We start from the raw sequence: 57,671 nt of genomic DNA, 5'->3' as shown, positions 1-57,671 counted from the left end.
TCCGTCAAGCCATCGTTACAATAACCTATTATTCAATGCATAAACCAATGCTTCATTCATGTTACTTACCCCCAGTTTTTCAAATAATTTTCGCCGATGAAATTTCACCGTGTCAATGGAAACGAAAATTTTTTCGGAAGTTTCATGAATGGTCAGACCGCGATGATAAAAGCGTAAAATTTCTATTTCACGTTCGGTAAGGTTAATCTTTTTTTGGGAGTTCCATTTCCCAGTCAACAGATCCAACTCCCAAACTAAGTTGGAGTGCAACTTTTCGATCGTCACGTTGCCCGAAGACACATTGGTGGATAAAGATACGATACAAATTGCCTTCCATATTTTCCCCTCTTCTGTCAAAAAAACCGGCGTCAGTTTATGATTAATCAAAATAAATTTGTTATGCGCATTTTGTATCTGAAAATCATACGATATAACGTAAAGCTTTCGTTCCTCGATGGGTATTTTTTCGTAAAAACTGAACCCCGCTTCGTTAATCGTAATGAGCATCCGGAAATCATCGGACGGAACATATTTTTGATAAAAGCCATAGCCCATTTCCATCACCTCTGTGGCTGTTAAACCAGCGAGAAACAGCGGGTTGTCTGAAACAAACTCAAAGCTTTTGGCCTGATAATCGATTAGATAGATACTCTGGTAAGTAATTCGTGAGAAAGCTTTGACAAGCTCAATATAGCCATGCGTCTGCAGGATGTCCTTTTCTGAAAGACGATCAACAGTATTTTTTTGTGAAAATAGCGCGTTAAAATCCATAACGAAATTCTAAGTTTCGAAGTTAAATAAAACTACACTCAAGTGTAGCTTTTATTTGGACAAACTGTAATACTTTTGGACAAAACAGCTAGAAAAATACAGCTAACTGAACGAAAAGCCGGAAAAAACATAAAACCATTTCTTACACAGATGCTTATTAAAACTATACAGATTCGAAATATTGGAATCGCCCTTGGGGTCTTATTTTTTGGGAACAGCTACGCACAGCAGAAAATCGAAGTTTTAAATTTTGGGACATTTCACATGAGCTATACCCCTGATGCCCATAAAGTAGAATTTGATGAAAAAGATCAAAAAAACAGAAGAGAAACTTATCATGTAGCCAAACTGTTGGCTGATTTTAAACCAACCATCATTTGCGTAGAAGTCATTTCTGAAAAAAACAAAGAATTGAACAGTGACTACAGATCTTTTATCGACGACAAAGGCCATAAAGCTAAGTTTGGTGGTGAAATAGCGTTAATCGCTTATGAAGTTGGCAAACTTGCAGGGGTAAAAACAATTTATGGAATTGATGAACAACAAACTGCAGCATATAATTACAACATTGCCAATGAACTGGAGAACCAGGTGGATACTGTAACGTATAAAAACTACATGGGAAAAATCATGAAGGAATTCACCCATATTGACCAACTCTCCATTTTAGATAAATTAAAGGTATTTAATCACAAAGAGACCCTGCAAAAATTTATCAATGTAAACGCTGATATCTTAACCTACAGTAGTACAAAAGGTAATTTTGAAGGAGCAGACGAAGCCACTAAATTTTACGGAAGAAATCTACGGATACTCTCCAATTTAAATCAGATCCCTGTCACGGCGCAAGATCGTATTTTGCTGATCACCGGTGCTACTCACGCAGCTTTTCTTGGTGAGTTTTTGCAACGGAGCCCCAAATACAAGCTTGTGGAAGTTGCTGAATACCTCCAATAAAATGGTCCGTAAAGAAAGTTTGCCTTTATAGGCTTTAAAAATGATATAGAGTACCTAACCTTAATTACCTAAAGAAAAACTTCAACATGATAACTTGCAAAAACTGCGGTACAGACATTACGTCAAAATTTTGTCCCGATTGTGGCCAACCTGCAACGCTGAAAAGAATAGATGCGCATTATATCACCCATGAAATAGAACATGTGCTTCACTTTGAACGCGGCATTCTCTATACCATTAGCGGATTGGTAACAGCGCCGGGGAAGAATGTGCAAAACTACATTTCTGAGAATCGTAGCCGGCTGGTCAAACCTATTATTTTTGTTATTGTAACCTCTTTAGTGTACTCAATTATTGCCCACTTTTTCCATACTGAAGAACGGTATATGCAGTCAATCGACAGCCATGGTATTGAAAGTAAACTCATCATCACGACCCACATCTTCCGATGGCTACAAGATCATTATGGTTATGCTAACATTATCATGGGATTCTTTATCGCCCTTTGGACTAAATTATTCTTTAAAAAATACGGCTATAATCTTTTTGAAATCATCATCTTATTATGTTTTATTATGGGGATGGCGATGTTAATTTATGCTTTTTTTGCAATAATTGATGGTATAACCCACCAGCGTTTTATCTTATACGCAACATTGGTAACCTTTGCATATTACTCCTGGGCCATGGGACAGTTTTTTGATAAGACTAAAAAGATCAGCTATTTCAAAGCATTTGCCGCTTTAATAATAGGCTTTATCTCCTATTTGATCGTCATAATGTTCATTGGTATTACCCTGGATATACTTATAAGATAGCCATATTGTAACGAACGCAGCCTTGTGTATCAAAAATCACCGTGATCAATTGATGCGATAAATAGGATAAAGAAGATGTGACTCTTCATAGTAAGGTGAATGTTTGTATATCCAATCCAGCTGCGCACTACTACTCGCAGCAAGTTTAGGGTTGTTCATCTTCTCGCGTTCAAAGGCAGCTCTTAAATCTTTATTCTCTTTTAGAAGTTTGGCTGCTGTATCTTCAAAAACATATGCTGAATAATATTCTTTCTGTCCTAAGATCGCATCAAAGAAATTCCAATTAAAATAAGAGTCTATTGCTTCAGGTTCTAAAGTTTCCAGCAAGAACTTTACACCGTCCTGATTCAAGGGGACTAAATAATCACCAGCACGAAAGTTTACCTTATTGGATTCCCGGAGGAGGCTGGTATCAAAATGTAAATAATGCCCTTCATAAGGACTTGAAGTTGTCTTGAAATCCTTAATTCGATACTGTTCCACCGCTATTACCGTATCTTGTTTTAGCGGAATCATTTTGATCTGATTGAGTGTTAGCAAGTTAACAATTTCCCATTCAGACTGCGGAATGACATAATACGATGGAATAGTTACTTCTTTTGTCGGAACATAGGTATTATATAACTTAACTTGTTTTGAAAACTTAGCGTTTCTATCATACCACAATCTATCTTTCGAGGAGACATCGCTCGGCTTATATTTTGCCTCGAAGCCCTTAAAGTCCAGTGGTTCATATTTCGATGAATCAAGCTTCCATGCTATGGCATATTTATCCCCTATTTGATATTGCTTGAGGTTTTCAGTTCTTTTTTGTTTAATCTCCTTATAATGCTGTTCCATAAAATCCAGATTACAACGCATATAATCATAAGTCGCTTTGACACGTTCTTGATAAGGTTTCAACATATGTGTTTCCACCACGGTTCCGATGACATTAAATAGACTGGTGTAACCTGTTGCATATCTTGGCGAATCCATAAAAGTTGGAAAACCACCATCAGGTACATCGTTGTGGATGTTAACATAGGGAACAGACATAAACCCTTTCTCCTGGAGATCTTTCAGTAAGGTTTTTTGCATGTTGTTATTAAAATAATTACCTAAAAGGTTTCCCAGACGTTCTTTGTTTGTTGAGATATAAGTAAAAGTGTACTGATAATCGGCCCCATTGCTCACATGATTATCGATAAAAACATCCGGCTTGACCCAGTGGAAAATCTGCTGAAAACTGCGCGAGTTTTTAGTGTCTGTCTTAATAAAATCCCTATTTAAGTCATAATGCCTTGCATTTCCACGAAAGCCATACTCTTCAGGGCCATTTTGGTTAGCTCGGGAAAAGCTCCCACGATTTAACATCCCACTGACATTGTAACTCGCGAGCGCAACAACGATAACATTTTGAGGTGCCTTTACCTTTCCTGTCGCCAAATCCCGCATGAGCATCATAGTGGCATCAATACCATCGGGTTCTCCGGGATGAATACCGTTGTTGACCAATAAAATACACTTCCCTTTCCTAGCGACTTCCAGTGTCTTTCCAAACGGATTAAATACGACCACATCTATTGGTTTATTGTTATCGTCTTCTCCCTTTGTTTCATAATGAATTGATGTATATTTCTCCGCCAATTCCTGATAGTAGGCCCGCATTTCTTCAAATGTTGTGGATTGATTACCATTGCCCCGTTCATAAGGTGTAGGCATTTGCGCATAACTTCTGCCAAAAAGCATAAAAGAAAATAATATCAGGAACCGTTTCATAAGATCAATTTAGCGTCCAATTTACGATAAACTTGTTAAAATACATAAGCTATCTCCACCGTCTATCAAGAACGACTTCTCAATAAAAACAAAATCCCTCAGAAATGTAGGGATTTTGTGATTGCTCTTTTACCGGTATTTTAATTGCTGACCTCGTTTAATAATTCGATATCTTCTGTATCCAACTTAAGAGCCGGCGCCGCACATAGCGTATCCAATTGACGCTCACTTGTGGCACTCACAATGGGAGCGGTAATCAGCGGTTTAGCCAACAACCATGCTAATGCTACAGTAGCCTGTTTTGTCTCATGCTTCTCGGAGATAGCATCGAGCGCTTTCAGGACAGCTTTACCTTTAGCATCAAAATATTTTTTGATCCCACCGCCCCTTGCCGTTTTATCAAAGTCAGTTTCAGTACGGTATTTACCGGTCAAGAAACCTGCTGCAAGCGACCAATATGGAAATACACTCAACCCATACTTCTCGACCAAGCCCGCATAATCTGTTTCAAAACCTGCGCGCTCTACCAAATTGTAATGCGGTTGCAACGCAACATATTTGGGAAGACCGTTTTTCTCTGCTACATCAAAGCTTTCCGTTAAACGCGCTGGCGATAGATTGGAAGCGGCGATATAACGTACCTTGCCTGCCTCTATTAAGTCCGCATAAGCCGACAACGTCTCTTCCACGGGGGTTATGTTATCGTCAAAGTGGGTATAGTATAGATCTATATGATCTACTCCCAACCGTCGTAATGATTCATCAGCCGATTTCAAGATATGTTTCCTTGAGATATCATATCCGTGTTCCTTGGTCTCCGATCCGACTTTTGTTGCAATTACTATATTTTGACGGTTACCACGGCTTTTTAACCATTTTCCAATAATTTCTTCGGACTGCCCTCCGGTTCCATTTACCCACCACGAATAGGTGTCTGCCGTATCAATAAAATTAAACCCTGCTCCTACAAATTTATCTAGCATTTCAAACGATTGCTGCTCATTTAATGTCCAGCCAAAAACATTCCCACCAAAATTAATTGGAGCTATCTGCAAATCTGTGTGCTTTATTTCTACCTTCTTCATTGAAATTATCTATTTTATTGTTCCTTTAAATAAAAAAATAGCTATGCCTTTCCAGCTGAAAAGCTCAAGCTAAAGTTACGGTATCCATCTTGAATCATGTCAGCATTCTTCAAATCCAATTGTCAAAACGCGTAAAGATTTTATTGCGATTAAAAAAATAGGTCGGCTCTTTAACCGACCTGTTCTTGGATTACTTTTCAATAGACGACATGTCGATTACGAAACGATATTTTACATCACTATCCAATACCCTTTGATAAGCCTCATTTACATAGTCGATATCAATCATTTCTGTTTCGGGTAGAATATTATGTTCAGCACAAAAATCAAGCATATCTTGAGTTTCCTGTATTCCCCCAATGCTGGAAGCCGTTAGAATCTTATTTCCCCCCATAATTGAGCGTCCATTGATTTCCATGGGCGCAGCTGGAATCCCCACACAAATATAAACTCCCTTTGTTTTCAATAATGCAAGATAGAGGTTATAATCATGCGGTGCCGATACGGTATCAATAATAAAATCAAAATACGATGAGAATTCTTTTATTTCATCTGCCTCATGCGTATTTAAGAACTTGTGTGCGCCAAGTAGAGCCGCATCCTCCTTCTTACGTGGAGAATGGCTTATCATTGTGACTTCTGCTCCCATTGCTACTGCAATTTTAACAGCCATATGTCCCAATCCACCTAAGCCCAACACACCAACTTTATGTCCTTTGCTAATATTCCATCTTTTTAATGGCGAATAGGTGGTGATTCCAGCACAGAGTAGCGGTGCCACCTTTTTAATATCCAACGATTCCGGCACATGCAGCACAAAGTCCGCATCCGCAACAATATTATTGCTATAACCACCAAAAGTATAGCTGTGATCATGCATCACATCCTTGCTGTTGTAAGTCCAGACGGTCTTCTTTTCTGAACAGAACTGTTGTTGGTCTGACTTACAGTTATCGCATTCGCCACAGGAAGCCACCATACAACCCACACCTGCCAGATCGCCTTTTTTAAACTTAGTCACTCCACTACCAACGGCACTTATCCGACCGACAATTTCGTGCCCGGGAACAATTGGGTACTGTGTACCACCCCACTCGTCATGTACTTGATGAATATCGGAGTGACAGATCCCGCTGTATAAGATATCTATTAAAACATCGTTTGCACCAAGCTCCCTCCTTTCAAACTCCAAGTATTCAAGTGGAGAACTGCTGTCTTTCGCCGCATAACCTTTCGACTTAATCATATTATCTTTTTTTATAGACCACAATTTGGATGCGAAGATATCTCCGATCCCCTTTTTATATTGTACTAAGTTAGCGGGTATTGATGACGAATAGAGCAAGGCAAATACAATATTGACACTCCGCAAACAAAAAAACAAGTTTAAACATAGAAATATCCGCACAAGACCATGTATATTTGAGTTCATATAAATCATTTCAATGAAAAGAACCAGTCTAACGCTAGCAATTATTTGCTTAACATCAATGGCCTTCGCCCAAAAGATAAGCTACAAAGTGAACACGCAAAATTCGACAATCAAATGGAATGCTAAAAAAGTTGTCGGAGGACATGTGGGAACAATCAATATACAAGAAGGAACGGTACAGACAGAAAAAGGGAAAATTACCGGCGGTGGTTTTACCATAGATATGAATTCCATGGCTTGTACTGATGCACCTAAATTGACCGGGCACCTAAAAAATGAAGATTTCTTCAATGTGCCTACCTATCCCAACAGTAAATTTGTCATCAGTAAGGTTGATAATAGCAAAGGCAATCCAATCATAACAGGCAATCTGACGATCAAGAATAAAACAAAATCGATCTCCTTTCCAGCAAAAGTCACCACAACTGCAGATGGGCTTTCCGCTGAAGCTATCGGAGTCAAAGTAAATCGACTGGACTTTGATATACAGTATCGTTCAGCAAGCTTTTTCTCCGACTTAGGCAATCGCGCTATCGATGATGAATTCACCTTAGATATCCTACTTAAGGCTGTAAAATAAAAACTACTAGAGCCATTTGTTAATACAGATGGCTCTTCCTTCATTGCATTGTACCGAGAATCGATATGATCTAATCAAAATGGTTTGAATAGGAAACTCCCCTGCAGGGACTGTTGACTTAGGTCATCGTTTTGCTTTTCGCAACTATTGCCGGTCATCCCGATTGATTATGACGTGATCCCAACACGGCCTATTATCAATACATCTAGTTGGTTTAATGTACGCATGCCTATATAGAGAACCTTAGGTGCAGGTATTTATCCCTCCTCAACATAGCGCGTCCGCGCATTTCTACAGCAGCAAACAAAGACTCCGTTAAATTAGATTTGATTCAAATTGCACTTAGTAACCGATAAGATTGACGAAAGTAAAGTTTTAAAATTATCTTTAAACTCCCAAAAGTAAGGTTAGACAAATTATATATGGAGAAAATAAAAACTTTTCAACAGCACGAGCTTAATAGAATTAGAAAAAATTGGAGTGACAGTGGCCTCGCATTTGAAAAGTTGGGAAGATCTTCTAACATAGCAGATTATTCGGATCGCGAGATCAATGAAATGCTTCTCGGCGTATATAAAGACAGTAAACATCTTATGGTCGATGAAGGCTACTTTATCGATCTCACCCAAGCCCGTAAAGCCAGCTGTATTTTGGTTGATGTATCCTATTCAAGACGTATCAAACCTGCTCCAAACAGCGTCCTTAGTCTTCAGGATATCCGTAATTTTTATATTGAAGATTATTTCATAGAAACGGAAGAAGCATTTTCCAATAGATACAAACATAAGATAACCGGTTATTTAAAAAAGATCGGCGGTATCAGTTTGGGCAAAGGGCAATACAATGACCTGTATTCTATTCCGAACGATTTCAAAACTTTTTTCGGCGATACGCCAGCCGATCTGTTCTATCCGATCCAACGTTATATCAATGGTTTATTTTTTGACGACGATTATCGAATTTCAGCCTTCGAAGTTATCAGCAAGATTGTTATCAGTAAGACATAACTCCGATTGCCGGAGCAGGCACTCGTGATTTCTTAATTGATAATGTCGCCGCCACTCTCGTCTAGTTTATCACGAAATTTTTCAAGTTCCTGAGTGCCGGGTTTTGCCCAATCAGCAACTTCACCAATAATTTTTAATGGAAATTCAGATCGATAGGAACGTGTCGGATTTCCGGGGAATTTCTGATCCGTCAGGTTGGGATCATGCTCATAATCACCGGTAGGTTCAACAATAAATACGCGCTCGCTACGCTCGCCTTTTGCGAGTGCCGCTGCAAGTCCAGCCCCATTCATCAAGCCTGTAAAATAAATGTGGTTCATTTTTAAGTCAGCTTGATAGTTGGAATTGAAGCCTGGAACCAATAAATCGCCGATTTGCGCATCTGCTTTTGTCCCATGATAAAAAGGTCCCTTATCAAAGGGGATATTTTTATAAGAAGAGGCCAGCCGAGCATACTCACTTGCCATTGCTTCTTCTCCTAACCCTGTGTAACAGGCGCAAATCTTCAAATACAATCCGGGTAATGCACTAGTCGTCCGGTCATCGTTGATTACCAATGCATGCTCTAAGGCTATGTGTAGCCATTTCAGACCATCAGACAGCGATTTCTGTTGCCGCGATACAAAATAAGCCGCAAAAAACTTTTCATGGTCATCACTTGCCTCCCGATAACCTTGCATAAAAAATGACAGTGATTCTTCCGCTCTACCGCTTTCTTCCAGTTGTATTCCTTTTAGACAAAGTTTGACAACTTCATTAAATGGTGAAAATTCCATCGTATAAATTATTTTTTATCCAACATACATTATTCTCGCCTCAATTACAAATGACCACTCCTAAAAACATCTGTTCTACAGCAAGGCCTTAGACGTGAAAAGCCAGTTATGAGGATAACCGGCTCTTCAACAAAATTGTTCTCTTAAATTCAATATTTCTCCACGCAATAACGTACAATTGGTTGGGCATTTAGGAAACGACACATTGCTGGAATCCCGAAGGCAGTTAGCGTTCGGAACGCAATTATTATCCGATAGTAGCGTACTTTAGAACACAATATTGCCTTTGTGGATCAATGAAGTCACCGGTGAAATCCGAGAAACTGCTTCAGCAGAACAACTTGCCTCAACAAACACCATGCTGGCTTCATCGCCCACTTTCGGCCATTGTTGATTTCCATTATTATCCAAAGGCAATTTGTAACGTGTGGCGAAAGCGAGTGTTCTGGATAAGCCGAATTCTGTTCCATAGCCATACAGCTCAGCAATTAGATTCGCTTTCTGGAGCATGTTTCCCGAACCAAAGGTATTCCAGTGATCCTGAATATTGTCATTTCCAATCAAAACTTCCACACCATATTTTCGAAGTGTCGGAATAGGCATAATCATATTGCCAAAAGGCACTGAGGAGACGATTCCCACGCCCGCCTCGGCAAGACGCGCCGCAATTTTTTCGACTTCGACATTTGCGAGGCGGCTAAGTGCAAAAGCGTGGCTAACAAAAGCTTTTCCTTTTAATTGGGGGTTTTCCAATGTTCGGTCGATCAAAAAGTCGATTGTCTTTAGACCACTTTCTCCCATTTCATGGAGATGTATGTCAACTCCCTTATCGTTATCAAGCGCCAACCGGGTAATCTGCTCCATACTTTTTTCAATACTTCCGTCCAAAGAGTACGGATCTACTCCACCGATGAAACTAACAGCATCCAGTTTCGCAACATCCTTCAAAATGGGTAAGGTATCCGTATAATAGAGACCATGCTGTGGAAAAGCAACCAGCTCCGCGTCTACCGTGTGTTTTTTTGATGCAAGCGCCTTTTCTAAATTTGTTAGCGATCTTAGTCCAGATGTTGGATCAACATTGAAATGCGAACGAATAAAATTAGTTCCGTATGCCTGCAGAAAATTCAGCATTTTGCCCGTTCTTTCGACCGAGGTGCTTAACCATTCAGGAATCATCTTTTGCTCATACGCGATCATATCTTTTACGGTATGCCGCGTGGGAGATACTGCTTCCCATGGCAAACCAAACAACATTTTATCCAAATGGGCATGCATATCCTTAAAGGCCGGCAACATCAAATGTCCTTTTGCATCGATTCCATTGGCATTTGGGGTATTTGGTTTGATTCCTTTGATCTTACCCGCTTCAACTTCTACACAGCATAAAGCGGTATTTGTACTTATTACTTCCTCTCCATCAAACTCGAATCCCGTCTCAAGCCGTACGTTTTTTAAAATATATGTTTTAGCTTTCATATTTCTTTTGATCATATTCTTTTTTCTAAAATTTACTAGACAATGGAAACGGTATTATTTTTTCCGCATTTATGACTTAGTATGACCAAAACAAAGGTCGCGATGATTTTTCTGGATGTTTTGCAGAATACATCTCGAAGCTTGAACAATTTATCACAACGCAAACTTTGACTTAACATTGTATGTGAGCAGGAGCTACACGAGTACACTTTCAGCCTGTGTTTGACCAATAATAGCGACATTTAAGATCCACGCTTGTAATAAATTGTCCAACAGATGGAATGAAAACCACATTGTAAAAACAGCCCTATCTCCTATTTTTGTACTAGACGTCAAACTTATTCGACAGTTTATCGAAAATTACAGCATAATAGAATGATGAAAACAACTTTAATACTCCTGATCATGATGAGCATAACAAGTTCGTGCCGATCGGCATTAACAGAAAACTCCTATACTGAAAATTCGTCCCAGGAAGAGATTATTCAATTGGTCATCAAAAATGACCTGCAGGGAGTAAGAAGAGCACTCGAAAGTAAAGCCAACGTAAACAGCAAAGATGCGAACAAACGTACTCTTCTACTTATCGCTACAAACAATGGAGCTCTTGAAATGGCCAAATTATTGGTAGAATATGGCGCCGATGTCAACATTCAGGCTGATAATATGGATAGCCCATTTTTATACGCGGGAGCAAGTGGGCAAGTTGAACTCGTCAAGCTTTTCTTAGATCACGGTGCTCGCTTTGATTTATTTAATCGATATAATGGCACAGCTTTAATACCGGCATGTGAACGTGGACATGTAGAAACGGTAAGATTATTGGCCAATACTAAAAATTTTCCGTTAGATCATGTCAATCGCTTAGGATGGACCGCTTTGATGGAAGGAATTATACTCGGTGACGGAAGCAAAAAATATCAGGAAATCGTTCAGATTCTAAAAGATGCCGGAGCAAAATTAGATATTCCGGACTTCAATTGCACAAGCCCGTTGCAACACGCACAACAAAGAGGCTTCAATGAAATTGTTAAGATACTAACATTATAAATATCAAGGTTCATCTTCCATTAAATGGTCAAATTTAAATAAAATTTCAGTAAGGATCTCACCATGCTGCAGATCAGTGTATGTTTCACCAATTGAAGGAAATGAACCTTATCGATTTGAAATGAACCTTATCGATTAATAGATGAGTGTTGTATCTCATACCGAAATATCAGGCAACGCTTTTCCGTAATGTAATAACTGTAATTTCCGGCCAAACACCTATCCGCCCCTTTAGGCCATGAAAACCAAAACCACGGTTGACATAAAGATATTTTCCCTGTTTTTGATAAAGTCCAGCCCACTGTTTATAAAAATACTGAATTGGACTCCATTTTAACCCAAATAGTTCTATCCCAAACTGCATACCATGTGTATGACCAGCCAGCGTTAAATGGACATGTTGATCATAGTCCAAAGTAACATGATCCCAATGTGAAGGATCATGAGACATTAAAATTTTAAACGTATCTTTTTCTAATCCAAGAGTTGCCTTAGCCAAATCGCCATATTGATGAAACCCTCCTTTTCCCCAATTTTCAACACCAATTAACGAGATACGCTCGCCTTGCTTTTCTATAGCTATCGATTCGTTTAGCAACAATTTAAACCCCATTTCATGATGAATTTCCTTGAGCCTATTCAAATTTAAGGCTTTTGATTCCATGCTTTCCCATTGCACATAATCCCCATAGTCGTGATTTCCAAGGACAGAAAACTTTCCCGAAGGAGCTTCTAATCGATTGAAGTCTGAAACCCAGGGTTCCATTTCGGAAGCCTTATTATTGACTAGATCGCCCGTAAACAATAACAGATCACTGTTTTGTGCATTGGCCAATTCGATACCTTTACGTACTCTTTTGATATCAGATAAACTCCCTGAATGAATATCCGACAGCTGTGTAATTTTAAAACCGTCGAACGCCGCAGGTAGATCAGGAAAAGTCAAGACTTCCTCACGCACTTTATAAAAATAACGACCTTTCGTTAAACCGAAAAAAATAACCAACAGCATGGCTCCCGCCAAAAACAATACAATTTCACTCAAAAATAGACTTCGTGGAGGAAAGGAACTAAAAATACGCATAAGATCTTCAACAAATAAAAAGGGCACTGCAAGCAATTTTGGGATGAAAACAATTAAAAATGCTGTGATCAGACTTGTGGCGGTCTGCTGGACATCATAACCCGTTCTCCGTAAAAAAATTAAAATAAAAACACCCAAAAACAGCAGAATATCAATCCCCCAATACATGTTGTGCCAAATTGAACCATGAATAACCGTACTAAACGCCTGAAAAAAATAGATATCCCCCAAAACGAATAGGAATATTATCAGTAAGAGTCTCTTTGCCATAGTGATTAAAGTATTGATTTTAAATCACTAATGATATGCCAAAAGATATTTTTTAACTTTTACAGCCCTTATCCTCTTAAATAGTGATGTCTATGTGACAATCGCATCGCTGTTGGCAGGGATCGATATAAGGGTTGTACGATCGATCTAAATTCCTGTCAATATGTCGCACTAGCCTCCACATTCTCGCAGGCGCCAAAGTCAATGTAAGTGTTTGAGCATCCTATCATTTCTCTATAAATATTCTATTTTAATAAATAATTACCGTATAACGGTAATTATTTATATATTTACAGTATCAAACCAAATTATTACATAATGAACCGGACAAAAATAATCGGCAGAATCTTATTCTATATAACTTCACTTTTAGGGAGCTTATATTTAATCATAACCCTGTATGCCTTGATATGCCTGCTGACAGGCTGGAACACAGCATCCTATGGCAATGGAATGTTTCTTCATATCAACTATCCATTTACCATAACGCCCTTGATGAATGTGGATAATAACGTATCGTACAAAGTATTTTCATTCTTACTACCCCTGTCATTCTATACCATCTTTTTTCTCTTGTCTGCGCAAATATTTAAATTGTTTACCCGAAGGAAGCTATTTACCAAATTCCACCTGCTTATACTCAAACGGTATTACAGGTTAAATATATTGCTACCAATCGTCTGCACGGCTATTGCTGCAGTATTTGTTACAGTCGAAGGGGGTATTGCCATACTCATTGCTGTACATTTCATTTTAGGCATTTTTGTTTTTTTCCTCGCGGAAATCTTCCGGCAAGGCCTCCATTTACAGGATGAACAAGATTTATATATCTAGTACATGGCTATTGTTGTAAATATAGATGTAATGCTGGCCAAACGAAAAATGCAAAGCAAAGAACTTGCAGAACAAATCGGCATTACACAAGGTAATCTTTCGGTATTAAAAACGGGAAAGGCAAAAGGAATACGTTTCGAAACGCTACAAGCGATATGCACTGTATTGGAGTGTCAACCAGGTGATATATTGGAATTCGTGCCAGATTAGCGCATAAAACCATGACATTAAATATTAATAGGGCCCAGATCGCGATGTGGGTATAAAGACAAGTCTGTTATGAACCAGTTAAAAATCCAGAATCTTTCGAAAACGTATCCTAACGGGGTGAAAGCAATTACGGGACTTTCATTACATATCGGTCAGGGCATGTTTGGACTGCTAGGTCCAAATGGAGCTGGAAAATCGACATTAATGAAGATCATTGCCGGCTTAGAACAGGCAGATACCGGTTCCATCGTATTGAATGATGTCAATATTTTAAATGAGCCCTCTTTTATAAAAAAACAGCTCGGTTACCTACCGCAAGATTTTGGAGTATATCCGCATCTGTCGGCTTATCAACTCATGCATCATCTTGCCGTACTTAAAGGAATTAAAAAAGAGGGACGAAAAGAACATATATTAGATTTGCTCGCACGTGTAAATCTTTACGAATTCCGTGACAAAGAAGTTCACAATTTTTCGGGAGGAATGCGGCAACGTTTTGGTATTGCGCAGGCGATGTTGGGTTCGCCTCAAATTATCATTGTAGACGAACCCACAGCGGGCCTCGATCCGCAAGAGCGCAATCGTTTCAACAATCTACTTAGTGAAATCGGGGAACAGATGATAGTGATCCTTTCAACACATCTAGTGGAAGATGTGCGAAGCCTCTGTGCTCAAATGGCCATTATCAATAACGGAAGTTTGATGGTCAATGGCGCACCCAACGACTTTTTAAAATCGTTGGAAGGCCGTATTTGGGCAAAAACGATTGACAAGAATGAATTACGTTATTTTAACGAAAATTTTCCCACCTTATCGGCCCAATTACATGGGGGGCGTCTAGACATCCATATTTATGCCACAAAAAGCCCAGGGAATGGTTTTGAGCAAATTAAACCTGATCTTGAAGATGTCTATTTCACACATTTATCTCAAATTGTATAGCCATGTTTATCGACTACTTTCTACTGGAAGTCAGCTTTTACTTTCCAAAAAAATGGTTTCTGGCACTATTATGCTGTTTTTTTGCATTTGGTTATTGGGTTAGTGTCATAGCTTCTTTTTCATTTGCCGGTGTTTACGCCAATTCTCCCTTTGTGTTAACTTACACCATAGGATTAGTATCGCTATTGAATATCTTTACTATCGTTATTTTTTCATCACAAATATTTTTACGTGAAATAGATGCACGATTTTCATCACTCCTGTATACAACCCCGGTCAATAAAAATATTTTTCAACTGAGTCGTTTTGTGCTGGTGTTTCTGATCACGGCCCTTACATTTCTATTCTTTATCCTTGGGCTGATGCTCGGTCATGCTTCACAAGGAGATGAACATGAGAAATTTATGCCATTCCGTATGCTCAACTACCTACAGCCCTATATACTACTCGTCCTTCCAAATATTTTTTTCTGCACCGCAACTGTTAGTGCAATTGCTTGGACCAGCCGTAGTAAAATGCTTGTTTTTCTTTCGGGAGTTTTCATTTATATCCTATACTTCGCTGTCTCTTTATTTTCGAATTCGCCATTATTTGCCAACGCATCCCCCGTTTCCTCCGAGACCATGAGCCGGATGGCCATAGTCGACCCTTTTGGTCTGGCTGCTTTCTTTGAACAATGTCAGTCATGGAGCCCAGCTTTGAAAAACTCGACATTGCTCCAGCTCAAAGGAAATTTTTTGATAAACCGGATTGGTCTACTTGTATTTTCATCTGCATTGACGTTACTTGCGATCCGTCGAGCACGTTTTCATTGCACGACAAAAAAGAATATAAAACCGCCGCTGCAAAAGGCTGGAAACCAGCCAATCCTTCCTAGGGGACAAATAAGCATATCCGAAAAAGGTTGGCTTTATGATTGGCATACGCTTTATAGCTTTCTAAAGATTGACCTTCGAGCCCTACTAAAAGGTTTACCCTTTGTCGTTGTCATTGCGCTATGGTTGTTTTTTCTAGGTATGGAAATATACAGTAACATCGATGCAGGAATGCGCCTACCACAACGCTATGCCAGCACGGGATTAATGGTTCGGAACATCATCAATAGCTTTCCTCTTTTTTTACTTTCCGTCCTATCTTTTTATGGCATGGAAACAGTCTGGAGATCTCGAAGTACGCGGATATATGTACTCGAAGACAGCACTCCAGTACAAGTAACAGTTGTCATGCTGGCCAAGTGGATCTCGTTGTGCTGTATTGCATTATTACTTATTACAATAAGCATTCTGCAATGCATGGTTCTTCAACTTATATTCCAATATCCAAAAATTGAATGGAATCTATATCTAAGTCTTTTTTATATCCTTGGAGTCCCATCTCTACTGTATGCTTCAGTTATTATCAGTATACAGACTATTGTGGGACTAAAATATCCAGCATTACTTTTGACAGTCTTGTTTTTTGCATTGACCAATTCCTTTATTGGTACCATGCTTGGCATAGAGCATCCACTTTTCCGTTTTGCAAAATCACCCTTAAACTATAGCGGCGACATGAATGGGTTTGGCGCCTATCTGCATGCATTTGGCTTTAAAATGATCTACTGGACTTCCTTTTCGGCCCTTATCGCTATTGGCACAACGCTCACCCGGCAAAAGGCAAGATCTTTTTCAGTAAACTTAAAATCGCATTCAAAGTTAAAGGTCTTCGCTGTGTTAATGGTTGCTGTCTTGTTGATTTCAGGCCATTTCATCTATCAGCGAACTCAAGTCGGCAATTCAGCAGCGGAAATCGATTGGATGCAACATTATGAACAGAAATACAGGCACTATCAGCATATTCCCCAGCCAACGATCGTTTCGGTCAAAACCGAAATAGATCTTTATCCGACGTCAAATGAATATATCATTAGTGGCCTATATAAGCTAGTCAATAAATCAGCCGCTCCGCTGGATAGTCTATTACTTTACACGGATCCTCCTATGGAATTAGCACATGTCAACATAGACCGCGCCGTACAAAAAGCTACCGACAGCACCTATGGTCACCACCGATTTAAACTAACAAGCCCCTTCATGCCTGGAGATTCTATTACAATGGAATTTACAATAAAATACAAATGGACACCGTTCAATCGTCACGATCCCATGAATGCTATCTTAGCTAATGGTTCTTTTATGCGTATCAGTCGCTATTACCCCATATTTGGTTATCAGCACCAAAATGAAATAGAAGACCCACTTGAGCGTAAAAAGCGAGCGCTGGGAAAAGCAAGCGCTTTAAAAAAGTTAGAACAGCCTGATGCTCTTCCCTACGACTATGGATATGTCGACCTTGAAACAATTATTTCGAGTGACAGTGACCAAACCTGTATCGCGACTGGAGAATTTATCAGAAAATGGCAAAAAGGAAATCGAAACTTTTTTCACTATAAATCAACAGGACCAATTCCCTTCCGTTTCGGAATATCATCAGCTGTATATATGGTTGAAAAATCCTCTTACGACAATATATCCATCGAGGTATATTATGACAGCAAACACGCGGAGAATGTTAAACAACTTATAAACGACTCAAAGCAAACTTTAGCCTATTGTCAAAACAACTTTGGAAAATATCCATTTAAAAGCATACGTTTCGTCGAAATATCTGGATTTGTTAGTGGATTTAACGCGACGGCTTATCCCGGTATGATTTTTATGAATGAGAACATGACCTTTCATTCAGATCTACGTCGCGAAAAAACAAGAGACGTCATTAATGAACTTGCCGGCCATGAGTTATCGCACCAATGGTGGGGTAACAGTCAAATTGACCCCGATGACCGGAGAGAAGGCGCTACAATGCTAACAGAAACGCTCGCTATGTATACCGAATTAATGTGTTATAAACACAAACATGGTCCCGAAGGAGTAAAGAAAATGGTCAAAATGTATCAAGATCTTTATGACATTGGAAAAGCAAACAGTGTAGACGAAGCTTTAATGAGAGTATCCCCTGGAAATACAAACGTTGCCTATTATAAAGGCCTTTTAGCCATGTATCAATTACATGAATTGATAGGTGAACAAAAAATAAATACTGCTTTGAGGACTTTTTTACAGCACTATGCCTTTCCACATCGACCGCCCACAAGTGAGGACCTAATTCATGAATTTCTCAGGATCAGCGAACCAGCATTGCACAAGAACATCCGTAAACTATTTTTGTAGAAAATGTCGAAACAGTTTACGGATCCTCTCTGTCGTCGTGAACTTTTTATTCAACTAATGGCGATTATCCGCATTATTGTAGAATCCCAATCTTTTGCATGCATGCTCTCATTTTTTGATAAGTGCGCTCAATGTCTTGATCTAGGCCAATGGAAAACCTGATCAATCCATCGGAAATACCCATCTTTAAGCGCTCTTCTTCAGGAATTTCTGATGACGTAGAACTACCTGAACAGGAGAATAGCGTCTTATAGAATCCTAGGCTGACGGCTAAATACCCTAAATTTTCAGCCTGCATCATTTCCATTAATTCATTGGCTTTTTCAGTGGTTTCCACATCAACTGTCATTAAGCCTCCAAAACCATAGGTCTCATGCATCATACTTTTCATTAATTCATGATCTCGATGCGAATGTAAGCCCGGATAAGATACCTTTAGTCCATCTTTCTCAAACCGTTCGGCAAGATACATCGCATTATAGCTATGTTGTCTCATCCGTATATGAAGTGTTCTTAAATTTTTCAATATACTCGCCGAACGTAAGCTGTCCATCGTTGGTCCCAATAACATACAGGTCCCTGTGTTCACATTTTTCGTTTCATTAATAAACTCCTGACTTCCACAATAAACCCCACCTACTGTATCACTACTGCCATTGATAAATTTCGTTAGACTATGGATGACAATGTCTGCTCCCAAAAGTATCGGCGATATAGACAACGGAGAAAACGTATTGTCGACAATCAGTTTTAGCTTGTGTTTTTTACAGATGGCTGAAAGTTTTCTTAAGTCAGCCACATGCAATAAAGGGTTGCTCACGCTTTCGCAATACAGCACCTTTGTATTAGGTCTTATCGATCTTTCGATTTCGTGGGCATCATTAATATCCAAAAATGTTGTCTCAATCTGGAGAGGTGGGAGAAAATTTTTGAGAAAGGCATAAGTTCCACCGTAGATCGTCCTACTGGAAATAATATGGTCGCCGCTTTTACATAACTGTAAAAGAACTGTTGTGATCGCTCCCATACCCGAAGATGTTACATTGGCCGCAGCGGTATTCTCCATTTTTGCTAAAGCTTGCGCCAAATACAAATTCATTGGCGAGGAATGTCTTGAATAGAGATAACAGCCTTCTGCATTCCCTTCAAATGTGTCGAACATTTTTTTAGCGGAAAGAAAGGTATAGGTAGAGCTGTCTGAAATTGACGGATTCACACCTCCAAACTCGCCAAAGTATTGCAAATCTTGAATTTCATTTGCTGCATTAAAATTATCCATATTTTTATCTTTAAAATTGAGATATTTTAGATTATATCACAAGTATTTTTATCTATATTAGAATATAAATCTATTATATCAACAATAATTAGTTAAAACATCTGAACACTTTAAAAACTGATACCAAACACAAAAAAATAATCTATGCACTTTGACGAAATTGACCTTAAGTTATTGCGTTTTCTCCAAGAAGATGCGAAACAAACGACCAAAGAACTGTCCTACAAGCTGAACTTGTCCGTAACAGCAGTCTATGAGAGAGTCCGCAAGCTCGAAAATACGGGAATTATCGCAGGCTATGTCGCCATACTTGATAAAAAGAAGATAGCAAAAGATTTCCTCGTATTATGCCACGTAAAATTAACACAGCACAAAAAGGAGTATATCTTACAGTTTGAAAAAGAGGTCATGAACCTTCAAGAGGTAACCGAGTGTTTTCACGTGAGTGGTGACTACGACTATATCCTCAAGATTTGTGTCAAGGACATGGCAGACTATCGCAGCTTCATGTTAACAAAACTAACTAGCTTACAGCACATTGCAAGCACCCACAGTTCCTTTATGATCGCTGAGGTAAAAAATACATTGGTAATAGATCTGTAAGAAGTTCTAAACCAACACACCGTTTTTGGATGCAATAGCTTCCGGAAGATCCTCATCTCCCACCATCTGCAATAAATCAATTTCAATGGTCCTACAAATGGAAAGCATCGGTACATCAAACATCAGACCTCCAAAAGGATTTTCGGTATAATCGCCGACCAATTCCATCACAATATAAATCCATCCTATGACCACACAAAAAGGAATACTGGTCCAGATACCCCAGTCCCCTAATTTCGCAAATTCATTCACGAGGCCCAAAGGAAGTAGAATGATTAAAATAACATTGAAGACAAAGGCTGTACTGGCAAACTGCCTAGGTGATGGAAATTTTTTGATCCTTTCTGCCTGTCCTTGATAATCGTAAAATTGATTCAGGCAATTCTGCAGTTGCGTTTGGTTAAAATCCGAAATAATCTGATCATTTTTCAACGCATTCACTTCTTTTGCTTGTTTAGAAATCAAATAAGTCGCAAAATTTTTATATTCACTCTGCAACTTAAACTCCTCCGCAGAAAGATATTTACGCAAAAAAATCGAAGTTCTACTATAATCTGGAAAGCCAGCCTTTATCAACCTGTTCCGCTTCACATTCATTGAACCAAAATGTTTTTTCATGCTGATATGCTCCCACTCTGTCGGGACCAACAACTGCTCACGAAAAGTATAGAGCCAGGCAATGTGACGATAGGCGATTCTTTTCCTCCGTTCCTCCAAATCGGTATGATCACCGTCTTGGGTATCAAAAGCATATAACATAGCCGTGAACGAACGACTTGAATTGACAATTCCACCCCAGATTTTTCGGGCTTCCCAAAGCCTGTCATAGGCTTGATTATTTTTAAAACCAACGTAAAAAGATTCGGCCGTTCCGATTAATGCCAATGGCACCCACGGAATTATCATCCACTGCCAATTGAAAAAATAATAAATGACCGCCACCAAAGAACACCAAAGCGTCAGCCATATTAAATGTGCGCCCGCTAAATTAAATATTTGTCGATAGTTGAAATACTTGGTTGTGATCATAAAAAGTAAATATCTTCCTTTATTAAAAACGCTATGAAAGTACAATTTAAATTGTAACTGTCCAATACTTCAAATTGTTTTCGGCATAACGATATTTGATCAACTAATTTCAGCGCGATAGATAGGTCCAACAACTACAACAACATTACCATCATTCCAGTACTGATTAATAAAACAAGTATAAAGAACTATTGTATTTTTTTATGTATTTGATTAATTTTAATCTTACGGATAAAAACAATTGCCAAAGATATAACAAAGATACGATGAAGATAAAAGCACTAACATTAAATATAGGTCTTTTCCTTTTTGCGGCAACGACTTTCGCGCAGAATAAAGCCGACTTAAAATCATTGTTAAATAAAAACAGTGAATTTGTATTTCCACAGACAGTGGATAAAATTGCTGCTACATTGAATGTGAAAACAGAATTCTATGAAGATGCCAACGAAGAAAAGTATGCAAAATGGATCACAAAATCCGGTTTAGAACTTTATAGCAATTATGGGGCTGATAAATCCGTCAATGAACTATTTTTTGATATACCAGAAGACAAGTTTTTGATTGTCGAAGGATTACCTTTTGATCTGGCGATCAATAAAACAACAGTCAAAGAGGCTCTTTCAAAATTCAGCCAACACCATGTCAAAAAGCAAAAACTTGATGCGGGAAGCTCGTTTCCGGGCGGTACCAGACTGACGATGAAAACAGGGACACATTTTACCACTCTACTTTTCGATAGCAAAAATTTGTTAAAGTTCATAGGCTTGACAACCTCTTTAATTGACCCCGCTGCCAATTAAGGACAAGGGGTCAATATTAAATTTATACGATTTTTAGCTAGGTTGCCCAGGCATGGTCACCCTTTTGATAAGGGAAATCGCCATCATATTTCCCTGGGATTTTCACATAACGGAATACTTCCGTGGCTCCCAATTTTGAGCTAAAAAATGTAAGGAGAGTAAGCTGTTTAAACAGTGTGAAAAAATGAGGTAGATCGTTAGCGGATTTCTTTTCGTCATAATCCTGCGCTTCCTTGTCCAAAATATCGACAAAGGCCGTTTGGTCTTTCTTTTCGAGTTGCTGAAAATTGCGTCCAAATTCTTTCTTGGCACGTTCGTCAATTCCGGCTGTTCCAGCCAGAAAGACCTGCTGTTCTTCAGGTTTATAGCAGTCTCGCACCAGAATGGGAATCTCAGAACCTACACCAGCTTCCTTCGCCCCCGGTGTAGTGGTTTTAGGAAGAATGGCCTCAGCGAGATCACCCAAAAAATCGATTGATTTTGAATCAAAGAGCATTTCTATATCTTTCGAAGCAGACCTTTGGCATCCTTCCAAAAATAATGAAGCACCAATAACTGTTCCGCCCATGAGCATGGCTACACGTTGTATTGCTTCTCGTCTATTCATAACTATTACATCATAAAATAATTAAAGATTCCCTTTTTTTAATTCATTTACAGCAAAATCTACTGCCCTAGCTGTAAATGCCATATAGGTAAGCGATGGATTCACACAGGAAGAAGAAGTCATAAAGGCCCCATCTGTCACAAAAACATTTTTAGCATCCCATACTTGGTTAAATTTGTTTAATACCGAGGTTTTCGGATCATTTCCCATTCGTGCTGTTCCCATTTCATGAATTCCCTGTCCCATACTAAACCCGTTATCGTAGGTTGTTACGTCTTTGACACCGATAGATTCTAACATTTCCTTCATTTCATTGCTTGCATCAACCCTTATTTTCCGCTCGTTATCCTTAATCTCAGCGTCTATTGCCAATACGGGAAGTCCCCATTTATCTTTTACCGATGAATCCAATAGGACTTTATTTTCGTGATATGGGAGTATTTCACCAAACGCGCTGAAACCCACTCCCCAGCTGCCCGGCTCGGCGATAGCATCTTTCCAAGCGCCGCCCACGCTCTTATTATCGACCTTACCCGACCATTGTCCCCTCGAAGCCCCACCCTGATAGCCAAAACCACGGACGTAATCTCTCCTCTTGGTATCGCCGGCAATATTGGCAAATCGGGGCACATATAATCCATTGGCCCGTCGTCCAAAAATATATTTATCCTCAAATCCCTCTACTCTTCCCCCAGCCCCACTATTTAACATGTGATCCATTAGGTTATGTCCCAGTTCACCACTACTGCTTCCAAGCCCACCCTCCCATACATTGGTAGCGGAATTCATTAATACCCAGGTGGAATTTAACGTTGAAGCACATACAAAGACGATTTTAGCAAAATACTCATAGGTTTGATTCGTCTCCGCATCAACAATTTCTACTCCTTTAGCTTTCTGGGTATCACGATCGTAAATAATACTCTTTACAATTGAAAATGGCCGTAAGGTAAGGTTCCCTGTCTTCACTGCTGCAGGCAATGTTGCAGATTGTGTGCTAAAGTAAGCGCCGAAATTGCAACCCAACCAACATTTATTTTGGTATTGGCAATTAACACGGCCATGGTGGGGCACTGTTATGTTGGCTACCCGGCCAATTATAAAATGTCGTTTTCCCTGATAATGCGATTTTAAGCGTGCGGCAAGGTCTTTTTCCACGATATTCATGTCCATGGGTGGCATAAATTCACCATCAGGCAACACCGCTATACCGTCTCTATTACCCGAAATGCCGGCAAATTTTTCAACGTGACTATACCAAGGTGCTATTTCTTTATAACGTACGGGCCAGTCAATGCCATGTCCGTCTCTGCTATTTGCTTCAAAATCAACATCCGACCAACGATAACTCTGCCGTCCCCACATAAGCGAACGCCCGCCAACGTGATAACCCCGGAACCAATTAAAGGGTTTTATCTCCTTATACGGACTCTCTGTCTCATTAGTCCAAAAGTCGATGTTCCCTTCATTCATCCATTGATTTTTAATTCCAAAAGGTAGGTAGTGCTGGGCGCGATCCAATGGCACCCGGCCCCGATGCGGAAAATCCCATGGATCTTTATTGGGTGATGGGTAATCTTTGATATGCTCAATATTGCGTCCTCTTTCTAACATTATGGTTTTAAGTCCACGCTCTGTTAGCTCCTTGGCTGCCCAGCCACCTGTGATCCCAGACCCGATGACAATTGCATCATAAACATTATTTGCCATTTATTTATAATTGGTTTATTGGGTTATTACTCGAGGGGAAATTTCCCGCTCAAATCAAGTCTTCTCCACAATCAAGCGCCACACTGGTGCCTGATAGCTTTACTTGTTTAGACGAGACATTCTTATATCATTTGGAAAGCGTAAGAATGGATCGTCTAGACAAGTTTAAGGTTTTTTTTTGATTTTATTGCAACCGGTTGCAAATTTTTGTAATATTGTATTAAACAAGCAGGTAGCTTGGATAACCAAATTATAATAGTATAAACGACAGACGCAGCCATTTCTTTAAACGTATTGGAATATGGGTCTGTTTTGTACATAACGTAGTCTTTTTCTAAACGCAATACATATGACAACAATTATAGGCCCTGCCATCTTCCTCGCGCAGTTTATCGGTGATGAAGCGCCATTTAACTCCTTGGACTCTATCTGCCAGTGGGCTGCAGCACTTGGCTATAAGGGTATACAACTGCCCACCTTGGATGCCCGTTTTATCGATCTAGAAAAAGCAGCGCTCGATAAAAGCTATGCAATTGATCTAAAAGCGAAAGTACAGTCTTTCGGATTGGAAATTACCGAACTCTCAACCCATCTCCAAGGGCAATTAGTGGCTGTAAATCCAAGTTTCGATGATCTATTTGATGCATTTGCACCACAGCATTTACATGGTAATCCTCAAGCACGACAACAGTGGGCGATCCAGCAATTAAAATATGCCGTACGAGCTTCCCACAATCTCGGGCTTAAAGCGCTGGCGACCTTTAGTGGAGCCTTTCTATGGCCATTTATATACCCTTGGCCACAAAGACCCGCGAAGTTGATCGAAACAGGTTTTGCTGAGCTTGCAAAATTATGGTTACCCATTCTTGATGAATGTGACCTGTATGATGTCGACCTATGCTATGAATTACACCCTGGAGAAGATCTCCATGACGGTGCTACTTTTGACTTATTCCTCGAAAATGTAAATTATCACAAGCGGGCAAACATTCTCTATGATCCCTCCCATTTTGTCCTTCAATGTCTTGACTATCTTCAATTCATCGACATTTACCATAAACGAATTAAAATGTTCCATGTTAAAGATGCTGAATTCAATCCTTCTGGTCGTCAGGGCGTCTATGGTGGCTTCCAAAGCTGGCAGTCAAGAGCAGGTCGTTTTAGATCAATTGGTGATGGACAAGTGGATTTCAAATCCATATTTACCAAACTCACACAATATGATTATCAAGGCTGGGCAGTACTGGAATGGGAATGTGCATTCAAAAATGCTGAAGATGGTGCACGGGAAGGTGCGCTACATATTAAAGACTATATTATCCGTGTTACTGATAAGGCGTTCGATAATTTTGCTGCCGTCGAAACCAATGATAGCCTTAACCGCAACCTATTGGGTTTGTAAATACGAAAGATATCCTCATTAAAAAATCAACTTTATGCGCAATACAAAACTAAAAATGGGCATGATCGGCGGTGGAAAAAATGCATTTATAGGGGCTGTACATCGCATTGCTGCTGGAATTGACGGTCTGATTGAATTATGTTGCGGAGCACTGAGTGCTGATCCACTTGTCGCAAAAGAATCCGCTGCGCTTTTAGGACTTCCAGAGGAAAGGAGCTATGGAAGTTATCGGGAAATGATTGTCGAGGAAAGTAAACGTCCGGCGGATGATCGCATGAACTTTGTGAGTATCGTCACGCCCAATTTTGCTCATTTCGAACCAGCAATGATGGCGCTGGAACATGGCTTCCATGTCGTGCTTGAAAAGCCGATGACTCTGACAACAGAACAGGCCGAATTGCTCCAACAAAAAGTAGCGGAAACTGGACTAATACTCTGTGTCACATACACCTACTCTGCCTATCCGATGGTGAAACAAGCCCGTCATCTTGTCAAAGAGGGCCAATTAGGTTCGATTAGAAAAATTATGGTCGAGTATCCGCAGGGATGGCTAAGTAAGATGATCGAAAATAGTCCTTCTCTGGCCTTCTGGCGGACAGATCCGGAAAAGAGCGGAAAAAGTGGTTGTATGGGCGATATTGGGACACATGCTGCCCACCTAGCGGAATATATCTCCGGTTTAAAAATCACTAAAATGTGTGCCGATCTTCAAACATTTGTGACCGGAAGAAAACTTGAAGATGACGGCAACATATTACTTGGATTTGAGAATGGAGCCACCGGCGTACTATCGGCATCACAAGTTGCTGCAGGAGAAGAAAATGCGTTAAAAATTAGTGTATATGGTGAACTTGGGGGATTGGAATGGAACCAGCAGGATGCAAATACACTCATCTTTAAACAGCTCGATGCGCCAATCCAGCTATTTCGTGCAGGTCAGCAGTACCTTTCACCAATCGCCAAACATAACATTCGTCTACCGGCCGGTCACCCCGAAGGATATATCGAAGCATTTGCCAATATTTATAGAAATTTTGCAGCCACACTATTGGCATCAATGCAAGGTATAGAGCCGCGAGAAGAAGATACTGATTTTCCAACTGTAGCTGATGGTCTGCGTGGCATGAAGTTTCTAGAAACTGTAATTGCCTCGGGAAAATCCGAACAGAAATGGACCGATTTTATTCGTTAGATACATACTTACCATAAGTAGCCAATGTCATTTGCTCCCTGAACAAACGGCATTGGCTGCTCACTTTAATTTTTCTGCATTGACTGAGACATCTGTTTCAAATAGCCCTCATAGTTTGAATAAGGTTCCTTGATCCTGCTGTTTGTTTTCAGATAAAGAAATCCTTCCTGATTATCCAAAATGACATTAAAATGGTTCAGAATCTGATTTCCGAACAGGCTTGGTCTGCCATTGGGCTTGGCCGGATCAGCGGCATTCGTCACAATATCTTTAAACTCCACACCAGCTATTGAAGCATCCAAACGGATAATCTTACGGTTACTGATCATGGTAAGCGGCGTTAGATCGGTCCAATTATGATCTATACCGGTAAAATCTTCCCCTAACAGCATCGTACCATCACGACCTGTATCAAAAAGGAACCAAAAATCGTAGTCTTGTTGGTTATGTCTAAAAGCAGCTTTAAACTTGGGTCTGTTTTGCTCATAGTATACTGGAAGCTTTGTATACTTCTTTGCTTTAGTGGGGAGATCGCGATGAATTACCAATTCCATTTTATCATAATCGATTTCAATAATGTGATTTCGAAAGAAACTGTTGCCAATAATAAGATCTTCAAAAGGCTTCATATTACCGACCTCAGTCACTGACACGTTTTTCCAAACAATCGGCCCAATATGCAATTCATTGCCCAGACTTGTCCGCTCGTTATTAAGCCCGTCGGTATTCGCAACTGTCGTAAACGATGAAAATGATAAATCCAGCTGCTTTGCGTTATTTCTATTAACAACGCCAGTTCCAGCTCCTAAATCAAACTGTATTGTAACGTCTTTTTTGTTAATTGTACCGTTCAGGAAAATCCGTGAGCCAATAAGACGAAACGGTATCCGCATCGGAAATAAATTACTATTATCCATTGTGGGTAGATCCGGCGGTAATTGAGCGCTTATACGAACGTGACAAGAATCCGTTCCATTCAATAGTACTATGAAATCATACATCGACCCGGGTTTAGTCATCACAGTCAATTCCTCCTGATCTGTTTTAAAAACAACTGTACTTTCTTTTGTTGGAATATTTACGAAATAGACGTCGGGATCTGCCTTGGGATCTAATTTCCAGTCAACATGGCAATAGGCGCCATCTGTAATACCGGCTTTCTCAGATGAAGCTTTGATCAAAGGAATCTTAGCTTGCGGAAAGACGTTCGTCATCGTAAAAAAAGAAAGAATAATAGCAAAGGTAGCCAAGGCAATATGGCGTTTCTTCTTTTGATTGTCTGTTTTCATAATTTTGCATTTTTTTGAAGATCAAAGAAAAAAAATACCAGACGAAGAATACCCTTTTACAGCCCGACAATGTCCCGACAGCTAGCCGACAATTGTATAAAAGCACCTATAATATACTTATATCGGGCAAAATACGTGCATGCCCAGCTTTATTTAATCCAATCGCATTTCGCAGTATAATGATTATATTCATAAGTATCCAACATAACGGAATAAGCAATTTCACATTGCTTTTAATACCTACCCAATCGTTCAGTATAAAAATAATAAGCATCAGTAAAACAGCAATTAAAGTCGATACGATTTGAATTGAGATTAACTGGCGAACTTTATATGAATGCTGTTTTTTGAAGAGCATAATTGCGACAGGTACCAAAATATTTAATGGTGGCAATATAGAAAAGGGTAAGGAAGACAGGTTGATAATCTTGATCCATCTCAAGTTTTCTGACTCAAGAGGTATATCATACGCAGAAAACTCCGATTCCTCCACATTCAATGCCTGTGCAAGTGCGCGAAGGGTGTAACCCTTTGGCGACTGCCCCGCTTCAATCCGCTGAATTGTTCTTACTGAAATATTTGATTTTTGCGCTAGTTCCTCTTGTGTTAAATTGAGTTTCTCACGTAATGATTGTAATTTGTTCATAAACAATAGATCGATCTTACCATCAAATTTACAGAATTTGGTGGTAAGAATTCAGTAAATCTAATGTTTATGCTTTCTTGGGGATCGTAGTATCCTCTTCGGTAATCGTCTGCTCCTCTTGTGTTAACGGGGCCGGAGGTATTTCGGTTACATTACGCTCAATTTCCTGCGTTTCAACATGCACGGCATATTGCGAGGGTTCAATAGGGATGCCCATGACAGTGGCGTACTCCCTTGTATAGATCGCACCAAAATATAAAATAGCTGCTGTGTAGTAGACCCAAAGTAAGATCAACACAAATGAACCTGCCGCACCATAGGTATCTTGGGTTGCAGAATGCTCCAGATAGACTCCAATTAAATAACGTCCCAATACAAATAAAATTGACGTAAATAAGGCACCCGCCCGTACGGTCCGCCAGTGAATATTTACATCCGGAAGTGCTTTAAATATGACACTAAATAACAAGAATATAATTCCAAAAGACAATGCAAAGTTAATCCCATCCATTAACATTACGGTCACGTCCGGGAAATAATGCTGTAGCTGATCTGTCAACGCCAATATTACACCATTTACGATGAGTGTAACGACTAATAAAAAGCCCAATCCAATCACCAAAGACGAAGATAACAATCTATCCTGAATCAATTTTAACCAGCCTTTTTTCGGCTTTGCCCTTACGTGCCAAATTTTGTTAATCGAATTCTGTATATCCCCAAAAACCGTCGTTGCTCCTAAAACCAATGTAATGCTACTGATAAGCAACGCCAGGTTTGATTTTCCCGAAAGCTGCAAATTCTGAATAACTTCTTGAATCTGTTTTGCAGCATTGCTTCCCACCAAACCGCGGAGTTCCAGGAATACTTTCCCTTCAATCGCATCCTCACCATAAAAAATTCCAGCTAAGGCAATCATTAAAACCAATATAGGACCAATAGAGAAAACAGTATAATAAGATAATGAAGCACTATATTTCATCGAATCCTCATTCAAAAATCCAGCCACCGTACTCTTTAAAATTCGCCAATAGGTTTTCACCTTACTTCTACTTTTAGTTCGTTTATCCATGTTCTTGTACTTTGTACTCCAAAACAAACCATTGAGAAGCTAAGAATGTTTGTCGTTAACGCGTTTTAATGCGAGTAGTCTCCTATGGTTCCCTGGAGAACCAAGCGATTGTGGTCTGCAACTTTAAGGCTCAGCGTAATGTCTGACGCGATCGTTTTCAATAATAGAATCGGTGATATTTTAGCCTCATTTGGCCAATCCGCCAAATGAACTGCCACATGGGATAGTTCAACCGTCTTATTGTAAGCTACGTTAAGTTTATCAATATCCTTTGATGTGGACAGCAAACTAAATCCCTTATCTTGTTTTTGAAACCAGTGATAAAATAATTTATTGGGGAGGAATCTACTCATGTCGCTATCTCCACGCATGGCTATTCTTACATCCGGAACTTTCGTTTCGTACGGTGTTTTCTCTTCGATCGTTTCAAAATTTTCATCAACCGCATAATTTATAATGGTATCTGTTTGAATGACCTTATTTTTCAAAATTTCAATATCGACGTAATTTCCATCCAAATGTGTTATAATAGAATCGGCGGCTAAAGGGAGTTCACTAAGTAGTTGTTTTAGCTGATTTTTAAATTGACTATTGGGTATATTGATCCAAGCTTTACCAATGTATTTTGCGGAAGCGAGTTCTCTCACAAGATATTCCTTTGGAAAATTCCAATCTGTTGAGAAAAATTCGCCGGATACTTCGACATGGTCTCCTTTCAAATCAAGTTCGATAAAATTATCTGTTGAAATATTGCTATAACGCAGTGATTTTCCGGTCAACGTGCTTGGACGGTTGATAAATTGTTCTATGGTAACCCGGTCCTCTTTTGATTGAATTAGCTGAAGCATTTCTTCCTTCTTTGTATCAAGATCAAAGCCTAGACCTAGCAGCAGATCATCCCCTTTCCAGATAAAGGCGATTTTACTCGGTTGATGATAGGCATAGCTCACATCAGGGGCGAGATTACTTTCCACCGCACCAACCTGTAATACATCCTTTAGAAAGGTCAAAAATTGTTGTTTATTTTTTAGCTGAAAAAAAGAATAAAAGTTTTTTGGATGCGGTTCCAAAGCAAAAAGAAATACATTCGCTTTTATATCAATACCATTATCTTTGAGTTTACTTAGTTTTTTGCCAAAATCCTGTCCCTCTTTCGGCGCTGACTGCCATTTATTAAAAAACTGATTCAGCAGGATATCATCCAATGATATGGTCAACAAGGCCTTACTTTTTTTATGGACCAATGATTTATAGGATTCTTGCTGTCGTAGTATATATCCGCCCCAGGCGACAATCGCCAACAGTACGAGGACAGCTATCGTCCAAAGCATTATTTTTTTAATCATAACAATTGAATCAGTAATTTTTGGTAGTTTATCTCGTAAAGAACTATCTGACAGACCCCTCAACTAAGAAATTAGATTCCGCAGTATTGAGCTCCTTAAGAAAATCCTAGATTTGAAATTTTGTTCTGAAACCTATTCGATTTAAAATAGATCAATGAATCAAAGGCTGAAACAATACCTTCTCTGAAAAGAGCGTAAAAACTAGGTTTCAGCAATGCACTTGATACCTTCTATTTTAAAATCAATAATAGCAAAAGTATCAAATGCCTGGGGATCTTTTCATCCCTGAAATCAGGGAATTGGGGAGTCTAATTAGGCTTCCCGAATTAATCCGTATTCTATAGCCGATTTTACTGCCGCAGTAACACTTTTGGTTTGAAATTTTTCCATTAGATTTTTGCGATGGCTCTCTACCGTATGTGAACTGATAAACAATGAATCGGCAATTTGATTTGTTGTCATTCCTTGCGCCACGAAAGTAAGCACCTCTTTCTCGCGACGTGTCAATTTTGGCACCTGCTTAAGCCCCATTTCCACCTTCTTGTTCAGGATCGCCTGCGTTTTCTCACAGAGATACCTTTTGCCGACAAGAACAGCGGAAATGGCAGCAATTATTTCATCACCATTTGCATTTTTCTGTAGATAGGCATTGGCACCCTCATTTAAAATGCTGTTAATCACTGCAAATTCATTATGTACACTAAACGCAATAATTTTCAAATCCTTATTGCTTTCCTTTAGACCTTTAACCAAATCGATACCGTTAGCATCCGGCAGATTGATATCGAGCAGCAATACCAATGGCATATCAGCAGGAATACGATGGAACAGTTCAGTCGCGCTGGAATACATGCCCACAACTTCAAAATCTTCATGCGCATTTATAATGTTTTTCAATCCCTCAAGTAGCAAAGGGTGATCGTCTGTAATCGCTATTTTTATCATTTTTCCAAAAAGTTAAATCATAGGTAATTCCAATTCTATGGTTGTACCCGCTCCATTCTCCGACATAACCTTCATTTCCCCGTGTAGAAACGAAAGTCTTGACCGCACATTATGCATTCCCGCAGAGTGCTGCAAATCGACACTTTCCATATCAAAACCCTTGCCATCATCTTCAATAGTAATATGTAAACGTTTATTATGTGAAGAAAGCTGTATTAAAATGTTGGCCGCATTAGCATGTTTCAACGCGTTATTCACCAATTCTTGAATAATTCTGTACAAAGAAATTTCCTGTTCCGTGCTTAAGGTTGATTCAAATTGTAAAAATTCACATTCTACTTGACATGTCGATTGACTCATTCGGTTTGCATAGTCTCTTAAAGTTTCTTTCAAACCATATTTTACAATTAAATCTGGCATAAGATTATGTGCAAGCCGGCGAAGTTCATCTACAGCCCCGTCCAGCAAATCAATACTTCGATCGATTCCTTCTTTCATGGATTCCTGCTCCAATACATTTTTATTTATGGCTGATAATCCCAATTTGGTACTTGACAGCAAACCTCCTAATCCATCATGCAGGTCGCGAGCAAGACGGGTACGCTCTTTCTCTTCCCCCGCCAACATTGCAGTCAGGTTTTTAATGGCATGTTGTTGATTATTCTTTTCCATCTCCAGCTCATGCAAATGAACCTTCTGTTTCAAGGCCTTTGAACGTTGCCAATACGCATAAAACAGCAAAACAATCACAACCAAACAACTGACGAACAACCAAATATAAATTGAATTCATTCGTGATTTAAAGGCAATTTGCTTTTTTGACACGTCAAGTTCTTGCAAGCGCTGTTCATTTTCCAGTTGGCTTAATTGCAAATCCTGTTCCTTTTTATCCCGTTCAAGTTGGAGTACCTTGAGCTGTTGTGTTCGATTGAGTTCATTTAATTTCAAATTCTCCACCAGTTGACGTTGTCTATCGTTCAAGACTTTCATCAGCTTGATCTGCTGTTCCTTTTTCTCGCCTTCCAATCGAAGCCGCATTAACTTTTGGTTTTGCAATTCACGCTCATACTTTAGCTCAAGTTGCTTCGTCTTATCCAGTTTATCCGAATTAAATGCTTTTTCAAATACATCTATGTAACTTTTTTGATAATTGAAAGCTTCCTCATATTTACCCTCTTCAACACTTACTTCAGCCAGTCTGCTAAACAGGCTTAACCCGACTTGGTAATCATAATGGGGCTCTCTTTGAAGATTGTGCAGTGCCTGCTGCAGATATTTTTTTCCTTCCTCTCGATGTCCGACTTTGAAAGATTCATCAGCGAGGATACCGTAAGCAGGTATTGTAATGGCATATTGTCCCGTTTCAGCAGCAATATCTAAGGCCTGTTTCGCATATGATATTGCTTTTTTACCACCATTTTCTGGATAAAACTCATGGTACAGATTCGCTAAATTAACAGAAACGTAAGCTAAATCTGTTGGATTAACAAGATGTTTCTCGTTCTTTTCTACCAAATTATAAGCCTCAAGATAGTGTTGTTCAGCTTTCCTTAATAGATTTTGGTCTGCATTATTGGATCTATACTCCTCTTCAAATAGGTAACCAGCCTGCATGTAAGCGTCAAATAGGCTATTGACATTCTTTCCTTCCTTCGCCGTTTCCAGCAGAAGCGTGGTGTACTTTTCTTGAAAATCATAATTGCGTTGGTTTGCATAGATCGCTGTAAGCTCCTTATAAACGGCCAAATTTCGGGCGATATTTGCCTCAGTCGGTGGCGCCTTCTCTAAAAATGAAATTGCTTTATGGAATTGGGAAACAGCCTCATCCTCTTTATTCTGTCGTGTCATAACCCATCCATCACAATAATGCACATACCCCTTTATTCCATTATCGTTAACTATGGGGAGTACAGATTTAGCATGTTCTAAATAATAGCGTGATTTTTCAAATGCATGATCATTAAAACTGTTCATGGCAGCAATACAATTCAAATAGGCATAATATTGCTTGTCAGGATAATTTCTGGCCAACTGAATATTATCATTAAGCAATTGACTGGCCAGCGCTTTTTCATTACTAAAATATAGGGCTTGTGCATATTTACCCGTTAACACAAACCGTTCTTTACTTCCTAAAGGAAGACTGTAATACGACTTCTGCAAATCTTGCAGCTGTTCTTGCGCAACAATAGCATCGCAAAAGCACAATAAAACAAAGAATATTAGTACAGATTTCCAAAAAGTTCGAACATGCCCCATAAAATCAAATCTAGCGTCTAGCTATGTGAATTGGCCAAACATAGATAAAATTGCTCTTATACGCAATTCGTTGTCTCGAAAATAAATTAACTTCCCCCTGTTATTGACCTAATTAACCGAACCTTGCTGAGCAAAAAATTGTATCTTTGTAACAATGAAGTACATCTATCTTTTTCTTGCTATAGCCGCAGAGATATTTGCAACCACTTTCCTCAAGAAGTCTGCGGGTTTTACCCTTATAAAGCCTACCATTCTCTGTATTGTAGGCTATATTATTGCCTTCTATTTTTTAAGTATCACACTTAAATACCTGCCCGTCGGAATATCCTACGCAATTTGGTCTGGCGTTGGTATTGTAGCCATTACGCTTATTGGTATGTTCTTATTTAAACAGATTCCCGATACAGCAGCCATTATCGGTATGGTCTTGATTGTTGTTGGCGTCATTATTATCAATCTGTTTTCAAAAATGGGCGCACATTAGTTGATCTAAGATCAAAATTTGTATTTTTGTAACTTACATAAATAAAAGGATACGTGTCGTTAGAGAAACTAAAACTTAGCAAAAGATTGAATGCTACGATGACCGAACTCGGTTATCTTGCTCCAAAGGAAATTCAAAGTAGATGCATTTCCAGAATTCTTGGTGGACAGGATGTGATTGCCATCGCTCCAGAAGGTGCAGGCAAAACCACAACTTATGTCTTATCTACCTTGATGAAGTTGAAATTCACAACAGATGAAGCTCCGAAGTTTTTGATCTTGGCGCCTAATGAAGAACGTATCGACGAAATTGTTGAGAGATTCTATCAATTAAGCAAAAATAAAGATCTTCGCATCATTGGATTGCGGGCTTCAGGCAGCATGGAAGAAGAAATCGAAGAACTGGTTGATGGAAAAGACATTGTTGTAGCTACCCCAAATCGTGCAAGAGCTATCTATCTTAAATTGGCTTTGAATCTCAACCGTATTCAGACACTGATTATCGATGATGCTGAAGAGATTATCAAACAAGGAATGCAAAATACGGTAAGGGAATTAGCCGAAAGCTGCGGAAAAGTACAACATTTAGTTTTCAGTACTGTTGAACACCAAAAACTTTATGACATGATCGACAATTTCATGAATGAAAATTGTGCCTCGGTCGAAATAGATGAACTTGAGAATGACACTGTCGACACCCTAGATCTATTATTATATCATGTTCCTAATTTCACAACAAAGATCAATTTATTAAATCTTCTGTTGCAGGATAAAGAAGTATTTCAAAAAGTAGTCGTCTTTGTAAATTCGAAGCTTACTGCCCAAAAGTTGGCCAGCAGTTTGTTCAGTAGCAATAAAGAAGAAATTGCTATCCTCAATCCATTGTTCTATGATGATTTTGGCTATGAGACGATGGAAGATTTCAAGGAAAATAGTCAATCTCGTGTCCTAATAATTGCACGGGAAAATACGAACGATGTAGACCTTTCCGCTGTTTCATTCATTTTTCAATTTGAGTTACCAAATGAAAAGGAGGAATTCTTAAATCATCTTGTTAAAAATGACGAAAATGAAGAATCAGTCGTGTTGACTTTCACAACAGATCTGGAATTACCCATGGTTAAAAAAATAGAACAGGCTGTCGGTAAAAGAATGGATGTTTTGGAACTGCCTGAGGATCTTGTAATCTATAATCCCATCACCGACAAAAAGAAAAAGTCGAGCAAGGAGGAAGATAAAGAAGATCTTTCCCGAGGTGGCGCATTCCACCAAAAGAAAGAAAGCAATGCCAAGACTTTTAATTATGGCGGTGGCGAAAAGGCAAAAATGACCATGAAAATGAAAAAGAAATAAAAAAGGGAAGTTTTAAACTTCCCTTTTTTAAATAACAGCATACTGTTATCATTTTATCAACAAATCCCTTTCATACACAATTTCCCTTCGATGAGGTAAATTCGAAATACTGCTATGGTGAAGTCCTCGTTGACTGTAGTTTACTTGAGAATTTTCTTCAACAATTTAATATACGCATTTGCGATTCTTTCCATACCTTGATCATTTGGATGAGCGTAGTCAACGGTCGAATTCAGATCCAGATTAAGGTCTTGACTCGACAATAAGAAAAGCTGACGGATTCCTTTTGATTGTAATTTTTCAAAAGTCGCCTTCAGCACACGGCTACTTTGCTGGTATTCCGCATTTTTATCTTCATTAAAGACTTCGGCTATGCTCCCCGAACTATGCTGTGTCAAAATAATGGGTGTCGTCGGATGTTCTTTTCTTAAAAATGTCACCGCATTGACCAACAGTGAATCCAATTGCTTTTCTGTTAGCGACTTTGAAATAGCAAGATTAGGAATACAATCCAACACATAACAGGCAGCATCTACACTATTCATCACATTCAAAATCGGTTGTTCCAATCGTCCGTTACCAGAAAAGCATAAGTTGATCATTTCATGGTCAAACGCACGTCCCACTTGGTTGGTCCAAGCTAAGCCTGGGCGACTGGTACAGGCCCCCTGTCCAATCGAGGTCCCATACACAACAATAGGTTTGGCTGCTGTGGTATGGGTATACGTTAGTTTAGCGGTATTTGGCACACCAATCTTTAACCACTTAACCGTATTGTATAGCGGAAGATATAAGCGGTAATTAAATTTTCCATTGCGCCCTATATTCTTCCATGTATAAGAAATGGTATCCGAAAAATCATAATTGCCATAAGCCCATTTCCATTCCTTGTTTACAGTATCATAAGCATAAAGATCAAGCCCACTGACACCTGTTGTTGGCATATGGGGCATATTTAAACCGCCAGCCACTTGGTATTGAACCGTAATCTCAGGTGAAGTAGTTTGAAAGTCAATATAGAATCCCGCACTATTCTTCCCCAGTTCCCATACGGGTTTACGTACCTGGCTTTCCAGTTCATCCGGAAGTCTATTGAAGGCCGAAAGCTTCTGATTCTCCAGCCTACCTTCCACATGCTTATCTTCTAGTGGAGAAAACCAACTATAACTCTCCTGCGCTTTGATGGCAGAAAAAGACAACAACAAAAACGCTGTCAATGCAACTTTTGAGAACATACAATAATTTAGCTTTAAGTTTGGTGTAATTGATTATAAAAAAGGAGCCTATTGGCTCCTTTCTATTGCGATTTATTTATTATACTATAAAATAGCTTGTCTAACTCGGACCAGTTTTTCCATCAAGCCTTCAAGTAAATCCAAATGTAACATATTGGCGCCATCAGACTTCGCATTTGCCGGATCAGGATGTGTTTCTATAAACAGGCCGTCGGCTCCCACCGCTATTGCAGCTTTGGCTATTGTTTCAATTAATGCTGGTTTCCCTCCTGTTACGCCAGAAGTTTGATTCGGTTGTTGTAAGGAATGTGTACAGTCCATTATCGTGGGCACGTTAAAAGAACGCATTTCGGGAATCCCGCGATAATCTACAATGAGATCCTGATAGCCGAACGTATTACCGCGATCAGTTAAAAAAACCTTCTCATTTCCAGATTCCACGATCTTATCCACTGCAAATTTCATAGATCCAGCACTCAAAAACTGACCTTTCTTTACATTGACCACCTTGTTCGTTTTTGCTGCTGCAACTAATAAATCAGTCTGTCTGCACAAAAATGCTGGAATTTGAAGAACGTCAACGTATGCGGCTGCCATTTCCGCCTCATGGCTCTCATGGATATCCGTCACCGTCGGTACACCAAAAGTTTTCCCAACTTTCTCTAAAATCTTCAACGCTTTCTCATCACCTATTCCCATAAATGAATCTAGGCGCGATCTATTGGCCTTGCGGTAGGATCCCTTGAAAATGTACGGAATATTTAGTTTATCTGTAATTGTAACAATCTTTTCAGCAATACGCAAAGCGATTTCTTCTCCTTCAATTGCACATGGCCCCGCCATTAAAAAGAAATTCTGCGATGTCCCATTCTTGATTTCGGGAATGTATTTGTTAATCATATAATTATAAAAAATTAATTGCCGAGTTCTGATAAAAATTTGATTCGCATCAATTGGAGATCCTCATAGCTATAATCATCTCCACCTAATTCTTTAAGCGCATCATTAATTGAATCAGTCTCTGCTGTCTTAAAATAGTCATATACCTCATCTTGACGATCCTCATCTATGACCTCATCAATAAAGTAATTGATATTGATTTTCGTTCCTGCGTTTACGATCGTCTCAATTTCTTTCAATATTTCTTCATAAGTTATCCCCTTAGCTGAGGCAATATCATCCAAGGCAATTTTACGATCAATATTTTGAATAATAGATACCTTTAATGCCGATTTATTAGCTGTACTTTTAATGACAAGATCTACAGGTCTGTCGATTTCGTTTTCCTCAACGTAGTCTTTAATCAAGGCAATAAACGGTGCGCCAAATTTAATCGCTTTCCCATTCCCTACTCCCTGAATCTGTTTTAATTCATCGATGGCAATTGGATAATGTGTACACATTTCCTCCAGCGAAGGATCTTGAAAGATAACAAACGGCGGCAGGGACTTGCCCTTTGCAATTTTCTTACGTAAATCTTTAAGCATACCCAACAAGACGGTATCTAAGGCTCCTGTGCCGTGGCCAGTATCTTCCGAATTTGCGGTATCTCCCCCTTCAATTGGACGGTTCAGCACAAATTTTAGCTGATAAGGATTATCCAAATAATGGCGGCCAATAGCTGTCAATTTTAAAAGGCCATAATGATCAATATCTTTTTCGATAAAGTTATCAAGCACAGCCTGCCTCAGCAAGGATTTCCAATAGATAACACCTTTATCTTTGCCCTTTCCGAAAAGACGATGTTCGTCATGTTTATAAGCGGATACAGGTTGGTTATTCTGACCGATCATAACATTCATCACGTGGTGATCATCAAATTTTTCACCCTGCTCCTGAATAAAGCCCAATACATCTTTTAATGCATCTTCGGCCTCAAAATATTCTTTTTCCGAACGGCAGTTATCGCACATATTATTACAGCCCTGCTCGTCAAAATTTTCTCCAAAATAATGAAGGATCTGTTTACGACGACATACTGCAGACTCCGAATAATCAATAACTTCTTTTAAAATCTGTGTACCAATCTCACGTTCGGCCACAGGTTTATCTTTCATGAACTTGGTCAGCTTTTCGACATCTTTTTCCGAATAAAAAGCCAAGCAATAACCATCGCCCCCATCACGTCCCGCACGTCCAGTTTCCTGATAGTATCCCTCCATGGATTTAGGAATATCATGGTGAATCACGTAGCGAACATCAGGTTTGTCTATTCCCATACCAAAAGCAATTGTAGCCACAATTACTTCGACGTCCTCCATCAAAAATTTATCCTGTGTATCAGCTCTTGTTTTGGCGTCTAAACCCGCGTGGTAAGGTAAAGCTTTGATGCCATTTAGGTTCAATACCTCACTGATTTCTTCTACCTTTTTACGGCTCAAACAATACACAATGCCCGTCTTACCCGATTTGGTTTTGATAAAACGAACAATTTCTTTTACGACATCCTTTTTAGGTCTTACCTCGTAATATAAATTGCTACGATTAAATGAAGACTTAAATAAAACAGCATCAGTCATCTGCAAATTTTTACGAATGTCGGACTGAACTTTAGGCGTTGCTGTCGCAGTAAGCGCAATAATGGGAATATCAGCCCCTATTTCATTAATGACCTGGCGTATTTTACGATATTCTGGTCTAAAATCGTGTCCCCATTCGGAAATACAGTGTGCTTCGTCAACCGCCACAAACGACACGGTGATTTGGTGTAAGAATTCCAAATTATCTTGCTTCGCCAGAGATTCTGGAGCGACATACAGCAATTTGGTCTTCCCGGCGATTACATCATCCTTAACCTTCGTAATTTCGCTCTTATTCAATGACGAATTTAAAAAATGAGCGATACTATCTTCGCCACCGAATGCACGAAGCTGATCTACTTGGTTTTTCATTAAAGCAATCAACGGCGAAATAACAATTGCAGTCCCCTCACTCATGAGTGCAGGAAGTTGATAGCAAATTGATTTCCCCCCTCCGGTCGGCATAATTACAAACGTGTCTCTCCGTTGAAGAATACTGGTTATAATTGCCTCTTGATCCCCCTTAAAAGTATCAAAACCAAAAAAATCTTGTAAATTGTCGAAAACTGATTTTTCTATTTCCATTGCGCCTTGGGCAAAAATAAGATAGATAAATGAAGAAATAATCTTGAAAAATAATCTATTTTTGCAATCTATTCTAATACATAAAAGTAAGAGTATTTTTTGTGAAAAACAACTACGAAATAAAAAATATAGCTATTCAAGCTATTCAAGAAGAAGCCAAGGCAGTAGCTGCTTTAGCTCAATATATTGATGATGATTTTGTTACCGTTGTCGATCGTATTCTTAATCTGCAGGGCCGAGTTATTGTAACCGGGATTGGTAAAAGTGCTATTATCGCTCAAAAAATAGTTGCAACACTAAATTCGACAGGCACACCATCGATCTTTATGCATGCAGCTGATGCCATTCATGGAGATCTTGGTATCATCCAACAAAATGATTTAATTATTGCCATCTCCAAAAGTGGAAATACACCTGAGATTAAAGTACTTGTTCCCTTTTTAAAACAGACAAAGAATACGTTGGTTGCTTTGGTTGGAAATACAGATTCCTACCTCGCTAAAAATGCAGACTATATTTTAAATACTACTGTTGAGAAAGAAGCTTGTCCTAACAACCTTGCACCAACTTCAAGTACAACTGCTCAGTTAGCAATGGGTGATGCCCTTGCCGTCGTATTACAAGAGTGCCGCGATTTTACGGATCAAGATTTTGCAAAATACCATCCAGGGGGAGCATTAGGCAAAAAACTCTACTTAAGAGTCGGCGATCTATCCGATCAGAACGGCAAACCCAGTGTCAAACAACAAGCTACTGTAAGTGATATTATCATCACCATAACACAGTTTAGACTGGGCGCTGTCGCCGTGTTGGATGATAACCATATACTCGGTATCATTACAGATGGTGATATCCGTCGTATGCTGGAGAAACACACGGATTTAGCGACAATTACTGCCGCCGATATCATGGGAAAATCTCCGAAAATTATCGATAAAAATGAATTGGCCGCCAATGCGCTCCATATTATGCGTGAAAATAACATTACGCAACTATTAGTTTCCGACAAAGGGAATTACGCGGGTGTCATCCACATACAGGACCTATTGAAAGAAGGCATAATATAACTGTAATAAAGTTGTTAGATCTACAATAAATCGGGAATAAATATTAAATTTGGCATATCAGTTGTACTATTTTAATCGTAAAGTAATATTTTAGAAGCATGAAAAAGTATATAACAATCTTAGCAGTGATCATTTCCTTTATTGGTTTTTCTTCGATGCAAACAGGACAAGGGGAATTTAAATTCGAAAAAGAGACACATGATTTTGGCAAAATTCCGGCCGGTACACCCGTTTCGTATAATTTTAAGTTTTCAAACACAGGCAGTGAGCCAATTATCATTTCCAATGTTGTACCAACCTGCGGATGTTCTGTAGCGGAATTTACGAAAACGCCAATTAAACCAGGCGACAGTGGTACGATTAAAGTGACTTACAATGCCGCAGCAAAAGCGCCCTTCACAAAGAGCTTCACGGTGCAGTCCAATACTAAGACTCCTGTAAAAACGCTATACATTAAGGGTATTGTAGAATAACAATTCCCGTAGATAAAACGAAAAAAGCCACATGATGATGTGGCTTTTTTCGTTTTATTTTGGTTAGCTTTGCACTACTAATTTTAAAAAAACTATAATGCCAGTAATATCAGAAAAAGGGCTGAATATGCCTGCGTCGCCTATTAGAAAGTTGACGCCATATGCTGATCAAGCAAAAAAAGAAGGTAAAAAGATATATCACCTCAATATCGGACAACCTGATATCCAAACACCTGAAGTGATGCTTAATGCGTTGAAAAATATACAGTTCAAAGTGTGGGCCTACACACCTTCTGAAGGTACAGCCTCTTACCGAAACAAGTTAGCAGAATATTATAATAAGCTAAATTATAATATCGAGCCGACAGATATATTAGTAACAAATGGTGGTTCGGAAGCGATTATGATCGCTATGCAAGCCTGTTTGAATGAAGGAGAAGAGATCATCATTCCAGAGCCATTTTATGCGAATTACAATGGTTTTGCTTGTTCCTCCGATGTGGTAATCAAACCAATCATGTCCTATATTGAAAGTGGATTTGCATTACCTTCTATAGCCGAATTTGAAAAGGTAATTACCGCTAAAACCAAAGCAATCTGCATCTGTAACCCAAATAACCCTACGGGTTATCTTTATTCCAGAGAAGAACTCGAAGCTCTTCGTGAACTTTGTCTAAAATATGATCTTTACCTTTTCTCAGATGAGGCCTATCGTGAGTTTTGTTACGATGGCAGAGCGTTTATCTCACCAATGCATTTAGAAGGTCTCGAAAATAATGTCGTTATTTTTGATACAGTATCAAAACGTTACTCCGCTTGTGGTGCGCGTATTGGCTGTATCATTACCAAAAATAAAGAACTATATCAGACAGCACTGAAATTTGCACAAGCGCGCTTAAGTCCATCCTTAGAAGGACAAATAGCGGGTGAAGCTGCTGTTGATACACCAGACAGTTACTTCGAGGCGGTATCCAAAGAATATACAGCAAGAAGAGATACCCTCGTAAAAGGACTCAATGCCATTGAAGGAGTTTACTCTCCTAACCCGGGTGGCGCATTTTACGTCGTCGCCAAATTACCCATTGACAATGCAGATAAATTCTGTCAATGGATGTTGGAAGAGTTCTCTTACAATAACGAAACAGTTATGATGGCTCCAGCTACGGGCTTTTATAGTACGGAGGGTGCTGGAGTAAATGAAGTTCGCCTGGCCTATGTACTGAATCAGGATGATCTTAAAAGCGCTTTAGTTTGCCTGGAGAAAGCACTCCAAGTGTATCCGGGACGCACAAATTAGCAATAAAATAACAGCACTTATGAAAGGCGGGACATGCGTGTTCCGCCTTTTTCTTTTCCATCGTTGCTTATCATACCCCCTATTCTATTACCCTTTATTAAAAAAAAACAAAACAAAGTTTTGAAGCATCTTGTTCTTATAATAGTAACAAAAGCGATTTCATATGGATAAATTGAAGAAATTCCAATTAATGGAAAAAATAGCAAGAGAATTAGAAGATGTCAGAAATAGCCAACAAGCTGTGTTGGAAAAAATAGGCAAAATCGAGGTTGATAACATTGAACTCGGCGATAAAAATATCGAAAAAACAATTCCCGATATCTATCAGCGTACAGCAGATAATTCAGATGCTATTAAAGCTCTTCTAGAATCTTTTCAAGATGAGACAGCAGAGTTTGGAGAAAAAAACAATATTGGAAAATTACTGGAACAACAACAAATTAACAGTATAAAATAATGATATTGCAAACACAAAGAAGGCCGATTAAATAATCGGCCTTCTTTGTGTTTTATGATTGGGCTTTTGCAGCCTTAGCTTTTAAATACTCTTCTTCAACAAAATGGAGCTGTTGTTCTGGTGTCAAATTAGAATTATCCAAAACAATCGCATCTTCCGCTTGTCGTAATGGACTCTCCGCACGGGTACTGTCGATACGGTCACGGGTTGCAAGATTTTCCACGACTTCTTCCAGCGTCACATCCTCCCCTTTTTCCGTCAACTCCAGATAACGTCGCGCAGCACGTACTTTAGGATCTGCTGTCATAAAAATCTTCAGATCAGCATCTGGAAAAACAGTAGTACCGATATCACGGCCATCCATAATAATATTTCGTCTACTACCCAATTTTTGCTGCTGGGCAACCATAGCAACCCGGACAGCTTTAATTGCACTCACATCACTGACTTTATCAGAAATATACATCTGACGGATCTCTTCCGAAATATCCTCATCATTTAGATGGATCTCCGTCTTTATTGCATTTGGGATAAAATCAATATGGATATCTTTTAGTGCGCTTTCGATCGCTTCTTGATCATCCAGCGCTATTTTATGCCGGATAAAATAGAGTGTGACGGCCCTATACATGGCTCCACTATCAATAAAGGCAAACTTCAGTTTTTTTGCCAAAGCTTTTGCCAGTGTACTCTTACCGCAGGATGAAAAACCATCTATGGCAATAATAAAATTGTGACGTCCACTCATTATTCGTTTCCTCCTATGATTACACCTGGGCGATTGACCAAAGGAACCTTAGTCAGGTTACCATCCACAATGCTTTCAGGTAAAAAGATATATTTTTTATCGTAAATAATGTTATCAATATAAAAACTCAACCAATATTCATTTGTAAGCCCGAATACCTGTTCATCAATCGCTTCAACACGATCGAAAGATTTAGCTTCTATATTACCAATAAAATGACGCAAAGTCGTTGTTGTTACTTGTCGGCCATCCTTTTCGCCATAACCTTTTGAGCTAATCAGCACGTTCTGAATAGCAATGTTTTTGTCGTTGATAACATAGACAGTCCAGTTTTTTGTCTCCACCGTCTCACCTTCCAAAACAACGGCGATCATAATGTCTTTGACAATATTTTCAGGCAAATCTGCTTTCATCCTTATTTAGACTTTGTAGTTTTTTTAGCTGGAGCCTTCTTAGCGGTAGTCTTTTTTGCTACAGTTTTCTTTTCTGTTGTTTTTGTTTTAGTTGCTTTTCCTTTTGGCGCATCCGCCTCAGCCCATTTTAACACATCTTCATAGGTAATTTTTTCAATTTCCGTTCCCTTAGGAATCTTCAGATTCTGCTTGCCAAAACGAATAAATGGCCCCCAGCGTCCCTGTTCAATCTGAGCATCCGGATTTTCATCAAAAACCCGAATCACTTTTTCGATATCTTTCTGACGTTTGTCTTTGATAATCTGTATCGCCTCTTCTTCTGTCACATCCAATGGGTCAACACCTTTTGGTAGTGAGTAAAACGCCGAATTGTGACGGATATAAGGTCCAAATCGCCCAACAGCAACCGTCATTTCCTTATCTTCAAATAAACCAACTTTTTTCGGTAATTTGAACAATTCCATGGCATCCTCAAAAGTAATGGTTTCGATCATCTGTCCCTTTCTCAAGGAAGCAAAACGAGGTTTCTCTTCATCGTCAGGAGAACCAATCTGTACCAATGGGCCGAACTTACCAATGCGAACCGAAACAGGCTTACCGGAAACCGGATCGACACCGAGCTCACGCTCATTATTCGCACGATCTGCATTGACTAAAGTATCTTCTACCTCAGAATGAAAAGGCCCATAGAAATCATGCAGCATTTTTGTCCATTCGGTCAGTCCATGCGCAATATCATCAAATTCTTTTTCTACGTTGGCCGTAAAATGAAAATCCACAATACCGTTGAAGTGTTCAACCAAAAAGTCATTCACGACAACACCGATATCTGTTGGAAACATTTTTCCTTTTTCGGCACCAGTGATTTCGGTTTTTGTTACCGCTGTTAATTCGGCATCCTTTAATGTCAGTACACGGTAATCGCGCGATTTACCTTCACGCTCTTCCTTTATGACATACCCGCGGTTTTGAATCGTTGAAATCGTAGGGGCGTAGGTTGAAGGACGGCCAATTCCCAATTCCTCTAATTTTTTCACCAAAGCAGCTTCCGTATAACGTGCTGGAGGTCGTGTAAAACGCTCCGTCGCCGACATGTTTTTCAACGTTAATGGCATACCAACAGCTAATGGTGGAAGAATAGCATTGTCACTATCTTCGTCCATCGCGTTGTCTTGATCGTCATCCAAGGATTCCATGTAAACTTTCAAGAATCCATCAAATTTCATCACCTCTCCTGAAGCATTCAAATCTTCAGTACGAGTTGATATGTCGATTTTTGCCAATGTACGTTCAAACTCCGCTTCACTCATTTGAGAAGCAATTGCTCTTTTCCAAATAAGCTCGTATAATCTTTTTTCGGATGCATCGCCATCGATGGTGTGCTCAGAGAAATAAGTAGGACGAATAGCTTCGTGCGCCTCTTGTGCACCCGATGTCTTTGTTTTATATTTTCTGACTTTATGGTACTGGTTACCATAAGCCGATTTGATTTCCTTTTCAGCAGCCTCAATCGCCGTATCACTCAAATTAACAGAATCGGTACGCATATAGGTAATTCGTCCTGATTCATACAGCCTTTGAGCCACCTGCATGGTGCGGGCAACCGAAAATCCAAGTTTCCGGCTAGCTTCCTGCTGTAATGTTGATGTTGTAAATGGCGCTGCTGGTGAACGCTTCGCAGGTTTTGTTTCGAGATTTTTTACAGAAAAAAGCGCTGCTTTACAATCCTCCAAAAATTTGGTCGCCTCTGCCTCTGTCGCAAAACGCTGCGGAAGCTCGGCTTTAAAACTATCCTTAACTTTTCCCGTATGAAAAAAAGCAACGATCTTAAAAGCCGCTTCGGGTTCAAATTTATTGATTTCACGCTCACGATCTACAATCAGACGAACCGCAACTGACTGCACGCGTCCGGCAGATAAAGAAGGTTTCACCTTTTTCCATAGAACCGGAGACAATTCAAATCCGACTAATCGATCTAACACCCTTCGCGCTTGTTGTGCATTTACGAGGTTATAATCTATTTTACGCGGGTTGTCAATAGCCTTCAAAATAGCTGGCTTTGTAATCTCATGAAACACAATTCTTTTTGTGCTTTCATCTTTTAATCCCAAAGTCTCAAATAAATGCCATGAAATAGCCTCTCCTTCGCGGTCCTCATCGGACGCTAACCAAACGGTTTCTGCAGCTTTAGCCAATTTCTTCAGTTCACTTACAACCGCCTTTTTGTCGGATGGAACTTCATACTTTTGTTCAAAATTCTTTTCGGTATCAATTGCATCATCGGTTTTCACCAAGTCGCGAATATGTCCATAACTTGACTTGACCAAAAAATCCTTTCCTAAATACCCTTCTATCGTTTTCGCTTTCGCCGGAGACTCAACTATCAATAAATTTTTCGCCATCTAATTTGAGATTTGTGCAAATAAAGGGAATTCTGAAAGGAATGACAATAATTTCTTACAAAAAAGACAAAAAAAATAGATTTCATGTCGACAATTAAGAAATTTATCCTACAATCAAGAAGCAGGTAACGAGCTCATGGTTGGCATAGAAACGCTGTCAGATCAAGGTAATTTGCCCATCGAACTACTTTGTGCCCCTCAATTTCAAACCAAAACAAATTCATTTAACTTTATTCGGTTTCGAATTCACCTTCATAAAGTTGCAAAATCAAGTATTCGAAACAGTTAAAATACGTAAAAGCAAAATATATATGTATATTCGCTTATTCAAAAGGGCAATATATAACAACTCCGCTATTTTGTTTAAATATTTTAATAATGAAAAGAAGTCTTCTCAGAATTGCCTTTTGGGGCACGTTATTACCATTTGCATCTTGTTCAGTTATGAAAGATTCAGCAAAATCAACTTCAGACAATTTCCCTAAACTTAGCTTGGAAGCGCATCGTGGTGGCCGCGGCCTATACCCTGAAGAATCTATCGCTGCCATGAAAAATGCAATAGATTTTGCAAAGGTGACCACACTGGAAATGGATTGTCATATTACCAAAGACCGTAAGGTTGTTGTCTTTCACGACGATTACCTTAACCCGAAGTTTGTATTGAAACCCAATGGCACCGAAATTTCTGACAAGGACAAACCGTTGAGAATTTACGATATGCTTTATAAAGATCTGGTTAAGTACGATATCGGATCGAAATTTTACAAAGAGTTTCCTGAACAAAAAAAACAGGTTACACGTATAGCAAAACTAGCAGACCTTATTGATAGTACTGAAGCCTACGCAAATCTAAAAAGGAAAGCGCCGATGTTTTACAATATCGAAGTGAAAAGTAAGGAAGATAAAGATGGTATTTTCCATCCAAGGGTTGAAGAATTTGTGGATCTTATGGTACAGGTAATCACCGATAAAAAAATTGCTGCGCGAACCGTTATTCAATCGTTTGATAGCAGAGCCATTAACTATCTGCACAAAGCATATCCTCAAATCAAAGTTTCTTATCTTATTGATGCAAACCATACAAAAAGTATTGAGCAAACAATTGCAGCTTTGGGTTTTACGCCTTTTATTATAAGTCCGCATCATAAAATAGTAACAAGCGATTATGTCAAGCAGTGTCACAAAGCTGGTATCAAGGTCATTCCTTGGACAGTCAATACGAAAGAAGAAATCGAGCAACTAAAAGCCGTGAAAGTTGATGGCATTATTAGCGATTACCCCAATTTGTTTTAACAAATACTTCGCATGGTTCGCTTAGAATAAAAATATCAGTTTCAGTGTGTCTCAATGCCAGAGAAACCATGTACAGCCAAAGCAAAGTAGTCCCTTGATCGTCCTAAACTACTTTGCTTTGGCTTTGTTTTTTAATGCTTTGTCAATATATTCCCGCCCCTTCTGGACCAAAAATTCAGAGCGGTGATAATCCCAAAGGTTACAGATATTATAGGGAATGTCCACCACCACATCGGGCCGGTATAAATCAACAATCATACGGCTCATTTTCCTGCGCATCACATAGTATGACGCTTGGAGTATATCCAACGAATTCGAAGTCCTTGTATCCAGTTTTTTGATAACAGAATATTGTTTATCCGGTTTAGATTCCAGATTAACCGCTATGATTAGGTTCTCTTTCCTGGTGACATGATTTATAGGCAATGGATTGAGTACCCCGCCATCAACATAGACATGATTGTCGTCTTCTACAGCTGTAAACACCGCGGGAATGGCAATCGACGCCCGAATGGCATCATACATACTTCCAAAGTCCAGCACAACCTCCTTTTCGTAGTTTAGATCTGTCGCAACGGCTTTAAACAAAATAGGGAAAGTCTCAATATTAGCATCCGGAATCACAGATTTCAAGGCGTTAAACACCTTGATCCCCTTCATCATCCCCAGTCCCTTCCAGCTAAAATCCATCATATTAAAGACCGATTTCTTCGTCAGGCGCTGCATCCATTCTTCCAGAACATCCATCTTCCCCTGTGCATAGATACCACCGACAAGCGCTCCTATTGAACAACCTACCACCTCATCGATTTCGTAGCCCAGCTCTTCAAGACGTCGAATAATACCAATATGCACCAGGCCTCTTGCACCACCCCCGCCCAGAACAAGGGTAACTTTACGATTTAAAAAAGCTTTCTCCACCATAGTTATACAAATACTTGAAACACTTGTTTACATCCATGCAACAATGTAAACAGATAATCATCGTTATTATATGTATTTTTGATTACAATATACGCAGTAAAAAAAGAAATATGAAAATAGAAATTTGGTCGGACATCATTTGTCCTTTTTGTTATATTGGTCTGACAAAGCTTGAACTAGCTCTTCAGGAGTCCACAAGTAAGCCATCCGCTAAAATCATCTGGAAATCGTATCAGCTTAACCCTGATTATCCCGAAGATGCTCCAGCAATGCCAACCTACGATTACCTCGTTCAAACGAAAGGCATGAGTATGGACGATGTCGTTGCGATGACCTCACAGCTCAGTGCACAAGGAAAAGAGCTGGGTATTGATCTGAACTTTGAAAAAGCAATCGTTGTAAATACAAAAAAAGCACATCGTCTGATCCATTTTGCCCAAACGCAACAAAAAGGCACTCAGATCAAGAAAGCCTTATTTAAAGCTCATTTTACGGATGGTCTTGATGTAAATAACAACGAGGTGCTCAGCACGATTGCTGCGCAAGAGCATCTTTCCGCTCAGGAGGTAAAAAACTTATTGGAATCTGATGAATATGCTTATGATGTTGCACAGGATATTCAAGAAGGTGTCAGCTTAGGACTCCGAGGTGTCCCTTTCTTTGTATTTGACAGAAAATATGCTATCCCCGGAGCACAGCCCATGGAAGTCTTTCACAACACCATAAATGAATGCTTGGCCAGTCAGCCAACACCGCTTGAACGCAGAGGCGAAGAAGGCCCTTCATGTGATCCTGAAACAGGAAAATGTGAATAAAGAAAGGAAAAATTATTGTTTAATTTTACTATTTTCGCAAGCTTATAACGACAAACAAATTTGGTATAAATGCAGTTAACCAAACTAGAAATTAAAGGATTTAAAAGTTTCGGAGACAAGATCACGATCAACTTCAATGATGGTGTCACAGCGATTGTTGGCCCCAATGGATGTGGGAAGTCCAATGTGGTCGACGCCATACGCTGGGTGCTGGGAGAGCAGAGCACAAAGATGCTTCGCTCCGATAAGATGGAAAATATTATCTTCAATGGAACGAAAAATAGAAAACCGGCAAACCTTGCAGAGGTCTCGCTGACCTTCAATAACAACAATAATATTTTGCCAACGGAATTCTCGACAGTAACCGTCACGCGGAAGCTGTTTCGCAACGGCGATAGTGAATATCGATTGAATGATGTCAAATGTCGTTTAAAAGATATCACAGATCTGTTCCTGGATACCGGAGTTGGTGCGGACAGCTATTCGATCATCGAATTGAAAATGATTGATGAAATTATCAATAATAAAGATAATTCACGTCGCAACCTCTTCGAAGAAGCATCTGGAATCTCTAAGTATAAAGTTCGTAAAAAACAGACTTTGGCAAAGCTGAGAGATACTGAGGCCGATCTTAGCCGTGTAGATGACTTGCTTTACGAAATCACAAAGAACCTCAAATCATTAGAAAATCAAGCTAAAAAAGCTGAAAAATATACCTCACTTAAAGCAGAATACCGCCAAAGCAGTATAGATTTGGCTTATTATAAAATAGCAGATTTCTCGACTGAATTGGAAAGACTTCAAACACAAGAATCCAAGGTTCAGAAAGATGCTGCCAATGCACATCAAAATATCCTGAATGCGGAAACTGAACTCCAATCACTCCGCCAGACAAATTTGGAACAGGAAAAAAACCTTTCGGTACAGCAAAAAACAACGCAGGAATTTGTCAATAAAATCCGAGGTTATGAATCGGAAAAGAAGATCAAAAACGAAAAGGTCAAAAATCTTCAAGATAAAGAGAACCGGTTGAACCTCGATATCAACAGCGATAAACAACAGCTTAATCATGTACTCTACACCATCAAACGACTGAATGAAGAATTGTTTGATGAACAAAATAAACTCGATTCGTTAAAAACGAATCTTGAATCGGATAAATCCGAAGTCGACGAACTGAGGGGACAGCAACAATCGGCAAAGGGAAAGCTTGATCTTTTTAATAAGAGTAATGCTGAATTACAGGCAAAAATCTACAAATTAGAAAAAGATCTTGCCGTATTTACCATTCAGAAAGAAGCCCTCCTCCAAGAATCTGTTCGCAATAGTGTAGATACAGAAGCAAAAGAAGCCGAATTGCAGCAGTTTAATTCTGCTGTTACTGAACTGGAAGGCCGTGTGGAAGCACAGCAGTTACAGTATGACTCAGCAAACCAGCTGGAAGAAGAGCTCCAAAGACAGATCAGTCAGTGCCAGGCAAACCTAGAAGAACTTAAGGCCCAGCTTGCCAAAGACCTCCGTCTGGTAGATGCCAAACAAAACGAATACAACCTCACGAAATCTCTTGTTGATAATTTAGAAGGTTTCCCCGATTCCATTCGGTTCCTCAAGAAAAATGCAGGATGGAAAAAGCAACCTCCGCTCCTATCAGATGTCCTTTTCTGTCAGGAAGATTATCGCGTGGCTATTGAGAACTATCTAGAGCCTATAATGAATCACTATGTTGTCGAAACACAACAAGATGCTGTTCAAGCAATTCAGCTATTGAGCGATGCCGCAAAAGGAAGAGCTAATTTCTTTGTTTTAGATGCCATAACACACTCGCCAAACGCTGCCCCTGCACCAAATGACAATTTGATGTCTGCGTTGGATGTGATTACAGTAGACGAAAAGTACAAGGCTTTATGTACGATGCTGCTCCAGCAGGTCTTTATTCTTAAACATGACAATGAAAAAGAACTGGATGAAAAGCTACCTGCTCTGGGACAGGTGATTCTGCAAAAAAATGGACGTTATTCGAAACATCATTTGGGTCTTTCTGGTGGTTCCGTGGGATTATTTGAGGGCAAACGTATCGGAAGAGCGAAAAACCTCGAAGTGCTATCCCAAGAAATCAAAACCTTAAATCAGGAAATAGCAAAACTTGAAGATAAAATAACCGCCGAAACAGCTCGCTTGGATGTACTACGCGGCAATTCGCAGAAAGAGTTAATCGATGAGCTTCGTTTTCAGCTCAATAGACTGAATAATGAATTAATTACTGTCAAAACAAAGCAAGAGCAATATCAAGCCTTCATCAATAACTCCCAGGCCCGTAAAAAAGATATTCAGGAGAAAATTGAAAGTATAGAATCAGATTTAAGGATTGCCGACCCACAGCTTCAGGAGCTGCGCCAGGAAAAAGAACAAAGTATCGCCGAATTATCGACTTTACAGGACCAGTTCCATGAAATAGCTGAAATACTTAACGAAAAATCGACCGCATACAATCAAGAGAATATCGCTTATCATCAACAGTTAAACAAAGTTTCCAATATCACGAAAGATCTCGAATTTAGAGAGACGCAGAAGGATGACCACGAACTCCGTCTGGAGCGAAACAGTGCAGAATTAGTTGAAGTGCAAGAAGCGTTAAGAACAACCATTCCATTTGAAGATGAAGAAGATCAGGATCTTATTGCCATGTATGAGCAGAAGATTGCTTTAGAAGATGGTCTTAAAGAATTGGAAGACAACTACTATGCAGATAAGCAGAAAATCAATAATCTCGAAGACGCCCTGACACAGCAGCGTCGTTCAAAAGAGCAGAGTGACTTTCTTATTTCAGAGATCAAAGATAAAAAAACAGGTCTGCAGATCGACCTCAATGCCTTAAAAGAACGCCTTTCCGTTGAATTCAACATTGAATTGAAAGATCTAATTGACCGTGAAGATGCGCCTGAGATCACAGAAGATCAAGCGACATTGGCAACCAAATGTAGCAAACTCAAGAAACAGCTTGATGAATTTGGAACGATCAATCTGATGGCAAAAGAGGCTTTCGACGAGATGAACGAACGCTATGATTTCATTAACAAAGAGAAAGCTGATTTAATTGAAGCAAAAGGATCCTTGATGGCAACAATAAAAGAAATTGACGATACCGCTCAGGTTCAGTTTATGTTTACATTTGATGCCGTGAGGAATAACTTCGTTAAAGTATTCCGTTCGCTATTTAACGAAGAAGACAGCTGTGACCTGGTACTCACAGACCCGAGCAATCCGTTGGATTCAGATATCGACATTATTGCAAGACCCAAAGGGAAAAGGCCGCTGTCTATCAATCAGCTTTCGGGTGGTGAAAAGACCTTGACTTCAACAGCTCTCTTATTCTCACTCTATCTTTCTAAACCGGCACCATTTTGTATCTTCGATGAGGTGGACGCTCCTTTAGATGATACGAATATTGATAAGTTCAACAATATTATCCGGGATTTTTCGAAAAATTCACAATTTATCGTAGTCTCACACAATAAGAAAACGATTGCAAGTACAGACATCATCTATGGAGTAACCATGGTGGAACAAGGTGTATCCCGTGTAGTAGCAGTAGATCTAAGAGAAGTTGCCTAGAGCGCAGCAAAATACACAATAAATAAGGCGGACCGGATGTACATCTGGTCCGTCTTATTTTATATATATATATCGATTTAAGTTCCGCCCGACTTTAATGAGACTCTTTACTGCAACAAACAGTGAATTGCTCTGAGCTTATTTCATGTCGCAGATCAATATAAGGATAGCGAGCAGACAGCTGATTCCCCCAATAAATAAACCGACTGATAACCAAACGGGCCCGCTACTAATCCCGCCAATGCCCCTGCCATTCGTAGAGGCAAATTCACCAATGCAACACAAGCTCCAAGTGCTGTACCACGCATCTGTAATGCAACTTTTTTATGACTGCCCCCCCCCACACAACTATATTTCGAGTACAAATATGCTACGGATCAAAAAGCTAAACATTGACTCAAGTCAAAAAAAGCCTTTAAGTCGAAAATGGGACCTGAAAAATAAAAAGCCCAGAGTGGGGAACTCTGAGCTTTCGTTAGCCATATATTAACCTATTTTATGAAAAGTATTTGTAATGAAAACGTCGCATTTTTGAATTCATTATAAGAATAGATGCCATTTAACATTTTTTAACATTTAGAATAAACGGAGGATCAGCTCAATTAAGCGGGAACAGAATCGTATTTTTTCGTACTCTTGAAGCGATCCCCCATTCGACAAAAAAGCTCGAAGTGGGGAACTCCGAGCTAACCTAACCAATTATTAACCTAAATTTATGAAAAGTCTTATTTATGCAAACAGCCTTTTTTGCTGTTTAGAATTCTAAACGTAAGTGAAGAGCTTATTATTACACATCCCATTCGGAATTATATGAAATTTGACGTTTTTTAACAATTCAATAAGTAACTTTAGGAAAGCGAACGTATAAATCAATAGCATATGGCAGAATACGATTTAAATGAACTTCAGAAGATCTACGAAAACAAAGATGTTTTAAACTATCTGGAACAGCATGGCATTCTGGAGATAAAAAAATTCAATGATGTTTACGATTATGAAAAGGAGCTTTACGAACTCCAAGTCAAGCTCTTAAAACTTCAATATGAAATCATTGAAAAAGGAAAACGGGTACTGATTATTTTTGAAGGCAGGGACGCTGCGGGTAAAGGCGGTACAATTGGCCGTGTAACCCAATACCTGAATCCCAAAAAGGTGCGCGTTGTTGCATTGCCTAAACCAACCGAGGAGGAAGCTGGACAATGGTATTTTCAACGATATATCAAACAGCTCCCCAATGCTGGGGAAATTGTGATTTTCGACCGCAGCTGGTATAACAGAGCTGTTGTTGAACCAGTATTTGGATTTTGCACCAAGGAACAGCACGAGCTGTTTATGAACCAAGTTCCTGAATTTGAGAAGCAGTTAATCGACGATGGCATCATCCTTATCAAATTATTCCTGAATATCAGCAAAGAAGAGCAGGCCGAAAGATTAAAAGAGCGAAAAGAAGATATCCTAAAACAATGGAAAATCGGTGTGCTGGACGAAAAGGCGCAGGAGAAATGGGATGTTTATACGGGTTATATTGAAGATTTATTTAAAAAGACAAGCACCAAAAAATCGCCTTGGTTAGAAATTACCAAAGATAACAAGAAAAAGGCCCGCTTAGCGTCCTTCAAACTGATTATCAATGCGCTTGTTGGAAGTGAGCAGGAAAAAATAGATTCTTTCGTTACAAAACACGACTAAATGACTGTCAGTCTGGTAAGGTATCATTATAAAAAAACAGGAGGAANNTTCCTCCTGTTTTTTTATAATATTAAAACGAATTAAGATACAAGTATCGTAGTTTCTATTTTAGGTCCTGCGGCCAGCACGGAGTCCGGCATTTCATTATTGAATTTTTCAAAATTCGAAATGAACAGCTTCGCCAAGCGTTTTGCTTGCATGTCATAAGCCTCATCATTGTTCCATAAACCGCGTGCATCTAAAATTTGTGCAGGAACATGCTCTCCACAGCTCGTTGGATATTCCAATCCAAAAATATCATGCTTATTAAACTGAGATTCCAGTAGTGAACCGTCCATGGCCGCGCGAATTAGCGATCGTGTATAATTCAGCTTAATACGTCTACCTATTCCGTAAGGACCAGCAATCCAGCCTGTATTCACTAGCCAAACTTTGATGTTACAATTTTGCTCTAGTTTCGAACGCAGCAAGGCCGCATATTTTGAAGGATGGAGCGGTAAAAATGCCTGTCCAAAACAGGTTGAAAATGCTGCTGTAGGCTCCTTTATCCCGACCTCTGTACCGGCAACCTTTGCTGTATAACCACTGACAAAATGATATACCGCCTGATCGGTGGTCAACAATGAAATGGGAGGAAGTACTCCAAAAGCATCTGCTGTAAGGAAAAAAATATTTTCTGGTTCATTGCCAATTCCATTTATTTCGGCATTTTCCATAAAATCGATGGGATAGGATACCCTCGTATTCTCTGTCTTGCTAATATCGTTATAGTCAGGTCGATCAAATTCATCCAACACAACATTTTCAAGGAGAGCCCCAAAACGAATTGCGTGAAAGATCTCAGGTTCTTTGTCTTCTGACAACCCTACACATTTGGCGTAGCAGCCGCCTTCGAAATTGAATATTCCCCTTTCGCTCCATCCATGCTCATCATCACCAATCAACTTTCTGTTTCTATCAGCCGACAGGGTCGTTTTCCCTGTACCTGAAAGTCCGAAAAATAACGCTGTCTCCCCTTCCTTCGAAGTGTTCGCCGAGCAGTGCATAGAAAGCACATTATGCTGGAATGGCAAAATAAAGTTCAATATTGAAAAAATGCTCTTTTTAATCTCCCCCGTGTAACCGGTCCCTGCAATCAGTACCATCTTTTTTGTAAAGTCAATCGCGACAAAATTTTCGTTGATAATGCCATATTGATGCGGCTCATCGATAAGCAGCGTCGGAGCGGCTAAAATCGACCAGGCTGGCTGGGCATCTGGATTTGGCTCCGGCCGTAGAAACAGGTTATTGGCAAATATACTTTGATAAGCTGTTTCCGTAACAACACGTAAATCTATTTGATAAGCTGGATCAGCCCCTGCAGCACAATCTCTTACATAGATGATTTGATCACTTAAGTGAGCCGCTACTTTCGAGAGTAGTGCTTCGAAATTAGCCTGAGACATTCGTTGATTGATCTCTCCCCACCAAACGCTATCTTTAGTTAAAGAATCTTCGACCAGAAACCGATCTTTTGGCGATCTTCCAGTAAATTTCCCTGTATCAGCAGCTAGCGCTCCCGTATCAGAAAGTCGACCTTCGTGATTTGCTAAGGCATGTTCGACCAATTCTGAAACAGGCAATTGATAAAATACATTTTTTGTACTATCAATTTTTAAATATTTCAAATCAGGCGCGTTTCCAATGTTACCCTTTTTCATATTTTTTGTTTGTTTTAAAATGTGCCCAAATTTAAAGGCATTTTTCGCTAAAAACAAAACTTAATTACCTAAAAATCAAGCTTATTGTACAAAAAACACAAAAACAAAACACTCATTAACAGCAACTTATAGAGGTAAAAAAAATTAAACTTTTTAGCA

48 protein-coding genes are annotated in these 57,671 nt (G+C 39.3%); 23 read left to right on the top strand and 25 right to left on the bottom strand.

The genetic code is table 11. The features are described from left to right. Nucleotides 1-15: 15 nt before the first annotated feature. On the bottom strand, nucleotides 16-771 hold the full coding sequence (locus B3P16_RS17340; RefSeq protein ID WP_112376400.1) for a response regulator transcription factor: 756 nt from the start codon (nucleotides 769-771) through the stop codon (nucleotides 16-18). A 150-nt stretch (nucleotides 772-921) separates the two neighbouring features. Here B3P16_RS17340 and B3P16_RS17335 point away from each other — a divergent pair, with 150 nt between their 5' ends. Both B3P16_RS17335 and B3P16_RS17330 read left to right on the top strand, forming a co-directional pair. Next, on the top strand, nucleotides 922-1,728 hold the full coding sequence (locus tag B3P16_RS17335; protein WP_070561200.1) for a DUF5694 domain-containing protein: 807 nt from the start codon (nucleotides 922-924) through the stop codon (nucleotides 1,726-1,728). Between the two features lie 86 nt (nucleotides 1,729-1,814). After that, complete coding sequence (locus B3P16_RS17330) at nucleotides 1,815-2,546, top strand: DUF3667 domain-containing protein (protein ID WP_236560211.1); 732 nt, start codon at nucleotides 1,815-1,817, stop codon at nucleotides 2,544-2,546. Nucleotides 2,547-2,591: 45 nt separating this feature from the next. Here the strand turns inward: B3P16_RS17330 and B3P16_RS17325 are convergent, their stop codons facing one another. From B3P16_RS17325 to B3P16_RS17315, 3 genes are all read right to left on the bottom strand, one after another. Further along, the gene (locus B3P16_RS17325) at nucleotides 2,592-4,307 is read right to left on the bottom strand and encodes a hypothetical protein (protein WP_070561066.1); all 1,716 of its coding nucleotides are present in this window, start codon (nucleotides 4,305-4,307) and stop codon (nucleotides 2,592-2,594) included. A 140-nt stretch (nucleotides 4,308-4,447) separates the two neighbouring features. Continuing rightward, nucleotides 4,448-5,392, bottom strand: a complete 945-nt coding sequence (locus tag B3P16_RS17320) for an aldo/keto reductase (RefSeq protein ID WP_286843699.1) — start codon at nucleotides 5,390-5,392, stop codon at nucleotides 4,448-4,450. A 190-nt stretch (nucleotides 5,393-5,582) separates the two neighbouring features. Next, nucleotides 5,583-6,638: an NAD(P)-dependent alcohol dehydrogenase gene (locus B3P16_RS17315; protein ID WP_286843698.1), complete on the bottom strand. Its 1,056-nt coding sequence runs from the start codon at nucleotides 6,636-6,638 to the stop codon at nucleotides 5,583-5,585. A 199-nt stretch (nucleotides 6,639-6,837) separates the two neighbouring features. Here B3P16_RS17315 and B3P16_RS17310 point away from each other — a divergent pair, with 199 nt between their 5' ends. Beyond that, the gene (locus B3P16_RS17310; protein ID WP_286752045.1) at nucleotides 6,838-7,404 is read left to right on the top strand and encodes a YceI family protein; all 567 of its coding nucleotides are present in this window, start codon (nucleotides 6,838-6,840) and stop codon (nucleotides 7,402-7,404) included. A gap of 422 nt (nucleotides 7,405-7,826) precedes the next feature. After that, a complete protein-coding gene (locus tag B3P16_RS17305) occupies nucleotides 7,827-8,411 on the top strand; it encodes a hypothetical protein (RefSeq protein ID WP_046672834.1) in 585 nt (194 codons plus the stop codon). A gap of 32 nt (nucleotides 8,412-8,443) precedes the next feature. Here B3P16_RS17305 and arr read toward each other — a convergent pair whose 3' ends face one another. Together arr and B3P16_RS17295 are read right to left on the bottom strand one after the other, a co-directional pair. Continuing rightward, on the bottom strand, nucleotides 8,444-9,187 hold the full coding sequence (arr, locus tag B3P16_RS17300; protein WP_286843696.1) for an NAD(+)--rifampin ADP-ribosyltransferase: 744 nt from the start codon (nucleotides 9,185-9,187) through the stop codon (nucleotides 8,444-8,446). A 267-nt stretch (nucleotides 9,188-9,454) separates the two neighbouring features. Further along, nucleotides 9,455-10,666: an amidohydrolase gene (locus B3P16_RS17295; RefSeq protein ID WP_286843694.1), complete on the bottom strand. Its 1,212-nt coding sequence runs from the start codon at nucleotides 10,664-10,666 to the stop codon at nucleotides 9,455-9,457. 405 nt (nucleotides 10,667-11,071) lie between these two features. Here B3P16_RS17295 and B3P16_RS17290 point away from each other — a divergent pair, with 405 nt between their 5' ends. After that, nucleotides 11,072-11,716 (top strand): ankyrin repeat domain-containing protein, encoded by a 645-nt coding sequence (locus tag B3P16_RS17290; protein ID WP_286843693.1) that lies wholly within the window; start codon nucleotides 11,072-11,074, stop codon nucleotides 11,714-11,716. Nucleotides 11,717-11,885: 169 nt separating this feature from the next. Here the strand turns inward: B3P16_RS17290 and B3P16_RS17285 are convergent, their stop codons facing one another. Continuing rightward, on the bottom strand, nucleotides 11,886-13,070 hold the full coding sequence (locus tag B3P16_RS17285) for a metallophosphoesterase (protein WP_286752049.1): 1,185 nt from the start codon (nucleotides 13,068-13,070) through the stop codon (nucleotides 11,886-11,888). 318 nt (nucleotides 13,071-13,388) lie between these two features. Here B3P16_RS17285 and B3P16_RS17280 point away from each other — a divergent pair, with 318 nt between their 5' ends. The 4 genes from B3P16_RS17280 (at nucleotide 13,389) to B3P16_RS17265 (ending at nucleotide 18,265) form a co-directional block, all read left to right on the top strand. After that, nucleotides 13,389-13,904, top strand: coding sequence for a DUF2975 domain-containing protein (locus tag B3P16_RS17280; protein ID WP_070561071.1), 516 nt, complete (start codon nucleotides 13,389-13,391; stop codon nucleotides 13,902-13,904). Nucleotides 13,905-13,907: 3 nt separating this feature from the next. Continuing rightward, nucleotides 13,908-14,114, top strand: coding sequence for a helix-turn-helix domain-containing protein (locus B3P16_RS17275; protein ID WP_046672837.1), 207 nt, complete (start codon nucleotides 13,908-13,910; stop codon nucleotides 14,112-14,114). A gap of 69 nt (nucleotides 14,115-14,183) precedes the next feature. Further along, entirely contained in the window at nucleotides 14,184-15,056 is an 873-nt protein-coding gene (locus B3P16_RS17270) for an ABC transporter ATP-binding protein (protein WP_286843692.1), read from the top strand. A 2-nt stretch (nucleotides 15,057-15,058) separates the two neighbouring features. Further along, nucleotides 15,059-18,265, top strand: a complete 3,207-nt coding sequence (locus B3P16_RS17265) for a M1 family aminopeptidase (RefSeq protein ID WP_286843690.1) — start codon at nucleotides 15,059-15,061, stop codon at nucleotides 18,263-18,265. 73 nt (nucleotides 18,266-18,338) lie between these two features. Here the strand turns inward: B3P16_RS17265 and B3P16_RS17260 are convergent, their stop codons facing one another. Then, nucleotides 18,339-19,544, bottom strand: coding sequence for an aminotransferase class I/II-fold pyridoxal phosphate-dependent enzyme (locus B3P16_RS17260; RefSeq protein ID WP_286843688.1), 1,206 nt, complete (start codon nucleotides 19,542-19,544; stop codon nucleotides 18,339-18,341). Nucleotides 19,545-19,688: 144 nt separating this feature from the next. Here B3P16_RS17260 and B3P16_RS17255 point away from each other — a divergent pair, with 144 nt between their 5' ends. Beyond that, nucleotides 19,689-20,147 (top strand): Lrp/AsnC family transcriptional regulator, encoded by a 459-nt coding sequence (locus B3P16_RS17255; RefSeq protein ID WP_070561076.1) that lies wholly within the window; start codon nucleotides 19,689-19,691, stop codon nucleotides 20,145-20,147. A gap of 6 nt (nucleotides 20,148-20,153) precedes the next feature. Here the strand turns inward: B3P16_RS17255 and B3P16_RS17250 are convergent, their stop codons facing one another. Further along, on the bottom strand, nucleotides 20,154-21,176 hold the full coding sequence (locus B3P16_RS17250; RefSeq protein WP_046672841.1) for a bestrophin family protein: 1,023 nt from the start codon (nucleotides 21,174-21,176) through the stop codon (nucleotides 20,154-20,156). A 266-nt stretch (nucleotides 21,177-21,442) separates the two neighbouring features. Here B3P16_RS17250 and B3P16_RS17245 point away from each other — a divergent pair, with 266 nt between their 5' ends. Further along, nucleotides 21,443-21,979, top strand: coding sequence for a hypothetical protein (locus B3P16_RS17245; RefSeq protein ID WP_139144872.1), 537 nt, complete (start codon nucleotides 21,443-21,445; stop codon nucleotides 21,977-21,979). A 37-nt stretch (nucleotides 21,980-22,016) separates the two neighbouring features. Here the strand turns inward: B3P16_RS17245 and B3P16_RS17240 are convergent, their stop codons facing one another. Then, nucleotides 22,017-22,586, bottom strand: a complete 570-nt coding sequence (locus tag B3P16_RS17240) for a gluconate 2-dehydrogenase subunit 3 family protein (RefSeq protein WP_286843686.1) — start codon at nucleotides 22,584-22,586, stop codon at nucleotides 22,017-22,019. Nucleotides 22,587-22,607: 21 nt separating this feature from the next. Beyond that, nucleotides 22,608-24,296, bottom strand: coding sequence for a GMC oxidoreductase (locus tag B3P16_RS17235; protein WP_286843685.1), 1,689 nt, complete (start codon nucleotides 24,294-24,296; stop codon nucleotides 22,608-22,610). Between the two features lie 349 nt (nucleotides 24,297-24,645). Between B3P16_RS17235 and B3P16_RS17230 the strand changes: the two genes are divergently transcribed. Then, nucleotides 24,646-25,698, top strand: a complete 1,053-nt coding sequence (locus tag B3P16_RS17230) for a sugar phosphate isomerase/epimerase family protein (protein ID WP_286843684.1) — start codon at nucleotides 24,646-24,648, stop codon at nucleotides 25,696-25,698. A 34-nt stretch (nucleotides 25,699-25,732) separates the two neighbouring features. Further along, on the top strand, nucleotides 25,733-26,890 hold the full coding sequence (locus B3P16_RS17225) for a Gfo/Idh/MocA family protein (RefSeq protein WP_286843682.1): 1,158 nt from the start codon (nucleotides 25,733-25,735) through the stop codon (nucleotides 26,888-26,890). Nucleotides 26,891-26,955: 65 nt separating this feature from the next. Here the strand turns inward: B3P16_RS17225 and B3P16_RS17220 are convergent, their stop codons facing one another. The 6 genes from B3P16_RS17220 to B3P16_RS17195 all read right to left on the bottom strand — a co-directional run bounded on the left by B3P16_RS17220 (nucleotide 26,956) and on the right by B3P16_RS17195 (nucleotide 34,351). Next, nucleotides 26,956-28,179: a retropepsin-like aspartic protease gene (locus tag B3P16_RS17220; RefSeq protein WP_286843681.1), complete on the bottom strand. Its 1,224-nt coding sequence runs from the start codon at nucleotides 28,177-28,179 to the stop codon at nucleotides 26,956-26,958. A gap of 106 nt (nucleotides 28,180-28,285) precedes the next feature. Next, nucleotides 28,286-28,825 (bottom strand): helix-turn-helix domain-containing protein, encoded by a 540-nt coding sequence (locus tag B3P16_RS17215; RefSeq protein ID WP_070561083.1) that lies wholly within the window; start codon nucleotides 28,823-28,825, stop codon nucleotides 28,286-28,288. 67 nt (nucleotides 28,826-28,892) lie between these two features. Continuing rightward, the gene (locus B3P16_RS17210; protein ID WP_070561084.1) at nucleotides 28,893-29,897 is read right to left on the bottom strand and encodes a YihY/virulence factor BrkB family protein; all 1,005 of its coding nucleotides are present in this window, start codon (nucleotides 29,895-29,897) and stop codon (nucleotides 28,893-28,895) included. Between the two features lie 65 nt (nucleotides 29,898-29,962). Next, nucleotides 29,963-31,243 carry a hypothetical protein gene (locus B3P16_RS17205; protein ID WP_286843679.1) on the bottom strand — a complete coding sequence of 427 codons (1,281 nt, stop codon included), beginning with the start codon at nucleotides 31,241-31,243 and terminating at the stop codon, nucleotides 29,963-29,965. Nucleotides 31,244-31,555: 312 nt separating this feature from the next. Further along, on the bottom strand, nucleotides 31,556-32,188 hold the full coding sequence (locus tag B3P16_RS17200; protein WP_070561086.1) for a response regulator: 633 nt from the start codon (nucleotides 32,186-32,188) through the stop codon (nucleotides 31,556-31,558). A gap of 12 nt (nucleotides 32,189-32,200) precedes the next feature. Beyond that, a complete protein-coding gene (locus B3P16_RS17195; protein WP_286843677.1) occupies nucleotides 32,201-34,351 on the bottom strand; it encodes a sensor histidine kinase in 2,151 nt (716 codons plus the stop codon). 250 nt (nucleotides 34,352-34,601) lie between these two features. Here B3P16_RS17195 and B3P16_RS17190 point away from each other — a divergent pair, with 250 nt between their 5' ends. Continuing rightward, on the top strand, nucleotides 34,602-34,931 hold the full coding sequence (locus B3P16_RS17190) for a DMT family transporter (protein WP_112376384.1): 330 nt from the start codon (nucleotides 34,602-34,604) through the stop codon (nucleotides 34,929-34,931). Between the two features lie 53 nt (nucleotides 34,932-34,984). After that, a complete protein-coding gene (locus B3P16_RS17185) occupies nucleotides 34,985-36,283 on the top strand; it encodes a DEAD/DEAH box helicase (protein ID WP_286843676.1) in 1,299 nt (432 codons plus the stop codon). A gap of 140 nt (nucleotides 36,284-36,423) precedes the next feature. Here the strand turns inward: B3P16_RS17185 and B3P16_RS17180 are convergent, their stop codons facing one another. The 3 genes from B3P16_RS17180 to recQ all read right to left on the bottom strand — a co-directional run bounded on the left by B3P16_RS17180 (nucleotide 36,424) and on the right by recQ (nucleotide 40,622). Further along, complete coding sequence (locus tag B3P16_RS17180) at nucleotides 36,424-37,518, bottom strand: SGNH/GDSL hydrolase family protein (protein WP_286843674.1); 1,095 nt, start codon at nucleotides 37,516-37,518, stop codon at nucleotides 36,424-36,426. 84 nt (nucleotides 37,519-37,602) lie between these two features. Next, entirely contained in the window at nucleotides 37,603-38,418 is an 816-nt protein-coding gene (gene kdsA / locus B3P16_RS17175; RefSeq protein ID WP_070561091.1) for a 3-deoxy-8-phosphooctulonate synthase, read from the bottom strand. 14 nt (nucleotides 38,419-38,432) lie between these two features. Continuing rightward, nucleotides 38,433-40,622 carry a DNA helicase RecQ gene (recQ, locus tag B3P16_RS17170; protein ID WP_286843672.1) on the bottom strand — a complete coding sequence of 730 codons (2,190 nt, stop codon included), beginning with the start codon at nucleotides 40,620-40,622 and terminating at the stop codon, nucleotides 38,433-38,435. A 101-nt stretch (nucleotides 40,623-40,723) separates the two neighbouring features. Here recQ and B3P16_RS17165 point away from each other — a divergent pair, with 101 nt between their 5' ends. The 4 genes from B3P16_RS17165 (at nucleotide 40,724) to B3P16_RS17150 (ending at nucleotide 43,916) form a co-directional block, all read left to right on the top strand. Beyond that, nucleotides 40,724-41,689 (top strand): KpsF/GutQ family sugar-phosphate isomerase, encoded by a 966-nt coding sequence (locus B3P16_RS17165; protein ID WP_286843671.1) that lies wholly within the window; start codon nucleotides 40,724-40,726, stop codon nucleotides 41,687-41,689. 98 nt (nucleotides 41,690-41,787) lie between these two features. Then, nucleotides 41,788-42,162 (top strand): DUF1573 domain-containing protein, encoded by a 375-nt coding sequence (locus tag B3P16_RS17160; RefSeq protein WP_046672858.1) that lies wholly within the window; start codon nucleotides 41,788-41,790, stop codon nucleotides 42,160-42,162. A gap of 97 nt (nucleotides 42,163-42,259) precedes the next feature. Beyond that, nucleotides 42,260-43,459 carry a pyridoxal phosphate-dependent aminotransferase gene (locus B3P16_RS17155; RefSeq protein WP_070561095.1) on the top strand — a complete coding sequence of 400 codons (1,200 nt, stop codon included), beginning with the start codon at nucleotides 42,260-42,262 and terminating at the stop codon, nucleotides 43,457-43,459. 163 nt (nucleotides 43,460-43,622) lie between these two features. Further along, on the top strand, nucleotides 43,623-43,916 hold the full coding sequence (locus B3P16_RS17150; RefSeq protein WP_046672860.1) for a hypothetical protein: 294 nt from the start codon (nucleotides 43,623-43,625) through the stop codon (nucleotides 43,914-43,916). Nucleotides 43,917-43,968: 52 nt separating this feature from the next. Here the strand turns inward: B3P16_RS17150 and cmk are convergent, their stop codons facing one another. The 3 genes from cmk to topA are packed head-to-tail and all read right to left on the bottom strand — an operon-like array spanning nucleotide 43,969 to nucleotide 47,479. After that, nucleotides 43,969-44,664: a (d)CMP kinase gene (cmk, locus tag B3P16_RS17145; protein ID WP_046672861.1), complete on the bottom strand. Its 696-nt coding sequence runs from the start codon at nucleotides 44,662-44,664 to the stop codon at nucleotides 43,969-43,971. Beyond that, entirely contained in the window at nucleotides 44,664-45,077 is a 414-nt protein-coding gene (locus tag B3P16_RS17140) for a hypothetical protein (RefSeq protein WP_046672862.1), read from the bottom strand. Before B3P16_RS17140 ends, cmk begins: the two co-directional genes overlap by 1 nt. A gap of 2 nt (nucleotides 45,078-45,079) precedes the next feature. After that, nucleotides 45,080-47,479 (bottom strand): type I DNA topoisomerase, encoded by a 2,400-nt coding sequence (gene topA / locus B3P16_RS17135; protein ID WP_286752059.1) that lies wholly within the window; start codon nucleotides 47,477-47,479, stop codon nucleotides 45,080-45,082. Nucleotides 47,480-47,857: 378 nt separating this feature from the next. Here topA and B3P16_RS17130 point away from each other — a divergent pair, with 378 nt between their 5' ends. Then, nucleotides 47,858-48,772 carry a glycerophosphodiester phosphodiesterase family protein gene (locus tag B3P16_RS17130; RefSeq protein ID WP_070561099.1) on the top strand — a complete coding sequence of 305 codons (915 nt, stop codon included), beginning with the start codon at nucleotides 47,858-47,860 and terminating at the stop codon, nucleotides 48,770-48,772. Between the two features lie 108 nt (nucleotides 48,773-48,880). Here B3P16_RS17130 and B3P16_RS17125 read toward each other — a convergent pair whose 3' ends face one another. Beyond that, a complete protein-coding gene (locus B3P16_RS17125; protein WP_286843668.1) occupies nucleotides 48,881-49,696 on the bottom strand; it encodes a patatin-like phospholipase family protein in 816 nt (271 codons plus the stop codon). 110 nt (nucleotides 49,697-49,806) lie between these two features. On the opposite strand from B3P16_RS17125, the gene B3P16_RS17120 reads away from it, so the two are divergent. From B3P16_RS17120 to ppk2, 3 genes are all read left to right on the top strand, one after another. Next, nucleotides 49,807-50,511 carry a DsbA family oxidoreductase gene (locus B3P16_RS17120; protein ID WP_286843667.1) on the top strand — a complete coding sequence of 235 codons (705 nt, stop codon included), beginning with the start codon at nucleotides 49,807-49,809 and terminating at the stop codon, nucleotides 50,509-50,511. Between the two features lie 69 nt (nucleotides 50,512-50,580). Continuing rightward, nucleotides 50,581-54,123, top strand: coding sequence for a chromosome segregation protein SMC (gene smc / locus B3P16_RS17115; protein ID WP_286843666.1), 3,543 nt, complete (start codon nucleotides 50,581-50,583; stop codon nucleotides 54,121-54,123). Between the two features lie 879 nt (nucleotides 54,124-55,002). After that, nucleotides 55,003-55,812: a polyphosphate kinase 2 gene (gene ppk2 / locus B3P16_RS17110; RefSeq protein WP_286843665.1), complete on the top strand. Its 810-nt coding sequence runs from the start codon at nucleotides 55,003-55,005 to the stop codon at nucleotides 55,810-55,812. An 80-nt stretch (nucleotides 55,813-55,892) separates the two neighbouring features. Here the strand turns inward: ppk2 and pckA are convergent, their stop codons facing one another. Continuing rightward, entirely contained in the window at nucleotides 55,893-57,512 is a 1,620-nt protein-coding gene (gene pckA, locus B3P16_RS17105; protein ID WP_286843663.1) for a phosphoenolpyruvate carboxykinase (ATP), read from the bottom strand. Nucleotides 57,513-57,671 lie beyond the last annotated feature (159 nt).

Source organism: Sphingobacterium sp. UBA7631 (assembly GCF_002483935.1).
GTDB lineage: Bacteria > Bacteroidota > Bacteroidia > Sphingobacteriales > Sphingobacteriaceae > Sphingobacterium > Sphingobacterium multivorum.
The sequence above is the reverse complement of the archived record's forward strand: the minus strand, read 5'-3'. Positions and strand labels throughout refer to the sequence as shown.

Bases quoted from the DNA above. Each gene is read 5' to 3' on its own strand.
- B3P16_RS17340 (WP_112376400.1), bottom strand. From the start codon at position 771: ATGGATTTTAACGCGCTATTTTCACAAAAAAATACTGTTGATCGTCTT.
- B3P16_RS17335 (WP_070561200.1), top strand. From the start codon at position 922: ATGCTTATTAAAACTATACAGATTCGAAATATTGGAATCGCCCTTGGG.
- B3P16_RS17330 (WP_236560211.1), top strand. From the start codon at position 1,815: ATGATAACTTGCAAAAACTGCGGTACAGACATTACGTCAAAATTTTGT.
- B3P16_RS17325 (WP_070561066.1), bottom strand. From the start codon at position 4,307: ATGAAACGGTTCCTGATATTATTTTCTTTTATGCTTTTTGGCAGAAGT.
- B3P16_RS17320 (WP_286843699.1), bottom strand. From the start codon at position 5,392: ATGAAGAAGGTAGAAATAAAGCACACAGATTTGCAGATAGCTCCAATT.
- B3P16_RS17315 (WP_286843698.1), bottom strand. From the start codon at position 6,638: ATGATTAAGTCGAAAGGTTATGCGGCGAAAGACAGCAGTTCTCCACTT.
- B3P16_RS17310 (WP_286752045.1), top strand. From the start codon at position 6,838: ATGAAAAGAACCAGTCTAACGCTAGCAATTATTTGCTTAACATCAATG.
- B3P16_RS17305 (WP_046672834.1), top strand. From the start codon at position 7,827: ATGGAGAAAATAAAAACTTTTCAACAGCACGAGCTTAATAGAATTAGA.
- arr (WP_286843696.1), bottom strand. From the start codon at position 9,187: ATGGAATTTTCACCATTTAATGAAGTTGTCAAACTTTGTCTAAAAGGA.
- B3P16_RS17295 (WP_286843694.1), bottom strand. From the start codon at position 10,666: ATGAAAGCTAAAACATATATTTTAAAAAACGTACGGCTTGAGACGGGA.
- B3P16_RS17290 (WP_286843693.1), top strand. From the start codon at position 11,072: ATGATGAGCATAACAAGTTCGTGCCGATCGGCATTAACAGAAAACTCC.
- B3P16_RS17285 (WP_286752049.1), bottom strand. From the start codon at position 13,070: ATGGCAAAGAGACTCTTACTGATAATATTCCTATTCGTTTTGGGGGAT.
- B3P16_RS17280 (WP_070561071.1), top strand. From the start codon at position 13,389: ATGAACCGGACAAAAATAATCGGCAGAATCTTATTCTATATAACTTCA.
- B3P16_RS17275 (WP_046672837.1), top strand. From the start codon at position 13,908: ATGGCTATTGTTGTAAATATAGATGTAATGCTGGCCAAACGAAAAATG.
- B3P16_RS17270 (WP_286843692.1), top strand. From the start codon at position 14,184: ATGAACCAGTTAAAAATCCAGAATCTTTCGAAAACGTATCCTAACGGG.
- B3P16_RS17265 (WP_286843690.1), top strand. From the start codon at position 15,059: ATGTTTATCGACTACTTTCTACTGGAAGTCAGCTTTTACTTTCCAAAA.
- B3P16_RS17260 (WP_286843688.1), bottom strand. From the start codon at position 19,544: ATGGATAATTTTAATGCAGCAAATGAAATTCAAGATTTGCAATACTTT.
- B3P16_RS17255 (WP_070561076.1), top strand. From the start codon at position 19,689: ATGCACTTTGACGAAATTGACCTTAAGTTATTGCGTTTTCTCCAAGAA.
- B3P16_RS17250 (WP_046672841.1), bottom strand. From the start codon at position 21,176: ATGATCACAACCAAGTATTTCAACTATCGACAAATATTTAATTTAGCG.
- B3P16_RS17245 (WP_139144872.1), top strand. From the start codon at position 21,443: ATGAAGATAAAAGCACTAACATTAAATATAGGTCTTTTCCTTTTTGCG.
- B3P16_RS17240 (WP_286843686.1), bottom strand. From the start codon at position 22,586: ATGAATAGACGAGAAGCAATACAACGTGTAGCCATGCTCATGGGCGGA.
- B3P16_RS17235 (WP_286843685.1), bottom strand. From the start codon at position 24,296: ATGGCAAATAATGTTTATGATGCAATTGTCATCGGGTCTGGGATCACA.
- B3P16_RS17230 (WP_286843684.1), top strand. From the start codon at position 24,646: ATGACAACAATTATAGGCCCTGCCATCTTCCTCGCGCAGTTTATCGGT.
- B3P16_RS17225 (WP_286843682.1), top strand. From the start codon at position 25,733: ATGCGCAATACAAAACTAAAAATGGGCATGATCGGCGGTGGAAAAAAT.
- B3P16_RS17220 (WP_286843681.1), bottom strand. From the start codon at position 28,179: ATGAAAACAGACAATCAAAAGAAGAAACGCCATATTGCCTTGGCTACC.
- B3P16_RS17215 (WP_070561083.1), bottom strand. From the start codon at position 28,825: ATGAACAAATTACAATCATTACGTGAGAAACTCAATTTAACACAAGAG.
- B3P16_RS17210 (WP_070561084.1), bottom strand. From the start codon at position 29,897: ATGGATAAACGAACTAAAAGTAGAAGTAAGGTGAAAACCTATTGGCGA.
- B3P16_RS17205 (WP_286843679.1), bottom strand. From the start codon at position 31,243: ATGATTAAAAAAATAATGCTTTGGACGATAGCTGTCCTCGTACTGTTG.
- B3P16_RS17200 (WP_070561086.1), bottom strand. From the start codon at position 32,188: ATGATAAAAATAGCGATTACAGACGATCACCCTTTGCTACTTGAGGGA.
- B3P16_RS17190 (WP_112376384.1), top strand. From the start codon at position 34,602: ATGAAGTACATCTATCTTTTTCTTGCTATAGCCGCAGAGATATTTGCA.
- B3P16_RS17180 (WP_286843674.1), bottom strand. From the start codon at position 37,518: ATGTTCTCAAAAGTTGCATTGACAGCGTTTTTGTTGTTGTCTTTTTCT.
- kdsA (WP_070561091.1), bottom strand. From the start codon at position 38,418: ATGATTAACAAATACATTCCCGAAATCAAGAATGGGACATCGCAGAAT.
- recQ (WP_286843672.1), bottom strand. From the start codon at position 40,622: ATGGAAATAGAAAAATCAGTTTTCGACAATTTACAAGATTTTTTTGGT.
- B3P16_RS17160 (WP_046672858.1), top strand. From the start codon at position 41,788: ATGAAAAAGTATATAACAATCTTAGCAGTGATCATTTCCTTTATTGGT.
- B3P16_RS17155 (WP_070561095.1), top strand. From the start codon at position 42,260: ATGCCAGTAATATCAGAAAAAGGGCTGAATATGCCTGCGTCGCCTATT.
- B3P16_RS17150 (WP_046672860.1), top strand. From the start codon at position 43,623: ATGGATAAATTGAAGAAATTCCAATTAATGGAAAAAATAGCAAGAGAA.
- cmk (WP_046672861.1), bottom strand. From the start codon at position 44,664: ATGAGTGGACGTCACAATTTTATTATTGCCATAGATGGTTTTTCATCC.
- B3P16_RS17140 (WP_046672862.1), bottom strand. From the start codon at position 45,077: ATGAAAGCAGATTTGCCTGAAAATATTGTCAAAGACATTATGATCGCC.
- topA (WP_286752059.1), bottom strand. From the start codon at position 47,479: ATGGCGAAAAATTTATTGATAGTTGAGTCTCCGGCGAAAGCGAAAACG.
- B3P16_RS17130 (WP_070561099.1), top strand. From the start codon at position 47,858: ATGAAAAGAAGTCTTCTCAGAATTGCCTTTTGGGGCACGTTATTACCA.
- B3P16_RS17125 (WP_286843668.1), bottom strand. From the start codon at position 49,696: ATGGTGGAGAAAGCTTTTTTAAATCGTAAAGTTACCCTTGTTCTGGGC.
- B3P16_RS17120 (WP_286843667.1), top strand. From the start codon at position 49,807: ATGAAAATAGAAATTTGGTCGGACATCATTTGTCCTTTTTGTTATATT.
- smc (WP_286843666.1), top strand. From the start codon at position 50,581: ATGCAGTTAACCAAACTAGAAATTAAAGGATTTAAAAGTTTCGGAGAC.
- ppk2 (WP_286843665.1), top strand. From the start codon at position 55,003: ATGGCAGAATACGATTTAAATGAACTTCAGAAGATCTACGAAAACAAA.
- pckA (WP_286843663.1), bottom strand. From the start codon at position 57,512: ATGAAAAAGGGTAACATTGGAAACGCGCCTGATTTGAAATATTTAAAA.